The sequence below is a fragment of the Ornithinibacillus contaminans genome (assembly GCF_001038425.2).
GTDB lineage: Bacteria > Bacillota > Bacilli > Bacillales > Amphibacillaceae > Ornithinibacillus > Ornithinibacillus contaminans.
Genome location: NZ_LDPV02000053.1, coordinates 230685 through 279320 on the forward strand (window position 1 = coordinate 230685; position 48636 = coordinate 279320).

The 48636-nt window shown below is 38.7% G+C and carries 36 protein-coding genes, 1 pseudogene and 1 riboswitch (1 of these 38 cut by a window edge); of the genes and pseudogenes, 28 read left to right on the forward strand and 9 right to left on the reverse strand.

Annotated features, from left to right (window positions below; genetic code table 11):
• The 9 genes from JF53_RS16860 to cbpA all read left to right on the forward strand — a co-directional run.
• Positions 1–4475, forward strand: partial view of a diguanylate cyclase gene (locus tag JF53_RS16860; protein WP_047982718.1) — the 3' portion only. The gene continues 913 nt to the left of window position 1, outside the view; only the last 4475 of its 5388 coding nucleotides appear in the window; its start codon lies off the left edge, out of view; its stop codon occupies positions 4473–4475.
• Positions 4476–4666: 191 nt separating this feature from the next.
• Positions 4667–5611, forward strand: coding sequence for a LacI family DNA-binding transcriptional regulator (locus JF53_RS16865; RefSeq protein ID WP_047982719.1), 945 nt, complete (start codon positions 4667–4669; stop codon positions 5609–5611).
• A gap of 73 nt (positions 5612–5684) precedes the next feature.
• Positions 5685–6275 (forward strand): KpsF/GutQ family sugar-phosphate isomerase, encoded by a 591-nt coding sequence (locus JF53_RS16870; RefSeq protein ID WP_047982720.1) that lies wholly within the window; start codon positions 5685–5687, stop codon positions 6273–6275.
• Between the two features lie 20 nt (positions 6276–6295).
• Positions 6296–7219 (forward strand): ribokinase, encoded by a 924-nt coding sequence (gene rbsK / locus JF53_RS16875; RefSeq protein ID WP_083443675.1) that lies wholly within the window; start codon positions 6296–6298, stop codon positions 7217–7219.
• A 90-nt stretch (positions 7220–7309) separates the two neighbouring features.
• Positions 7310–8224, forward strand: coding sequence for an ABC transporter substrate-binding protein (locus JF53_RS16880; RefSeq protein WP_053072059.1), 915 nt, complete (start codon positions 7310–7312; stop codon positions 8222–8224).
• 103 nt (positions 8225–8327) lie between these two features.
• A complete protein-coding gene (locus tag JF53_RS16885; RefSeq protein WP_047982721.1) occupies positions 8328–9215 on the forward strand; it encodes a carbohydrate ABC transporter permease in 888 nt (295 codons plus the stop codon).
• Positions 9216–9228: 13 nt separating this feature from the next.
• A complete protein-coding gene (locus tag JF53_RS16890) occupies positions 9229–10038 on the forward strand; it encodes a carbohydrate ABC transporter permease (RefSeq protein ID WP_047982722.1) in 810 nt (269 codons plus the stop codon).
• A 29-nt stretch (positions 10039–10067) separates the two neighbouring features.
• Positions 10068–11165, forward strand: a complete 1098-nt coding sequence (locus JF53_RS16895; protein ID WP_047982723.1) for a glycoside hydrolase family 172 protein — start codon at positions 10068–10070, stop codon at positions 11163–11165.
• 509 nt (positions 11166–11674) lie between these two features.
• Positions 11675–12301 carry a cyclic di-AMP binding protein CbpA gene (cbpA, locus tag JF53_RS16900; protein WP_047982724.1) on the forward strand — a complete coding sequence of 209 codons (627 nt, stop codon included), beginning with the start codon at positions 11675–11677 and terminating at the stop codon, positions 12299–12301.
• A gap of 72 nt (positions 12302–12373) precedes the next feature.
• Here the strand turns inward: cbpA and JF53_RS16905 are convergent.
• A pseudogene (locus tag JF53_RS16905) lies at positions 12374–13992 on the reverse strand (glycoside hydrolase family 43 protein).
• 110 nt (positions 13993–14102) lie between these two features.
• Positions 14103–15278 (reverse strand): ROK family protein, encoded by a 1176-nt coding sequence (locus tag JF53_RS16910; protein ID WP_047982725.1) that lies wholly within the window; start codon positions 15276–15278, stop codon positions 14103–14105.
• A gap of 159 nt (positions 15279–15437) precedes the next feature.
• On the opposite strand from JF53_RS16910, the gene JF53_RS16915 reads away from it, so the two are divergent.
• The 3 genes from JF53_RS16915 to JF53_RS16925 all read left to right on the forward strand — a co-directional run bounded on the left by JF53_RS16915 (position 15438) and on the right by JF53_RS16925 (position 18703).
• Positions 15438–16733 (forward strand): extracellular solute-binding protein, encoded by a 1296-nt coding sequence (locus JF53_RS16915; RefSeq protein WP_047982726.1) that lies wholly within the window; start codon positions 15438–15440, stop codon positions 16731–16733.
• 245 nt (positions 16734–16978) lie between these two features.
• Positions 16979–17857: a carbohydrate ABC transporter permease gene (locus JF53_RS16920; protein WP_047982727.1), complete on the forward strand. Its 879-nt coding sequence runs from the start codon at positions 16979–16981 to the stop codon at positions 17855–17857.
• A gap of 24 nt (positions 17858–17881) precedes the next feature.
• Complete coding sequence (locus JF53_RS16925; protein WP_047982728.1) at positions 17882–18703, forward strand: carbohydrate ABC transporter permease; 822 nt, start codon at positions 17882–17884, stop codon at positions 18701–18703.
• A gap of 13 nt (positions 18704–18716) precedes the next feature.
• Here JF53_RS16925 and JF53_RS16930 read toward each other — a convergent pair whose 3' ends face one another.
• Positions 18717–19334, reverse strand: coding sequence for a YesL family protein (locus tag JF53_RS16930; RefSeq protein ID WP_047982729.1), 618 nt, complete (start codon positions 19332–19334; stop codon positions 18717–18719).
• A gap of 182 nt (positions 19335–19516) precedes the next feature.
• Between JF53_RS16930 and xylA the strand changes: the two genes are divergently transcribed.
• Entirely contained in the window at positions 19517–20842 is a 1326-nt protein-coding gene (gene xylA / locus JF53_RS16935) for a xylose isomerase (RefSeq protein WP_047982730.1), read from the forward strand.
• Positions 20843–20874: 32 nt separating this feature from the next.
• Positions 20875–22374 carry a xylulokinase gene (xylB, locus tag JF53_RS16940; protein WP_047982731.1) on the forward strand — a complete coding sequence of 500 codons (1500 nt, stop codon included), beginning with the start codon at positions 20875–20877 and terminating at the stop codon, positions 22372–22374.
• 62 nt (positions 22375–22436) lie between these two features.
• Here the strand turns inward: xylB and JF53_RS16945 are convergent, their stop codons facing one another.
• On the reverse strand, positions 22437–22835 hold the full coding sequence (locus JF53_RS16945; RefSeq protein ID WP_047982732.1) for a ribonuclease HI family protein: 399 nt from the start codon (positions 22833–22835) through the stop codon (positions 22437–22439).
• Positions 22836–22863: 28 nt separating this feature from the next.
• Positions 22864–23724 (reverse strand): ROK family protein, encoded by an 861-nt coding sequence (locus JF53_RS16950; RefSeq protein ID WP_047982733.1) that lies wholly within the window; start codon positions 23722–23724, stop codon positions 22864–22866.
• Between the two features lie 144 nt (positions 23725–23868).
• On the opposite strand from JF53_RS16950, the gene JF53_RS16955 reads away from it, so the two are divergent.
• From JF53_RS16955 to menC, 8 genes are all read left to right on the forward strand, one after another.
• The gene (locus tag JF53_RS16955; RefSeq protein ID WP_047982734.1) at positions 23869–24792 is read left to right on the forward strand and encodes a Gfo/Idh/MocA family protein; all 924 of its coding nucleotides are present in this window, start codon (positions 23869–23871) and stop codon (positions 24790–24792) included.
• Between the two features lie 262 nt (positions 24793–25054).
• A complete protein-coding gene (locus JF53_RS16960) occupies positions 25055–25363 on the forward strand; it encodes a PTS sugar transporter subunit IIB (protein ID WP_047982735.1) in 309 nt (102 codons plus the stop codon).
• A gap of 23 nt (positions 25364–25386) precedes the next feature.
• Positions 25387–26676 carry a PTS cellobiose transporter subunit IIC gene (gene celB / locus JF53_RS16965; protein WP_047982736.1) on the forward strand — a complete coding sequence of 430 codons (1290 nt, stop codon included), beginning with the start codon at positions 25387–25389 and terminating at the stop codon, positions 26674–26676.
• Positions 26677–26755: 79 nt separating this feature from the next.
• Entirely contained in the window at positions 26756–27061 is a 306-nt protein-coding gene (locus JF53_RS16970) for a PTS lactose/cellobiose transporter subunit IIA (RefSeq protein WP_047982737.1), read from the forward strand.
• Between the two features lie 15 nt (positions 27062–27076).
• A complete protein-coding gene (locus tag JF53_RS16975) occupies positions 27077–28465 on the forward strand; it encodes a glycoside hydrolase family 1 protein (RefSeq protein WP_047982738.1) in 1389 nt (462 codons plus the stop codon).
• Between the two features lie 34 nt (positions 28466–28499).
• Positions 28500–29819: a 6-phospho-beta-glucosidase gene (locus JF53_RS16980; protein ID WP_047982739.1), complete on the forward strand. Its 1320-nt coding sequence runs from the start codon at positions 28500–28502 to the stop codon at positions 29817–29819.
• Between the two features lie 144 nt (positions 29820–29963).
• Positions 29964–31886, forward strand: coding sequence for a BglG family transcription antiterminator (locus JF53_RS16985; RefSeq protein WP_047982740.1), 1923 nt, complete (start codon positions 29964–29966; stop codon positions 31884–31886).
• Positions 31887–31930: 44 nt separating this feature from the next.
• Positions 31931–33052 carry an o-succinylbenzoate synthase gene (gene menC, locus JF53_RS16990; protein ID WP_047982741.1) on the forward strand — a complete coding sequence of 374 codons (1122 nt, stop codon included), beginning with the start codon at positions 31931–31933 and terminating at the stop codon, positions 33050–33052.
• Positions 33053–33135: 83 nt separating this feature from the next.
• On the opposite strand, the gene JF53_RS16995 is transcribed toward menC, so the two are convergent.
• Positions 33136–34188, reverse strand: a complete 1053-nt coding sequence (locus tag JF53_RS16995) for an N-acetylmuramoyl-L-alanine amidase (RefSeq protein WP_083443676.1) — start codon at positions 34186–34188, stop codon at positions 33136–33138.
• 154 nt (positions 34189–34342) lie between these two features.
• On the opposite strand from JF53_RS16995, the gene JF53_RS17000 reads away from it, so the two are divergent.
• The 5 genes from JF53_RS17000 to lepB all read left to right on the forward strand — a co-directional run bounded on the left by JF53_RS17000 (position 34343) and on the right by lepB (position 37655).
• Entirely contained in the window at positions 34343–34822 is a 480-nt protein-coding gene (locus JF53_RS17000; RefSeq protein WP_053072064.1) for a nuclease-related domain-containing protein, read from the forward strand.
• 468 nt (positions 34823–35290) lie between these two features.
• Complete coding sequence (locus JF53_RS17005) at positions 35291–35725, forward strand: hypothetical protein (protein ID WP_047982742.1); 435 nt, start codon at positions 35291–35293, stop codon at positions 35723–35725.
• Positions 35726–35755: 30 nt separating this feature from the next.
• Positions 35756–36538: a hypothetical protein gene (locus JF53_RS17010; protein ID WP_047982743.1), complete on the forward strand. Its 783-nt coding sequence runs from the start codon at positions 35756–35758 to the stop codon at positions 36536–36538.
• Positions 36539–36599: 61 nt separating this feature from the next.
• Positions 36600–37091 (forward strand): hypothetical protein, encoded by a 492-nt coding sequence (locus JF53_RS17015; protein ID WP_047982744.1) that lies wholly within the window; start codon positions 36600–36602, stop codon positions 37089–37091.
• A 21-nt stretch (positions 37092–37112) separates the two neighbouring features.
• The gene (gene lepB, locus JF53_RS17020) at positions 37113–37655 is read left to right on the forward strand and encodes a signal peptidase I (RefSeq protein ID WP_047982745.1); all 543 of its coding nucleotides are present in this window, start codon (positions 37113–37115) and stop codon (positions 37653–37655) included.
• A 123-nt stretch (positions 37656–37778) separates the two neighbouring features.
• On the opposite strand, the gene JF53_RS17025 is transcribed toward lepB, so the two are convergent.
• The 3 genes from JF53_RS17025 to JF53_RS17035 form a co-directional block, all read right to left on the reverse strand.
• Positions 37779–38759 carry a proline dehydrogenase family protein gene (locus tag JF53_RS17025; protein WP_047982746.1) on the reverse strand — a complete coding sequence of 327 codons (981 nt, stop codon included), beginning with the start codon at positions 38757–38759 and terminating at the stop codon, positions 37779–37781.
• Positions 38760–38827: 68 nt separating this feature from the next.
• A complete protein-coding gene (locus tag JF53_RS17030; RefSeq protein ID WP_047982747.1) occupies positions 38828–39634 on the reverse strand; it encodes a cytochrome c oxidase assembly protein in 807 nt (268 codons plus the stop codon).
• The gene (locus JF53_RS17035) at positions 39627–40094 is read right to left on the reverse strand and encodes a DUF2243 domain-containing protein (RefSeq protein WP_047982748.1); all 468 of its coding nucleotides are present in this window, start codon (positions 40092–40094) and stop codon (positions 39627–39629) included. Before JF53_RS17035 ends, JF53_RS17030 begins: the two co-directional genes overlap by 8 nt.
• Before the next feature lie 241 nt (positions 40095–40335).
• Positions 40336–40421, forward strand: a riboswitch (cyclic di-GMP riboswitch).
• 230 nt (positions 40422–40651) lie between these two features.
• Between JF53_RS17035 and JF53_RS17040 the strand changes: the two genes are divergently transcribed.
• Positions 40652–48636, forward strand: a 7985-nt coding sequence (locus tag JF53_RS17040; protein ID WP_157052560.1) for an RHS repeat-associated core domain-containing protein, incomplete at its 3' end; no start/stop codon positions are given.

The window sequence follows — 48636 nt, forward strand, 5'->3', positions numbered from 1 at the left end:
TAGAAAATATGATGAGTTATCAGCCAAGTAAACGCATCTTTTTCGTGCAGGGTGAGAACGGCATTGGAAAAACCCGTTTTCTTGAAGAAATACAATTCTTATTGGAGCTACAAAAGGTAAATGTGTACGCTAGTTTTAGCCTGCAAAATGCTGGAAGCAGTAAGAAAATGTGGGTGGATATTCTTCGTAAGCTTATTGCAGAAACAGATAGGAAAACGGTAGAAAAATATCAAACGGAATTAATGAAGTATTTCCCGGAACTCGAGCATCAAGAAGAGTTAGCATCCATCGACTATCTGGAAGAAGGGGATACAAATTATCGATTGTTGAACCGAATTGCTGGGTTTATAAATGAAAGTGTGAAGGATAAACCAGCCGTCATGCTAATTGATGATATTCATTTAGCGGATGAATTTACTATCGATACCCTGAATTATTTGGTCTCTGAAGTGATGGAGCGTCATAATTTGATGTTCATTTTGGCAGGGGAAGAACGTGAAGATAGCTCGAACAAACCATATTTAGACTATATCCAAAATCAGAAAAAACGAGACTATGCAGATACTATTCGACTAAAACAATTAGATATCGAGCAATCAGGGGAAATGATTAAACATATCCTGTCCATTTCGTATGTGCCGATGAGATTGACCGAGCGTATTTATTCCCGTTCCTATGGCAACCCGTTATTTATTAGTGAGGTCATGAAGGATCTATACAGCCGTCATATTTTGATGGTAGATCCTGATAACGGGATGTGGAGTGTTCGTTTGTCGTCAGAGGATTACAATTTGTTAGAGATTCCTGACAGTATTGAGCAAGCTTTGCTAAACCAAATACATGATTTAGAAGCGTGTACACAAGCGGTTCTAGAGACGGTGGCAATTTTTAATAAACCAATTATCGAGGAAATGATTACTGCGTTTCTTGAGCTACCAGAAGCGGATGTAGCGGAATCTGTAAACGATTTAGTAGGGAAGGGAATTCTGCAACGATTAGTGTCTGATACCGCCTATTTATATGAGTTTGCGAATAAAGTGTTGAAGCAAATGGTCTATGATGCGATAAGTCCAGAAGAGAAAATCTCCAAACATAGACAAGCTGCGAGCATACTTGAATCAATGGAGGAATCGAGCCTTGATGAGCTCATTCTACATTATGAGCGTTCACATAACTGGGAAAAGAGTAAGCAGTCCTATCTGGAAAACGCTAAACAAATGCATGTGAAACGGAATAAGAAGGATGAGATTTATAATCTGGAAAAAGCATTAGCATTTATGGAAGCTGATATTGAAAAGGCGAATCTACTAATTTCTATCGGCGACCTGTATGCCGAAATTAATGAAACCGAGCGTGCATTAACGGTATTAGCGGAAGCAGAGAGGCTTGCTTTAGACCTGAATCATGCCGAAACGATATTGGATGTGTATCTTTATATTGCAAATGTATATATTAACCAATATCAGCTGGAGAAAACAAAGGAATACATGGAGAAAGCAGAGCATGCCTTTAGGTTTTATGAAGGGAAGGCATATCGCTTAGAATATAAACGACTGCAGGCCTTTATCTTAAATGTGGAAAATCGAATTGAGGAATCTGTTAACATCTTATTAGAAATTATCGCAGAAAACGGGGATGATTTTCCGAAGATTATTGGAAATGCGTACTTATTATTAGGCTATGCCAAGGTGCAGCATAATCAAGCAACGGAAGCATTAAGCTATTATACAAAAGCATTGCGGTTATTAGAAAGCTCAGGCTATACGAAGGGATACTTAGGTGCAATTAATAATATCGGAATTATTTATCAAGGCTACCTTGGTGAGCGAGATCTCGCGATGAAGTATTTCATTCGTGCACGTGATCTAAGTGAGGCCTATGGGATTGTTCTGACAGAAATCCATGCGATAAGTAATATAGCTGGTATTTACCAAAATTCCTTTGATCTTCAAACTGCTTTTGAACATTATAATTATGCACTCATAAAAGCAGAACGGGCTAATATGACTCGTACCGTGGTTCATTTATATAATTCCCTTGCTTTTGTTAGTTTGGAAATGAATGATTATGAACATGCTTTTCATTATTATCAGCTAATCGATGAAAAAATGAAGTGTGCCCCAGATGAGGGTCTAGACGTTTTTGATTACTATAATACTAGTATGGAGCTCTATCAGAAAATTGGGTTGGCACAAGAGGCCAATCATTTTAGTGACAACATAATAGATTTCCATAAAGGCCGAGAAAATATTTATAGTTATGGAGCATCAATCTATCAACTTATCAATAGCATAACAACTGCAGATTCGGCTGAAATTAGTAATATCGTAGACGATATGCTGGAGCTAGTTGCGAAAATACCGCGTAACGAATTTAATGTGAAGGTAATGAGCATGGCTGCAGTTGCTTTAAAGGAGCGGGACGAAGGGGAGCTTGGAAAAAAACTTGTTGAGCATATGGAAGCATTTCTTACCAATGGTATCCCGAGTCATGTTCTAGCTAGTTACTTTTATGCAGTGGGAATTTTTGAAGCGGGTCATACGATTTTAAGTAGTTTGACAAAAAGTCTAGACCTTGCTAAAAGAGCGAAAAGTCCAGAGCTAACGGCAAAAGCGATGTTACGTATCGGAGATTATTTCTTTGGACAGGGACAGTACTATAATGCGGCAAATTATTATTTAGAGGGTAATGAAATCGCTAGGTCCTTAATTAATCAAGTACCAGTGGAATTCCAACTTCAGTACGTAAATCACCACAACCTAGCAAGAGGATTTATTCGTCTAAAGGAGATAAATGATCAATTAACTGGTGAACAGATTACCTTGGAGTATGCTGACGCTACCGAAGAGGTTTTATCTCAAGACATGCTGAAGGAATTACTGTTAAGTAATGAGATTGAATTTTTAATGCAGAATCAGCAATTCATGCAGTTTATTCGCCAACAGCATATGGACAAGTTATCAGCAAGTGTGCGACAAACGAAGGATGTATTGAAGAATTTAAGTGCTGATACAGCGAAAAATTTGGAAATGATTATTCGCTATTTGGCAGGAACTACGCTTGCAACAAGAGCCGTGATAATTACTGAAAACCAACGTCAGGAATTATCAGTGTTAGCTTCTACGGATGGGAGCTTGGCGTTACCAGACAATGTATTTCCATTCAGTCGAGTTCGAGCTACCATGGAGCCTGTTATCTTGTCAGGCTGGCAGCGTAAAGTCAACTTAGATTCCACTATTTTGTCTAGTGATTTAAGTGGTGCTATGTACATGCCGATTATTCAACAGGTTAGTCCAGATGACCAACAAAATTTGATGGGATTTTTATATTTAGAAACAGATAAGCTCGTCAATAACTTTCACGATAACGGACTAGCAGCTTGCTTGGAAATGACCGGATTTTTAGCGCTATTATTGGAAAAACACCAATTAAAGTTATCGGCATCACTGGATAAATTGACTGGTGCACTGACTCGTAAATATTTAGACGATGCCTTACATGATGCAGTGGAGCTATCTCGTAAAAATGGGGAGCAGTTTAGTATTATTATGTTTGACCTTGATCGTTTTAAGCAAGTCAATGATCGCTATGGCCATCAAATCGGTGATAGTGTATTACGGAAGGTCATCGCACTTGTCATGGATAATCTAGATTCTTCTAATGCATTTGGCCGTTATGGTGGAGAGGAATTTATTATTATTCTTCCGTCTATCGATACGGATAATGCCTATGCGATTGCCGAGAACCTCCGCAAGAAAATTGAAGAACAGAAGCTATTGGGTGATAAGTTTGCTGTGACTGTTAGCCTCGGGATTGCGACTTATCCAGAAGATGGACAAACCATTAAAGAACTAGTTGAGAAAGCAGACCAGGCATTGTATGTCGCCAAAGAGAGTGGTAGAAACAATTGCCAAATATGGAACCAAAGCTTCTTAATCAAATCAAAGCCAGTTAACAAACTAACTGGAATTCTTACTGGGGATGAAATAAGGGATCAACGGAATGTGTTAGCGATGGTTGAACTGATTCAACTAACCAATAAACGAATGCCATTGCGTGAGAAGCTATATTATTTCCTAGGTAGAATGATAGAAATTACCGAAGCACAGATTGGCTATGTCATGTTACTGGAGGATGGAAACATCACCCAAACCTATGGTAGGAAATCACAAGTATCCGATTGGATAGATCATGTGGTCGTCAATCAAAGCATTATTGATTCTGTCTTGGCAGAAGAACGAGGCGAGTACATGATTAATTGGGATGATATTGAACGCACGAATAAAGTAAACGGTCTACCCGATTGGGACTCCGTATTAGCAGTACCGATAAAGGTTGAGGGTATTATACACGGCTTAATCTATTTAAAAGTTCCAGCACGAACGAAGGAATTTGGAATAGAAGATCTCAACTTAGTCAATGTATTTAGTAATTTAGCTGCCAACGTAATAGACGAGGTGCTTGTTGATTCGTAGGAAACAGTAATCGTTATAGCTGTTGTAAGCTTCTTATGCAACAGCTATAACTATAATTTTCAAATTATTTTAAAAAACCTATTGCATATTAGTTTGAAATATAATACAATTCCAAATGTAAACGATTCCATATTTTTTTATGTAAATGTGTAAACGTTTACACATTTGGCGAATGGAGGCATTGATTTTTCATGAAAGTTACGATAAAAGACATTGCAAAAGAACTAGGAATTTCCATTGCCACAGTATCAAGAGTACTAAATGATAGTGGTTATGCAAGTAAAGAAGTGAAGCAACAAGTATTGGAAACAGCCAAAAGGCTTAATTACCAACCTAATGCCGTAGCACGAAGTTTGAAAATTGATCGTACCAATACGATCGGAGTCATTGTGCCTGATATATCCAACCCTTACTTTATGACAATTTCCAAAGGGATTGAGGACTATATTGAGGAGTTTGGCTACAATCTATTATTTGTAAGCGGCAATGAGAATCCCGAAAAAGAGCGGAAGATGCTCCAAGTCTTATTGGAAAAAAGAGTCGATGCCATCGTTTTGGCAACTTCTGGAGAAAATGAAGAAACGATTCAGCAAATCAAGGATAGTGGAATTCCAATCGTGTTAATCGATAGAAGAATTAATGGCAGCTCACTTGGACTTGACATGGTTGTAGAAGATAATGTGCAAGGTGCTTATGAGTTAACAACTAGTCTGATTGAACAGGGGCACACACGAATTGGTGTCATCAATGGGTCGTTGAAAGTAAGCACTGGTGTGGAACGGTACCAAGGCTTTAAAAAAGCTATCCAAGCCCATGACATTACAGAAGACAAACAACTCGTTTTTAATGGAAGCTTCTTAAAGGAGGATGGGATTAAAGCGGTTAATTATTTTTTCCAATTAGAGAAAAAGCCCACCGCCATCTTATCTTTTAATAACACGATGGCTCTAGGAGCGATGATTCAACTGATTAAAAAAGGTTATTCCATTCCAGCGGATATTGTCTTGGCATCCTATGGTGAAGTGGAAGCAGCACAATTGCTTTCCCCGTCCAGCATTCTCATGAAAAAACAAACCCCATATGAAATGGGTGCGCAAGCGGGTGAAATCTTACGGAAACGATTGCAGGAAGACTGAGGATACCTGAAGAGCTATTTTTCAGGAATAGCTATTCTATATAGTGACAGTCAGAAAAAAAGGAGGCATAACAATGGATATTTTAGAACAAATCAAAGGGGTTATGGAGGTTGAGTATTCCTCCATCAAGGAGCTAACCAGCCATATTGGCCCGGAATTTGAAGAGGCAATTCGCCTGATTGATCAATGCACAGGAAAAGTTGTTGTAACGGGCGTTGGGAAGTCTGGACACATTGGGAAGAAAATTGCAGCAACGATGGCAAGTACCGGAACTCCGACATTCTTTATGCATAGCACCGAGGGGATTCATGGTGACTTAGGAATGGTGCAAAAGGATGATCTCGTGATCTTAATTTCCAATAGCGGGGAAACGAATGAAGTTCTAAGTCTATTACCGTCATTGACGAAAATTGGTAACAAAACAATTGCGATTACATCCAAGGAAGGATCTACATTAGCTAAATCCTGTGATGTTGCACTGACGTATCATTATGAAGCAGAGGCCGATCATTTGAAGCTAGCACCAACAACGAGCTCCACATTAACACTCGTGATTGGCGATGCACTGGCTGCGACGCTTTCGATATTAAAGGATTTTGAGAAAAAGGATTTCCATCTTTATCATCCAGGTGGAAGCTTAGGGCAGGAATTATCGAGTAAATAACAACAAAGGGTGTAGATGTTGTGGGAATTTTAGTGATTGGTAGTTTTATGATGGATTTAGTGGTGCAGACACCACGTGCCCCAGAAAATGGAGAGACCATTATCGGGACAAAGTTTGCTAGATTTCCAGGGGGAAAAGGGGCAAATCAGGCTGTGGCTGCATCGAGATTAGGTGGCGATGTTACGATGATTGGCAAGGTCGGGGCAGATGATTTTGGAAAAGAATTTATTACCACGCTCATTCAAGAGCATATTGATACAGATTATGTATTGCTGGATGATGACCATGCGACAGGAATCGGTGTTGTCACAATCGAAGCGAATGGTAATAACCGTATTATTGTCGTTCCTGGGGCAAATCTAGCTTATCGTCAGGAAGAGCTATTAGAAGTAGAGTATCTAATAAGAGAAGCTGATATTTTAGTAGTCCAATTGGAAATGAATATGTTGCTGATTGAACAAGCTGTTTCGATTGCAAATGAACATCATGTTCCTGTTATTTTGAATCCTGCTCCTGCACAAATGCTAGGGGAAGAGCTACTAAGTAATGTAACGTATTTAACACCGAATGAGACAGAAGCAGAAATTTTAACAACTATAAAAATCAACACGCGAGATGACGCTATAGCGGCAGCAAGAGTGCTTTTAGCAAAAGGGGTAAAAAATGTTATTTTGACGCTTGCTGAAGAAGGAGCATTATTAGTTAACGAATCCGGAACCTACCATGTACCAGGTTATCCAGTAACTGCAATAGATACGGTAGCAGCAGGTGATTCGTTTAATGGTGCCCTAGCAGTAGGAATTACAAGTGGGTTACCATTACAAGAAGTTATATTATTTGCGAATGCTGTAGGAGCATTAACTGTTACAAAAGAAGGCGCCATACCTTCCCTGCCTACGCGTGAGGAAGTGGAAGCATTTATGCTCCGTTTAAATAAGCATTGAAATACACATTTTGGGAGGCGATTTACCGTAAAATGTAAACGTTTACTTATTGGTGAGAGGAATTAATTAAAACTTTTAGGGGGTAAAAAAATGAGATTGACAAAGGGTTTGTATGTGATTGGTTTTGTGTTAATTATTGTACTGTTATCTGCTTGTTCGGATGACGCAGCTTCTGATAGTGATGTCGTTACATTAAAATTTATGGACTTCCATTCAGAGGGTGATCAAGAGTTTTTTGAAGGATTGGTAGAAGAATATAACGAAATGCAGGATGATGTGAAAATTGAGTACTCTACGAATGGAAATTTAACGGAGTACACGAATACACAATTACCTGTTGCCTTTGCTAATAACGAAGGTCCAGATATTTTTATGACAAGTCCTGGAGATTTTCAAAAATATGCAGATGCTGGGATTTTAGCAGATTTATCACCTTATTTTAAAGAGGGGATTAAAGAGGACTTTTTACCAGCTTCTCTAGAGGCAGTCACAGTGGATGGAAAAATTCTTGCATTACCATTTGAGTTAGAATTACTTGGGCTTTATTACAACAAAACAATGCTTGATGAAGCAAATGTTGACGTACCAAAAACTTGGGATGAATTGTTAGCAGCAGCGAAAAAGTTAACAACAGATGAGGTGGCAGGTATCGCACTTCCAACAGACAAGGGGACGTATTTGAACTTCGTTTGGTATCCATTCATGTGGCAAAATGGTGGGGAAGTATTGAGTGAGGATGGTACACAATCTACCTTCAATACACCAGAAGTAGCAGAGGCATTAGATGCGTGGGGAGCATTATTCCAAGAAGGGGCAGCACCATCTAAATTGCAAATTGATCCAACTGATATTTCAAACTTAGGCGGCGGAACAGCTGCTATGCAAATTGTTGGTACATGGGCTATTCCAATGCTGGAAAGTGTGATGTTTGGTGGTATGACGGGTGAAGAGGCAGCTCAAATTGCCCATGAGAAGATTCAAAGTGTGTTAGATAGTCAGAATTAATTTTCTTGAATAGCTAGTATGTCTCTGGGGTACAGTCTCTCTGGAGTCATACTAGCCTATCAGTTTGGTAGAGCACCTCGAAAACGCCGAGGAGGAGTTGTGTATGAAGCGAATCTGGAAAAATAGACGGAAGCGAAATGAAACTTTAACGGCATATGGATTTTTACTACCGAATTTAGTGGGACTAACGGTATTTGTGTTTTTTCCTATGATTTATGCATTCTATGTCAGTCTTCACGATTGGAATGCCTTAACACCAAAGGTTTTTATCGGATTTGATAATTATGTTGAAATGGCTTCCGATAAGCGATGGTGGGCATCTGTTGGTAGAACGTTTATATTTACGCTTATATATGTACCTGCATTATATGGCTTAGCGCTGTTTTTTGCAGTTGTGCTAAACAGTTTAAAACAGAAATACCAAAGTATCGCTCGGACTATGTTTTTACTTCCTTTTGCAATTACCTCGGTAATATCGGCGGTTATTTGGATGTTTTTATATGATCCAAGAAATGGTATTTTTAATCAGTTACTTAAAGGATTCGGGTTTGATAAACAAGAGTTTCTGGGTTCTACAGATCAAGCATTAGTCGCAATTATTGTTGTTATTCTATGGATCAATTTAGGATATAACATGATAATCTTCATGGCTTCTATTAAGGAGATTCCACGAGATTATTATGAAGCAGCAAAAATTGATGGCGCGACAGGTTTTAGAGCGTTTCGATATATAACATTTCCATTGTTACGTGGTACGAGTGCCTTTATATTGATTGTAACCATGATTGCTTCATTTACGGTGTTTGACCAAATCATGGTTATGACAAAGGGAGGACCTGCAAGTGCTACCGAAGTAAGTGTTGTTTATATTTACAAACAAGGCTTTGAATTTTTGAATATGGGTTATGCGTCTGCATTGGCAGTAGTATTATTTTTAATTATTTTTGTACTATCTCTAGCACAGCTGAGATTGTATACGAAAAAGGAATAGGGGGTCTAGTGTGATGAAATTACGGAAACCTGCTTTGACAATTTTTGTGTTCGTATGTGGGATTTTAATGATTGCTCCCATTTACTTTTTAGTCGTTGGTTCATTCAAAACACCAGATTCTGTGTTCCGTCTTGGTTTGAACTTTAGTGATTTGACCTTGGATAATCTGAAGCAAGTATTTTCCGAAACGAATATTTTTCGGGCCATCTTAAACTCACTATTTGTGTCGGTAACGGTAACCGTTGTGGCCATGCTGTTTCATGCCATGGCAGGTTATGCGTTAGCACGATTGAATTTTCCAGGGAAATCGGTTGCGTTTGGGTGGATTATTAGTACCTTAATGGTGCCGTTTTCTGTGATTATTATTCCGTTGTATATGGTAGTGCATAATCTAGGTATGTCCAATTCTTATCTAGGATTGATTATTCCAATGATATTTAATGCTTATGGAATATTTCTGTTCCGCCAGTTTTATTTAGAGTTTCCGAAAGAATTAGAGGAAGCGGCCTATGTAGAGGGGCTTTCCATTGCCGGAACTTTTTTTCGATTAGTTCTTCCACTTTCTAAACCCATCATTATTCCATTAACCATTGGTTTTTTCACTGCCAATTGGAACAATTATTTATGGCCAATGATTATTAACCAACGTGAAGAATTAAATGTGGTTCAAGTAGCTCTAGCAAATGTAGTTGGTGGAGGCTATGAAACGGATTGGAGTGTCGTGTTAGCTGCAGCTTTAGTGTCAGCAATTCCAACATTTATTCTGTTCTTTATCGTACAGAGACACTTAATTGAAGGTGTGAAAACAACAGGTATTAAGTAAGGTAAAAACAAGAAGAGGAGCGAATACACATGACGAATTTTGGAACATCTTTACGAGACTTATATCGGGTAAGAGATGCGAAACGAAAACGAGCTTCTAGTTACGATACGACTGGTGGAAATCGTGATTTCTTGCGTTTTTTACCTGGTGAAAGAAAGGACATTTGTGATTTGAAAGGTCCTGGTTGCATCACGCATATATGGATGACAATGGCACCATTAGATGATTCGATTGAGGAATATTTACATCGGAAAGTAATTCTCCGGATGTATTGGGATGGGGAGGAGCAGCCAAGTGTTGAAGCACCAATTGGTGACTTTTTCGGCATGGGGCATGGCATTACGAAGAATTATTCCTCTGCACCTTTGCAAATGAGTCCTGAGGATGGTCGGGCATTGAATTGCTTTTTCCCGATGCCATTTGGAAGTCAGGCTAGAATCGAAATTGAAAGCGAAGCAAATGATCCGATTAAGTTTTATTTTTATGTGGATTACGAGGCGTATGATAAAGAGATAGATAGCCCACTTCGTTTCCATGCGATCTGGAAGCGGGAAATTACCGATGGCATTGAAGACAATATCTCGAATGCAATGTTTGAATTTGGTGGCAAGAATACGACTGGCGATGGGAATTACGTTCTACTGGATGCAAAAGGAAAAGGACATTATGTTGGCTGTAATTTAAATATCCACAATTTGCGCTTTACCCAGGAATGGAACTGGTATGGTGAGGGTGATGACATGATCTTCATTGATGGAGAGCCTTGGCCGCCATCCTTACATGGTACTGGGATGGAGGATTATTTTAATACGGCATGGTGCCCACAACAAGAGATTTGTACCCCGTATCATGGCATTATTTTAGGAGGCGGTCCGAACTGGTCGGGAAGAATTTCAACCTATCGTTATCATATTCAGGATCCGGTTATGTTTGAGGAATCGATTAAGGTGACAATTGAGCATGGTCATAATAACCATCGAAGTGATGATTATGCAAGTACAGCTTATTGGTACCAAACCGAGCCACATCAAGCATTCCATCCGATGTTATCAGTAGAAAAACGTTTGCCGCTGCCAGATGTCCTGCCATTTAACCAAGAGGATATGAAGAAGAATTTTGATTATTGATTGGGATATTAGTGAGGATCGGGGAACATCAGTAGATATTTTAGGGTATCAGCAGGAATCACGAAACATCAGCAGATATTTTAGGATATCAGCAGAAATAGGGAAACATCAGCAGATATTCTAGGATATCAGCAGAAATAGGGAAACATCAGCAGATATTCTAGGGTATCAGCAGAAATCACGGAACATCAGCAGATATTCTAGGATATCAGCAGGAATCACGAAACATCAGCAGATATTCTAGGGTATCAGCAGAAATCACGGAACATCAGCAGATATTCCAGGATATCAGCAGAAATAGGGAAACATCAGCAGATATTCCAGGATATCAGCAGGAATCACGAAACATCAGCAGATATTCTAAATTATCAGTAGCGTTTACGATAACAATCTTTCTTTACTAGCAATGGCGGTTTATCTGCTGTTGCTATTTTTCTGAAAATATAGGAGAATGAGGGTGAGGGCAGGATCCATGCCTGCTGTGCCATTATAAGTCGTGGAGGGATTATATGCTAGTTAAAAACGATTATGTGAATAAAAAAGATGTGGTATTTGTACGCGAGACTGATAGTTTAGAAGCTGTTGTGAAGAAGTTAGATGACTCAGGTTACCGCTGTATTCCAGTACTTGATGAAACTGGGGAAAAGTATGTCGGCAATATTTATAAGGTTGATTTATTAGAGTATGAAATCAATCATTCATTGGTAGGTCCGTTATCCAAGCTAATCACAGACAGGGAAGGGTATATTAAGGAAGATGACCCATTTTTTAAGGTTTTCTCGTCGATAAAACAATTACCGTTTTTAGCAGTAGTAAACGACTCCATGGAGTTCTTAGGAATTTTAACAAATGGCAATGTGCTACAAGTGTTGGAAAATGCTTGGGGTGTCCACAATGGAAGCTACTCGTTTACAATTGGGACGATTGAGTATGCTGGGGCACTACAGAAAATGTTGAAAGTCGTGAACAAACACTGTAACGTACAAAGTGTTATTTCCTTAAATAATAATTCTAACTATGTAAGAAGAGTATGTATTGTGCTACCAAAAGAGGTCGATGAACCGTTAGCAGATCAAATAAAAATAGACTTAGAAAAGAATAACTTTACTGTAACTGATGTTGAGAAGTTAAATTAAAGATTTAAAAAAATCTGCTGGATTATTACTCCAGCAGATTTTTGTTAGCAAGCAAATCACATACCGGACTCGTTAATTTCCAGTGAGTTCTTTATACAAAAAGTAATCAAAATCGGCATGTAAGCTGGCTCCGGAGGTATCTTGGCAATGCATACCTACGAAAGCACCAGTAAAAAATCCGCCGCCATTAATATAGTCATCTGAAAGCTTGTAAGCTTCAAACTGGATGGGAAGCGTTGACCAATTCGCACCATCGAAGGAATAGGAATACTCGTAATAATTTGTTTGTACCACGGCACGTAGGTAGACGTATTTCACATGTTCTGGTACTGGAATTTCATTGCCATTAAGTGGTTGATTAAAGGCAAAGTTGTCACAACTTATCAGATCTAGTATGCGACCTTTTTCTTCATTCCAAGTGATACCAAAGGATGTCCAATTTTGGGTGTTATAGTAATTTACTAGACTAGCAGTTTGTTGGAATGACTCAGGATTGAATGCAACCTTTGTTTCTGCGGTAAAATTAAAATGCTGCCAACGTCTTGCTATGAATGCCTGTGTAAACTTTGATGTGAGTGATTCCTTGCCATAAAGTCGTAAATGCCCAGGGTTATCGGTTAAGGACAGAATGGTATCATCTAAAGGAATACGTAGGCTTTGAAAATGTAAATTTAATGTATCCGTATTAAACTCATCCTTCTCAGGATAATCTTTTTCCCATTGAACTTCCTCAATTGCTGGGCCCTCTATGCTAGTAGATGGCTGGTTTCCTCCGACAACATATGGCCAATCATGCTTCCATTCTAGTCTTTGGATTGCGGTTTCCCGACCAAGTGGACAGTATCCTCTTGGATCCAGTATTGGTTGTCCCGTACGAGGTAGGGGGCGTCCCGTTAAGTGTACTAAGAACCATTCATTGGTGTGTGTCTGAACCATGGAAGCGTGACCTGCTTTTTGTAAAGGGTTCCTAGGGTATGGAAATGACGTAATTAATGGATTGTCTGGATGTACTTCATAAGGCCCCCATAAATTCTTAGAACGAGCGATTGTTGCTTGATGGTCATACTTTGTTCCACCTTCAGCTGTTAGAAGGTAATAATAGCCATTAATCTTATAGAGGTGTGGAGCTTCCGTTAGTTTAATATCTGTTCCTTTAAAGATAATCGCTGATTTTCCAATGAGTTTTTGTTGTTCTGCACTATATTCTTGAAGGACGATGCCATAGAAATTATGATTACCAACCCGATGGTCCCAACACATGTTTACGAAATACTTTTTACCGTCATCATCATGGAATAATGAGGGGTCAAACCCAGAACTATTAATATGAATCGGTTCTGACCATTCACCATCAATTGAATCAGCAGTTACCAGGTAATTATGGCAATCCTTCCATTGTCCCTCGGTAACTTTAACATCTGTGTAAATCAGCCAAAACACTTCCCGTCGCTATAGGAAAGAGCTGGAGCCCAGATGCCGCCAGAGTCGGGATTGCCAAGCATGTTCAGTTGACTTAATCGATTTAACGGTCGTGAAACAAGCTGCCAGTTTTTAAGATCCTTAGAATGATAGATTCCTACTCCAGGAAACCACTCAAAGGTGGATACCGCAATGAAATAATCCTCATCAACACGGCAAATACAAGGATCTGGATTAAATCCAGTCAAAATGGGATTTTGAATTGTTGTCATTCTTCATTCTCCTTTTACTGTTTTTTGTATGCGCTTTCTTTGGTGGTATATATAGAACGAATTCATGTATAGTGAATTCGTTCTAAGAACATAAAAATAATAATTCCTACTTAAATCGTGAGTAAGAAATTTTCAACTGAGAATGCTGCAATTCCTAACGCGCTTGAATGGGTGGATAGTTGAGAGAAATTAATCTCTAAATCATTTTGTTGGAACCAAAGCGTCTTTCTCTGGATGCGATCCTGTAACGGTTCTGTCAGCCAGTCCTGTGCATATGCCATTCGATTCCCGATGATTACTTGCTCAGGGTTAAATGCATGAATGATATTATTAATTCCAACCCCTAAGTAATCACCAATTTGTCTAAATAGGCCAATTGCTTCTGAATCTCCTTCTTCAGCATGGGAAATTAAGCTCTCTAATGTGGGTTCTTGTGTATGAAATAATGATGGGTTAATTTCTTTTGAATTTCTTATTAGAGCTTGCTCGGATGCATAAAGTTCCCAACACCCGTCATTTCCACATCTACATTTTGTTCCGCCAACATCAATGGTCATATGGCCTAGCTCTCCAGAGAATCCATTATTTCCTTTGTACAATTCACCGTTTAAGATAAGGCCAACCCCAATACCTATGCCCACGCTTACATAAACAATTTGGTTATAATCTCTTCCTACACCAAATTTCTTTTCCCCATAGGCACCAGCGTTCGCTTCGTTTTCTATGATTACAGGTAAATCATAGCGTTCTTCTAAAATAGATTTTAAATCTACATTTTTCCAGCCTAGGTTTGGTGCAAGTAAGATTTCACCACTTTTGTTTACCGTGCCGGGAACGCCAACACCGATCCCAATGATGCCATACGGGCTAGGTGGGGCATCATCTATCAAAAAATCAATAATGGCATATAATTGTTCTTCGATCTCCTCATAGGTTAAATCTGAGAATTTAACACGTTTTTCTAAACAAATATTTCCATCTAAATCAGTGAGTACGCCTAGTAAATAATTGACACCTAAATCAATACCGATAGAATGTCCAGCTACTTGGTTAAACAGTAGCATTACCGGTCTTCTACCACCACTTGATTCTCCTGGACCAGATTCATATAAAAGTTGCTCCTCTAAAAGGTCGCTGACAAGTGAAGAAACAGTACCTTTGTTTAATCCAGTTTTACTTGCTATTGCAGCGCGAGAAATGGGGGAGCATGCTCGAATTGTTTCTAATACTAATGATTTATTTTCTTTTTTTACGACATGTTGATTCCAAGTTTTGTTTTTTATCATTTATCTTAATCACTCTCTACTGGTTTTTTATATGCAAAGTATACCATTATATAAAACAATAATAAACTTTGTTTATCCACTAGACAAACAAAATGTTGTTTGTTATTCTATACATGAGCTCACAAAAGTGTTAATTATTAAAAAATTAGGGGGTTGGCAATGAATAACAAGAAAGCGGTTACATTATTGTCTGTAATGTTGTTTTTTGTTTTGCTTTTAGCGGGATGTGGGGGTAATAGTACGTCGAATTCTGATGGTGATTCAAAGGTCATTAAGTTTATGCATTTGTGGCCTGAAGGTAGTTCCAAAACGCACAATGAAATTGTAAACGATATCATTGCGGATTATGAAGAGCAGAATTCTGGTGTGAAGGTTGAATTAGAGGTTTTAAGTAATGAACAGTACAAGGATAAAATTCAAGTATTGTCAACATCAGATGAGTTACCGGATGTAGGGATGACTTGGGCAGCTGGATATTTACAACCATATGTGGATGGTAAGAAGTTTACACCGCTAGATGATGTAATTGAAAGCGATTTGAAGGATAGCTTTGTATCCGGAACAGCAGAAGCGTATGCGATAGACGGTAAAACATACGGGTTGCCATTAGAACTTAATATCGCAACAATCTTTTATAATAAAGCTATTTTTGAAGAGTACGGTCTTGAGGTACCACAAACACTTGAGGAATTAGAGCAAGTAATTCAAACCTTAAATGATAACGGAGTAGCGCCAATTGCGCTAGGTAATAAGGATCGTTGGACAGGTTCATTATGGTATATGTATTTAGCAGATCGTATTGGTGGATCAGATGTGTTAACAAATGCTATCAACCGCACAGGAACATTTGAAGATCCTGCTTTAGTGCAAGCGGCTGAAGAGGTCCAGAATCTTGTGAATATGGATGGGTTTGTTAAAGGATTTAATGGATTAGCAGATGAAGAGGCAAAGAGCATGTTTATGAATGAACAAGCAGCAATGTACTTAATTGCAACATGGGATTTACCAAACTATACGACCAATGAAGATGTACCACAGGAATTCAGAGATTCTGTAGGTTACTTTAACTTCCCGACAGTTGATGGGAAAGGTGATATGAATAGTTTTGTTGGAGGACCTGGGGTTGGATTGTTTGTAGCTGAAGATTCAGAGGTCAAAGAAGAGGCAAAAGACTTCGCAGCATTTTTTGTTAAGGAATGGGGAGAGAAATCAGTGACACAAGCTGGTGTTATTCCAGCAACGAAGCTAGATGCTGATTCCCTAGACCTTCCACAAATGTATGTGGATGTTTTAGAAGATTTAAATTCAGCAAGTAACCTTACTTTATTTGCTGATGTTCAAATGAGTCCTGATACAGCGGAGGTTCATTTGGATATGATTCAAGCGATATTTGGTAATGAAGTAACGCCGGAAGAGTTTGCTAAAAATCATGAAGATGCATTAGCGGCGGAATAATCAGCTCAGCTATCGCAGTTACTTGCTGTACGCTAATATATCAGTTTTCAAGATTACTAGAATTCAGTTGAAATCCGGCAATAAGAAAGAGGTTGGGACAAAAGTAAAATGAGAAAATGAACAATGCACTGTTTTAGCGAGGTATTTTCCAAAGCGAACATTGTGCGCAAAGTTCGGATTTTATCTTCTCAAACATCTTATGTCCTAACCCTTTTTTCTATATTAAATGATTTGGGGTTGAATACATGAACAAGGTTATGTCCAATAAATGGATAATTGCTTTATATATTCTTCCTGCACTCCTATTAGTAGCCGTACTTATTTTTATTCCATTAATTTTGACGGGATATTATGGACTAATGGATTGGGATGGTATCGGAGAGATGAATTTTATTGGGCTAGAAAACTATATTTCGGCCCTTCAAGATGGGAAGTTTTGGGATAGTGCATGGCATTCTCTACTTCTAGCACTCTTTTCGACAATTAGTTTAATTATATATTTAGTAATTTCACTTATTCTTGCATCTAAGATAAAGGGTGCGAGTCTCTTGCGGAAAATATATCTTATACCAATGCTTTTATCCTCTGTAGCGATAGCACAGCTTTGGATAAAGGTATTTAATCCAACTAATGGAATGCTAAACCATATTTTAATGGCAGTAGGTATTGAAAATCCTCCTGCATGGCTAGCAGAGCCTAACATCGTTTTATTTGCCATATTTGTCCCGATACTATGGCAATATGCTGGATTTTATATTTTGATTTATTATGCTGCCCTAAAAAATATACCGGAATCAATTATAGAAGCAGCGAGAATTGATGGGGCGACACCTTTTCAAATTGCATACCGGATTAAATTACCTTTAATTATGGGAGTAGTAAAATTAACGATTGTCTTAGCGGTTGTTGGTTCTTTAAAATATTTTGATTTAATTTACGTAATGACCGGTGGAGGACCAAATGGCGCAAGTGAAGTAATGGCTTCCTATATGTATAAATTAGCCTTTTCAAGTAATGACTTTGGCTATGGGAGTGCGATTGGCTTCTTGTTATTGCTAATTACGTTACTAATTACGGTAATTGTTCGGAAAGTAACAGCTACAAAGGAAGAAATTCAGTATTAGCGGAATTAAAAGGAGGTGTTCCAGATGAAACGTATTGGATTCCTATTTTTATATCTTTGTTTGGGAATCGTAGCGTTGTTTCAGATTTTCCCTATTGTTTGGTTATTCTTGTTCTCGTTAAAAGATAATCGTGAAATCTTTTCAGGATCACCATTTGCATTACCTTCTGAGTTTCGGTGGGAAAACTATTTAAAAGTATGGGATAGTGGAATTGGTACGTATTTCTGGAATAGTTTATGGATTACAGCAGTTGCTATTCTACTGACGCTATTTTTAGCAAGTATGGCCACTTTTTCGATTACGAGGATGCAGTGGAAGCTAAGTAAGCTCGTGTTGGGATTGTTTATGGTAGGATTAATGATTCCGATTCATTCCGCGATAATTCCTTTATTCAGTATGTTCTTGAATGTTAATCTGATTGATAATCCATGGTCGATTGTTATCACGTATACAACGTATAATCTACCAATTACCATTATGATTTTATTAGGGTTCTATTACACCTTGCCACGTGAAATTGAGGAAGCAGCAATCATTGATGGATGCTCGGTTCATCGGATGTTCTTTCGGATCATCCTACCAATGACAGCCCCTGTACTATCGACGACAGTAATCATCAATATGATTTACAACTGGAATGAATTTGTATTTGTAAATACCTTTATCAGTTCAGATATGTATAAAACATTAACAGTTGGTATTCAAAACTTTATCGGTCAGTACATGACGGATTGGGGAGCAATTGGAGCTACCTTAATTATAAGTGTACTACCAATTTTGCTGGCATTTGTGTTCTTTAGTAATAAAGTTGTGGAAGGAATTTCAGCAAGCGCAGTGAAAGGGTAGGTGCTAGTGCCCGTTAGTTTTCCTTCTTTTCTTGAACGTTGTTAAACGCGTTTAAAGCAATCCACATCGTAATAAAAGCATAGATGCTTGCACCGAAAATAAAGAATAGAGCAGGAATAAGCACCATTAGACTATAAGCTGAAACTAAACATAGCAAGATTAAAAGGTTATTAATTGGATGGATTAACATAATTAAAAAAGCATTTTTAATTATGTGTAGTGTTGTTAGTTCATAATGCACGAAGGCAGGAAAAATGTAAAATATAAACAAAAGAGATACTAGCATAAAGGAAAAAAGTGGAATAGATACCCACTTGAAATCACTAGTTATATGGGAATGAACGAATAATATATCAAGGCCAATTAGTACCATAATTAGAGTGATGAATATGCCTAACACATTGCTTTTTACAAAATCTTGTTTAAAAAAATTCCAATAGGATTGAAAGACAGGTATATCTGTTTTTCCTCTCAGCCATTCTCTCATGATAGCAAACAGGGCAATGGTTGAAGGAAAGACGCCTAGCACAACGCCACCTAAAAGGGTGAAGGTGAGCCACAATATGTTAACATAAGCGAATTTGGTAATCCATTCTAGAATTGTGTATAGCCTAGTGCTTACATGATTCATGTATGAGACCTGTTCAATCGTAGGGAATAGTCTATAAAACTAGTTCTTTAGGCCAATTAATATTGTACATGATGTAAGCGATTTAATATAGTATAAAATACTTTCTATGTTTAATGAATGAACTAAAGGTATTGATTATAGCTTCAGCTGATTTTTATACATTACTTAGGAGGGAATTTATAATGACTTATTTTGAAGGTATTAACAAAATTAACTATGAAGGATCTTCATCAACTAATCCTTATGCATTTAAATTTTATAATCCAGGAGAAAAAATTGGCGGAAAAACAATGGAAGAAATCCTACGTTTTGGCGTCGCTTATTGGCATACGTTTACAGAAGATTTATCTGATCCATTTGGTGTCGGAACTGCGATTCGACCGTGGAACAAGTTTACTGGATTGGATTTAGCTAAGGCACGTGTAGAAGCGGCATTTGAGTTTTTTGAAAAACTAGGGGTACCGTATTTCTGTTTTCACGATGTTGACATTGCACCTGAGGGAAGTAGTTTACGAGAGTCCAATCAAAACATCGATACAATCGTCGCAATGATTAAGGATTATATGAAAAATAGTAAAACAAAACTGCTTTGGAATACCGTTAACAATTTTACACACCCTCGTTTTGTCCATGGTGCTGCATCATCTAGTAGTGCGGATGTTTTTGCATATGCAGCTGCAAAAGTAAAAAAAGGATTAGAAGTTGGTAAAGAACTAGGTGCAGAAAATTATGTGTTCTGGGGTGGTCGTGAAGGGTATGAGACACTACTCAATACGGATATGAAGCTTGAGTTAGATAACCTTGGCCGATTCTTCCATATGGCGATTGATTATGCACGTGAAATTGGTTTTGATGCACAGTTTTTAATTGAGCCAAAACCGAAGGAACCTACATCACATCAATACGACTTCGATGTGGCGAGTGGCTATGCTTTCCTGCAGCATTATGATTTACAGGATCATTTTAAGTTCAATATTGAAGCGAATCATGCAACCCTTGCTGGGCATACATTCGAACATGAATTACGATATGCTAGAGTCAATGGTATGCTAGGCTCTGTTGATGCCAACCAGGGCCATCCATTATTAGGATGGGATACAGATGAGTTTCCATCTGACTTATATGCTACTACACTAGCGATGTATGAAATTATTAAAAACGGTGGACTTGGACGTGGCGGATTGAACTTTGATGCGAAAGTGCGTCGTGGTTCGTTTACACCAGAGGATTTATTCCGAGCGCATATAGTTGGAATGGATAGCTTTGCAGTAGGATTAAAAGTTGCACAGAAATTAATGGATGATAACGCGCTAGATTCTATCATTGAGGAACGATATAGCAGTTATAAGGAAGGTATTGGACGTGAGATGGTTGAGGGTAAGACAGATTTTCATCAGCTAGAAGAGCATGCTTTAGCTTTAACTGAAATCAAACAACAATCAGGGAAGTTAGAATCAATAAAAGCGACCATTAATCAATATTTGTTAACCGCATATGCAGGTGAATGATTAATATTGCTTAAGATTAATGAGGTGCTGTTATGAAATATGTAATCGGAATAGATTTAGGGACTAGTGCTGTAAAAATACTTCTTGTCAACCAGTCTGGAGAAGTCGTACAGGAAGTTTCAAAATCTTATGCATTGATTCAGGAAAAAACAGGCTATAATGAACAAAATCCAAGTGATTGGGTAAACCAGACAATCGAAGGACTATCTGATATATTACAGGATTTTAACGGTAATCCGGAAGATATAGAAGGTATCAGTTTTTCAGGGCAAATGCATGGCTTAGTTTTACTGGATGAACATAACGAGGTATTGCGCAATGCTATCCTTTGGAATGATACACGTACGACTGCTGAATGTAAGGAAATTGAAGCGGTTGTTGGGAAGAAGCGGCTTTTGGATATTACAAAGAATCCTGCATTAGAAGGATTTACCTTGCCGAAACTTTTATGGGTCAAAAAACATGAGCCAGAAGTATTTCAAAAGGCAGCAAAGTTTGTTCTTCCGAAAGATTATGTACGCTATAAACTAACTGGAAAGTTACACATGGATTATTCGGACGCTGCTGGAACTCTCTTACTACATGTTAGTAAACGGGAATGGAGTGAGGAAATTTGTAAGCTTCTTCAGATCCCAATTGAGCTTTGCCCAGTATTAGTCGATTCCCATCAAGAAGTAGGCTATGTTACCGAAGAAATAGTGAAGCTTACAGGCTTATCTCCATCCACACGCGTATTTGCAGGTGGTGCCGATAATGCTTGTGGAGCGATTGGGGCTGGCATTTTAGAGGAAGGGAAGACATTATGTAGTATCGGGACTTCTGGCGTTGTACTTTCCTACGAATCTAGTCCGGATAAGGATTTTCATGGGAAGGTTCATTATTTTAACCATGGTGCAGAAGCTGTCTATTATACGATGGGAGTCACACTTTCAGCGGGATATAGCTTAACATGGTTCCGGGATGTATTTGCTAAAAATCAGTCTTTCGAAAACTTATTATCGGAAATTACTTCTGTACCGATTGGTGCAAATGGATTGTTATTTACACCGTATCTTGTAGGGGAAAGAACCCCTCATGCGGATGCGTCTATCCGTGCAAGTTTTATCGGGATGGATAGTTCACATGAACAAAAACATTTTGTTCGTGCCGTTCTTGAAGGAATCACTTTTTCATTACAGGAATCGATTGCGCTTTTTAGAAAGTATGGAAAAAGAATTGATACGATTATTTCCATCGGTGGTGGTGCCAAGAGTGATGAATGGCTTCAGATACAGGCGGATACGTTCAATGCAAAAGTTATTCGATTAGCTAGTGAGCAAGGGGCAGTGATGGGGGCTGCAATGCTTGCTGCCTATGGTTGTGGCTGGTTTAAGTCGTTAAAGGCGTGTGCGGATGAATTCTTATCAGTAGATCGTACATTTATGCCAATTCAAGAAAATGTACAGCAATATCAAAAGCTATTTTCTATTTATCAAGAAGTATATCAGAACACAAAAGGTTTAAACGAAAGCTTAGTAGCATTTCGAAAATAACTAGAGTTGATGAACGAGAGCTGTCTAAGTTGCACTTGAGATAGCTCTCGTTTGGCTTTTAATTAATTAGTCTCGCCATGTCGGATTGCTTTTCGAGCTAATTTATCTGCATGATTGTTTTCTTTTTCCGGTATCCATTTAATAAAGAAGTATGGGAATTTACTGGTCAATTCCCGTACAGTCTCTAGTAAGGGGAGAAAGGATTTATTTTTGGTAAAGTCATTATCGATGACTTGAACCACTGTTTGTGAGTCAGAGCGGAATGATAATATTTCCTCAGGGAATTGTTCCAGACAAATTTCAAGTGCTTTAATCAACGCATGGAATTCAGCTTCGTTGTTAGTCATGTCTTCAAGCGGGATACTATATTCATAGTACTTACCACTAGCCTTTATATAAACTCCAGCACCGCTTTTACCGGGATTTCCACTTGATGCGCCATCTGTATATACTTCAATCATTAGTTGCACTCCTAGGATTCATTAAATGTTAGATGTTGCTTCCGATTGTTAAGGCAATCGCACCTTTAATGCCTTGTTCATCATTTAGTTGTGGTGCGACAATAAAATTCTCGATGTTTTTTGTGTCCACATAGCCATTTGCCAATTGAATCACTTTTTTTCGTACTAGTGGATAGAGTTGTGTTTGCTTCATAACACCGCCACCTAAGATGATTTTTTCTGGTGATAAAATTAGCATGTAATTGATGATCGCTTGTGCTAAGTAATCTGCCTCAAGCTCCCAAACCTCAGGATTGTCAGTAAGTAGATCTGCTTTTTTGCCATAGCGTTTTTCAAGCGCTGGTCCAGAAGCGATGCCTTCTAAGCAAGCTCCATGGTAAGGGCAGTTTCCTGCAAATGAATCGTTTTCTCTTTTTTGAACAAAAATATGCCCCATTTCTGGATGGCTTTTTCCGATATAGGTTTTACCGTCCTGTACAAATCCCGCTCCAATTCCAGTTCCTACTGTTATGTAAAGTACACTTTTTACATCCTTGGCATTTCCGTATTTGTGCTCCCCAAGTGCTGCGGCATTCACATCGGTATCCAGCGTAATCGGGACAGCATGGTCATTTTGTAATTGACCTAATAAGTTGTAATGTTTCCATTGTGTTTTTGGCGTATTTAGGATGAAACCATATGTGGGGCTCTCTTTAGTTAAGTCAACTGGGCCAAAGCTACCAACTCCAAGGGCAGTTATGTCATGGTGACTAAAAAAGTGCTTTACTTTAGCCAATGTCGTTTCTGGATCGGATGTCGGAAAGGTTGTCTTGGAAATAATATTTCCTACTTCATCACCAACAGCACATACAAATTTCGTGCCACCAGCTTCTATTCCACCAATTAGCATAGCTTCATCTCCTAATTCATTAAGTACAACTCTAAAATACCATATAATTTCTTTCTAAGCATGGTAAAATACAAGAACAAGTTGTTTTACGATAAAGTTATGCAGAGCTGAAAAATATATAAATTAATTAAAGGCGGGGAAATGATGAGAAAACCAAAGATTGCGATGGTCGGACTAGGTGGAATTGCTCAAAAAGCTTATTTACCTATTTTAACGAAGGAGCTGGAATGGGAATTCACCGGGGCATATACACCTAATGCCGAAAAAAGAAAGCGAATATGTTCCCAATACCGCATAACCCCATTTTCTAGCTTAGCTACGGTAATGGACAATAGTGATGCTGTATTTGTCCATAGTTCAACAGAATCCCATTTTGAAATCGTATTAGAGCTCCTGAGAAACGGGAAAGATGTCTATGTGGACAAGCCTTTAGCAAACACGATAGAAGAAGCGGAGAAGCTTGTAGAGGTAAGCGAGAAATATGGAAGAAAACTGATGGTAGGCTTTAATCGCCGCTTTGCTCCGATGTATGTTCGCTTGAAAGAAGAAGCAGAACAAGTGTCGGCAATTTACATCGAAAAACATCGGGTAAATGGTGTAGGACCAAACGATTATCGATTTACCATGATGGATGATTATATTCATTTGGTCGATACCGCACTTTGGTTAGCCGATGGTGATTTAGAGTTAAAGTATCAGCAGGTAAAAATAAATGAGTCTAAGCAGTTACGATATACGCAGCATGTATTGGAGGCACCGGAAGGACAATTGGTCAATACCTCCATGCACCGTAACGCTGGGACGAATCTTGAGCAGGTAGAAATAGTTACATCAGGAGCGATGTTACGGGTTAAAAACATGCAGATGATGGAAGTGGAAAAACAGGATAAACTCATGATTGAAGTTGCACCACGCTGGGATTCTATTTTAAAGCAAAAGGGATTTGAAGATGCGGTGTTCCACTTTATCAACTGTGTGCAACATGATAGCCAGCCAATGGTTGACGGACTAGCTGGGTTGAAAACGCAACTAATGATTGAGAGATTGATAAGGAAGTATGATGGGTAGAGGAATAATATGCTTCTAGTGTGTCTAACTTAATTATCGAGAAATAAAGCCTATATCACGTTGTATGTGGTATAGGCTTTATTTTTTGTGTAATAATCCGGAAGATATCTTTCGAGACTGTAGCTTTTGGTAGATAATGAAAACGCTTAATCATTTCCTCCTTATAGGGGAAAAAGAATGTGTGTAGATGTAAGCGGTTTTATATTACGATTATGATAGAAACTCAAACATAGTAAATATACATCTCTAGGAGGAATAATAAATGAAAAAAATTTTATTGGCTTGTTCTGCGGGAATGTCTACTAGCTTGTTAGTAGCTAAGATGAAGGAAGCTGCTGAAAAAAGAGGAACAGAAGTAGAAATCTGGGCTGTTGCTCAGGATAAGGCACCAAGTGAAATGAAAAAGGCGGATGTGTTATTAATTGGTCCGCAAATGAGATTCATGAAGAAAAAGTTCGCTGTTGTTGCCGAAGAGGTTGGCATTCCACTAGATGTCATTGATCCGGTAGCATATGGACGAATAGATGGAGAAGCAGTACTAAATAAAGCGATAGAATTAATTGGTGAGTAAATCACTTTAGGGGGAAATTAAGAATGAATAAATTTATGGAGTTTTTGGAAAACATCCTGTTACCGATAGCGGATAAATTAAATAACAACCGTTATCTATCTGCATTACGTGACGGCTTCATGGTGGCATTGCCATTAATCATTTTCGGTTCTATTTTTGTTGTAATTGCAAACTTCCCATTTTTAGATAAGTGGATTAGTGAAGATGCGTTTGCGGCCTATCAAGAGGCGTTAGGACCAGCATCGGCAGCGACATTAAGTATCATGGGTCTATTCGTAATTGTTGGGATTGGTTATAAACTTACGGAACGTTATGAGTTAGAAGCTATTTACGGTGGTGTCGTTGCATTAGCAGCATTTCTTATCTTAACACCACAAGTACTAGAGGGTGTTTCTGGCGTAATTCCTACTGCGAGCCTAGGCGCACAAGGGATGTTCTTAGGAATCATTACGGCATTTGCATCAGCGGAGCTTTATCGTTTCTTTGTGAAGAAGGATTGGACAATTAAAATGCCTCCAGGTGTACCTGGTGCTGTTGCAAAATCGTTTAGTGCATTGATTCCTATCACATTAACATTATCTGTATTTCTAATTATTCGTATTCTATTCAGCCTTACATCGTTTGAGACGGTACAGAATTTCATCTATACGATTATTCAAGAACCGCTTACTAATTTAGGGAGTGGGTTAATCGCGACACTTATTGCTGTCCTCTTGATTCAAGTATTCTGGTTCTTTGGTTTACACGGTCAAATCATTGTAAACTCTGTATTTGATCCAATTTGGTATACATTAAACGACGAAAACCTGAAAGCCTTCCAAGCAGGTCTAGAACTACCAAACGTGGTAACAAAACAGTTCATCGATACATTCTTGGTTGGTATGGGTGGATCTGGAATGACATTAGCCGTTGTAATTCTTATCTTTTTAATTGGTAAAAGTAGACAAACAAAGGAATTAGGTAAACTTGGTGGACCAGCTGGAATATTTAACGTAAACGAACCGATTATTTTTGGTTTGCCGATTATCATGAATCCATTAATTCTTATTCCTTGGATTGTTGCACCAGTAGTGATCACGATTATTACGTATTTTTCTATGTCAATGGGATTAGTTCCAAAGCCAGCCGGAATCATTGTTCCGTGGACAACACCACCACTTTTAAGTGGATTCTTAGCAACCGGTAATGCTTGGCAGGGTGCTGCTTTACAATTATTTAACTTACTAGTGGTTATGGTTATTTGGTGGCCATTCCTAAAAATTCTTGATAAAAACTATTATGAAAACGAGAAAAAAGGCGAAGCAAGCAATTAAATTAAGTGGTGGCTCCTTTAGTTTTTTTGGGAGCCCTTCCTATTTATGAATAGTGCAACTTAGAGAGGTGGATTTTTTTATGGACAACATTACAGAAATCGCATTCCAAATTATTTTATATGCTGGAAATGGTAGATCTAGTGCAATGGAGGCTATTCAAGAGGCTAAAGAAGGCAACTTTGAAGAGGCGGATCGTAAAATTGAAGAAGCTGGTGAAGAGTTAAGTAAAGCCCATGGGTTCCAAACCAAATTACTGCAAGAAGAGGCAAGTGGTGAAGGTACTAATGTAAATGTAATTTTAATTCATTCACAGGACCATCTCATGACAGCTATGACAGTAAGAGATTTAGCCATTGAGATTATTGAAATTTACCGAAATAAATAATCGGAGGGACAACGTATGACTTTACAGTATAAATTTCCAGAAGGCTTTTGGTGGGGAAGTGCAACCTCTGCTACACAAATCGAGGGTGCAGCAAATGAAGGTGGTAAAGGCAAAAATATTTGGGATCATTGGTATGAAAAAGAGTCCAATCGTTTCTTTGAAAATGTAGGTCCAGAATCAACCTCAGATTTTTACCATCGTTATAAAGAAGATGTGCAATTAATGAAACAAATTGGTCATAATACCTTCCGTATGTCGATTTCTTGGGCAAGGTTAATTCCTGGTGGACGTGGGGCGGTAAACCAAGAAGCAGTTACATTTTATAACAATGTGATCAATGAATTATTAGCAAATGACATTGAACCGTTTGTTAACTTGTTCCACTTTGATATGCCACTTGAATTGCAGCAAGAAGGTGGATGGGAGAGTAGAGCAGTTGTTGATGCTTATGCGGAATATGCGAAAGTAGCCTTTGGTTTATTCGGTGATCGTGTCTCAAAATGGTTTACGTTCAATGAACCAATTGTTCCGGTAGAAGGTGGATATCTATATGATTTCCATTATCCTAATATTGTTGATGCCAGACGTGCTGCACAAGTTGCTTATCATACGATGATAGCACACGCAAAAGCTGTAGAGGCTTTCCGTACGTTCAACATCCAAGATGGTAAAATTGGAATTATCTTAAACCTAACACCGTCCTATCCTAGAAGCCAGAATCCTGCTGATTTAAAAGCTTCACGTATTGCGGATTTATTCTTTAACCGTAGCTTCCTAGACCCAGCAGTTCTTGGTGCGTATCCACAGGAATTAATTAATATTTTACGTGAGCATGGCCAGTTGCCTACTACCGAAAAAGGAGACAGTGACCTGCTTAAGGAAAACACTGCCGATATTTTAGGGGTTAACTATTATCAGCCACGTCGTGTGAAAGCAAAAGATCATTTACCGAATCCATATGGTCCATTTATGCCGGATTGGTTCTTTGATAATTATGAAATGCCAGGACGTAAAATGAACCCGTATCGTGGTTGGGAGATCTATGAAAAAGGTATCTATGATATCATGATTAACCTGAAAGAAAACTATGGCAATATTGAATCCTTTATTTCAGAAAATGGGATGGGAGTTCAAGATGAGGAGCGCTTCCTAGAAGATGGTGAAATTCAGGATGATTACCGTATTGATTTCATACGCGAACATTTAAAATGGTTGCATCAAGCGATCGAAGAAGGATGTAATGCGAAAGGGTATCATTTATGGACCTTTATGGATAACTGGTCTTGGATGAATGCCTATAAAAATCGTTATGGCTTCTTCTCCGTCGATATTAAAACGAAGGAACGAACACCGAAGAAAAGTGCACATTGGATTAAACGTGTATCAGAAGATAATGGGTTTTAATGCAAGTAATATAATCTGAGATGAGGTGAATGGAATGGATGGGATCAAAATAGTCACCATAGGTGGCGGATCGAGCTATACACCAGAGCTTATCGAAGGTTTTATCAAGCGCTATAACGAATTACCTGTTCGTGAACTATGGCTAGTAGACATTCCTGAGGGAAAAGAAAAACTAGAAATCGTTGGTGGTTTAGCAAGACGTATGGTGGAAAAAGCAGGTGTGCCGATAGCTATACACGTATCATTAGACCGTAAAGAAGCCTTACGTGATGCAGATTTTGTCACGACACAAATACGTGTGGGACTATTGAATGCAAGGGCGAAGGATGAATCTATCCCATTAAAGTATGGGGTGATTGGACAGGAAACGAATGGTCCCGGGGGTCTAATGAAGGGCTTGCGTACGATCCCAGTAATTTTAGAAATTTGTAAAGATATGGAAGAACTTTGCCCAGATGCATGGTTGATTAATTTTTCTAACCCTGCTGGAATGGTCACGGAAGCGGTACTGCGCTATAGTAATATTACCAAAACGGTTGGTCTGTGTAATGTTCCAGTTGGAATGCGGATGGGTGTAGCAGAAATGCTAGGTGTTGCTCCAGAGCGTGTGCATATTGATTTTGCGGGGTTAAATCATATGGTATTTGGTCTAGCCGTTTATCTTGACGGTAAAGTGGTGACCGATAAGGTACTTGAAATGCTATCCAGTGGTACCAGTATGACAATGAAAAATATTGTTGATCTTGGCTGGGAAACAGCGTTTATCCAAGCGCTTGGGATTTTACCATGTCCGTATCATCGGTATTATTACCAAACAAGTAAGATGCTTGAGGAAGAGCAACAGGATATGCACGAACATGGAACACGTGCACAGGTTGTGCAAAAGCTTGAGAAAGAATTGTTTGAATTATATCGTGACCCAGATTTGGCAGTTAAACCATCGCAGTTAGAGGATCGTGGTGGAGCTTACTATAGTGATGCTGCATGCGAATTAATTAACTCCATCTATAATGATAAACGTGATATTCAACCGGTAAACGTTCGAAATAACGGTGCAATCGCAAGCATTCCTAATGATTCAGCGGTTGAGGTAAATTGCGTAATTACGAAGGATGGTCCAAAGCCAATAACTGTTGGTGATTTACCAGTAGCAGTTCGGGGATTAGTCCAACAAATTAAATCATTTGAACGGGTTGCAGCTGAAGCGGCTGTTACAGGAAATTATGATAAAGCATTACTAGCAATGACAATAAATCCATTAGTACCCTCTGATACAATTGCTAAAAAAATATTAGATGAAATGTTAGAAGCACATAAGGGTTATTTACCACAATTTTTCCAATCTGTTGTATAATTGTCGTAACAAAAGTTAAGGTTCTGGTTCTCAAGTGGAATCAGAACCTTTTTCTTAAGTACTACTCAGGAGGAAAAATAACTAGGTCTATCGATCCTTACGTACACACAGAACATAGACAACGTATAGAAGGAGAATTAGCACATGTTAAACTCCAGAATGGAAACGATTTTACGTGAAATCATGGCAGCGGAAACACCAGTTACAGGGACTTATTTGGCTAATCTAAATCAGGTTACTACTCGAACCAATCGAGAGGATATTAAGGAACTTACAGCTATTCTAGCTAAGCATGGGGCGCATATCGAATCCTTAATGGGTAAAGGATATCAGTTTGAAATTAATGATGAAAAGCTTTTTCGTAATTTCTTAAAAGAACTTACTGGTAGAGATGACAAGAAAAAAGTATCCGTTCCTAAAACTCCAGAAGAGCGTGCGAATTTTATTATTAGACGTTTGTTACTAAGTGAAGATTATATTAAGCTGGAAAATTTGGCAGATGTAATGTACATTAGCAAATCAACAATTCAGAATGATTTAAGACAAGTGAAAGAAATATTAAGTAAGTATGATATTCATCTAGAGGCACGTCCGAGCTATGGAATAAAGGTAATTGGAAGTGAAGTGAAGCTTCGTTTTGCTATGTCAGAGTATGTATTTAAACGTAATGATGAAGTAGGAATCGATTCTATGATTGATTCGTTAAAGCAAGTGGATCTTGATACGATTTCAGCTATTATTATAAATCAAATTAATACGCACGATATCACGCTTTCGGATATTGCTTTGCATAATCTATTGATTCATATCGCAATAGCATACAAACGAATTAACAGTGGTTATCATGTGACGCTTTTTCATAAGGACTTGGAGCATATTTTAAAACAAAAGGAATATAAAGTTGCCAAGGAGATTGTTAAAGCGGTTGAGGATAATTTTGAAGTGTCTTTTCCACGCGAAGAAGTGGCTTATATTGCCATCCATTTGTTAGGCACTAAAATGCTTTCACAAACAAATGAGGCAGTTGAATCCGTAATGGATGAAGAAATTTTAGAAATCGTAACCTTGGCATTGGAGCGAATAGAAAATGAATTTAACCTTGGTATACACGATGATCAAGAATTAATACTTGGATTAAGCTTACATTTGAAACCCGCAGTTAATCGGTATAAATATGGGATGAATATCCGAAACCCAATGCTAACGGATATTAAGAAAAATTATCCGTTAGCATTTGAAGCAGCGGTAGTAGCAGGTCTTGCAATTGGCGCAGCTACTCGGACAGAAATAGATGAGAATGAAGTGGGTTATTTGGCCCTTCATATTGGCGCTGCCATTGAAAGAAGGAAATTAAAATCAGGACCGAAGCGTTGTCTAATAGTATGTGCATCCGGACTCGGAACGGCCCAACTGATTTACTATAAGTTAAAGAATCAATTTGGAAAGAACTTAGATGTCGTAGGTACAACGGAATATTATAAGCTACACGAATATAATCTATATGATATTGATTTCATTGTTAGCTCTATTCCAATTGCTGAGAAGCTATCTGTTCCAGTTATTCAAGTAAATGCGATCGTAGGAGAGCAGGATCTTCACCTTATAGAGCGCTATGTCATGGAGAACAATCAGTCGGTATATAACTATTTTGATCAAGAGCTTATGTTTTTGAGACAAAATTTATTTTCTGTAGAAGGAGTCTTAGAATTTTTGGCTAATACGCTAATAGATAAAAGGTTAGTAGACGAAGATTTTCTGGAGGCTGTTTTGGAAAGAGAAAGAGTTGCGCCGACCTCCTTTGGGAATCTAGTTGCAGTCCCACATCCAATTACTCCGAAAACAGAAAAAACTTTCTTAACTGTTTGTACGTTGGAAAAACCGGTCATGTGGAAGGATAAACCTGTACAATTTGTTTGTTTATTATGTGTAGAAAAAAATAGTCAGGTAGATTTACAAGCGATGTATGAGATAATTGGGATGATTATTGAGAGTAGTTCAATTGTACAAAAGCTGATTAAGGCACAGAGCTATAATGAGTTTATGAAGGTATTAGAAGGTATAATGTAATAAAACAGCTTTGACTAGGAGCAAGGTTTGAGAGAAGGGTACTGATGGGAATTCTATTTCAAGAAATTGTATTACACAAGTTGAAAATGCGGATGCTCGACTCATTTTCTACGAGTTTTGGGACCATGCAGGATAAAGAGTTTTTTATTGTCGAGGCAATTGATACGCTTGGGAATCGTGGCTACGGCGAGTCAGTGGCGTTTACGGTCCCGTGGTATACAGAGGAAACTGTAAAAACAAATGAACATATAATGGTAGATTTTCTAATTCCGATGTTAAAGCAAGCAGAGATTGAACATCCAGATGAAGTGTTCCAACTTTTCTCCACGATACGAGGGAATAATATGGCAAAAGCGGCTATCGAGGGTGCCGTGTGGGACTTGTATGCCAAGCGGAATGGGATTTCTTTAGCTAAGGCGCTTGGTGGTGAAAGAAGTGAGATTGAGGTTGGAATTAGTATTGGCATTCAGCCGTCCATGGAACAATTGTTAGAGAAGATCGCAGGTTTCTTGGAGCAGGGCTATAAGCGGATTAAGCTGAAAATTAAGCCGGGACATGATGTTGAGGTGCTTCGTGAGGTACGAAGGAATTTTCCTGCTATACCACTTATGGCGGATGCTAATTCTGCTTACACATTGGATGATATTCCGTTGTTGCAGCAGCTGGACGAGCTTGATTTAATGATGATTGAGCAACCGTTACAGCATAATGATTTTATTGATCATGCAAAGCTTCAGGCAAAGTTGAACACGCCAATTTGTTTAGATGAAAGTATTACGTCACTATATGATGCGCAGAAGGCGATTGAGCTAGGAGGCTGTAAGATTATTAATATTAAGATTGGTCGAGTAGGTGGTTTATCAGAGGCGAAGCGTATCCATGATTACTGTCAGGACATGGGTGTTGCCGTTTGGTGTGGTGGAATGTTAGAAGCAGGAGTAGGAAGAGCACATAATATTGCGCTTTCCACGTTATCTAACTTCACTTTACCTGGGGATTCTGCGGGATCCTCTCGCTATTGGAAAAAGGATATTATCAAACCAGAAGTAACCGTTGAAAATGGCATTATCACCGTGCCAACAGCCCCGGGAATCGGCTACGAACTAGACGAAGCAGCACTAGCAAAATTCAGGGTGCCTGTCACCACCCGAAATTTGTCGAATTAATATGGTCAAAAAAAAGCCCCAGAATCAGCTGATTCTGGGGTAATGTATTTTTAAGGGAGGGGTTACACAATTCATAACAACAGCTATTTTGCATCAAAATAATCTACTAATCCATCCGTGATTGCTTTTGCCACAGATTTTCGATATTCTTCAGTTTGAATTTTTTTGAGATTTTCTGGATTAGTCATGAAGCCTAACTCTAGTAATATAGCAGGTTTAGTATTGTTTTTTAAGACATAAAATGTAGCGTGTCGGACACCGCGATCATTCATCGCAACATTTTCCATCAGTGCAGCGTGAATTTCCTTGGCAAGCTGTGCACTAGTTTTTTCATTATAATAGTAGGTATTAATACCATTGACTGCTGGATCGTTAAAATAGTCATAATGGAAGCTGATGAATGCATCGATATTCTCGGTGTTACTTTGGTTTACCCGTTTTTCAAGCGATATAAACGTGTCATTATTTCTGGTGAATTGAACCGTAGCTCCTTCTGATTCTAATTGCTCGGCAACCTCTTCTGCAGTTAGAAGTGTGAGATTTTTTTCATACACGCCATCATTTGTTGCGCCAGAATCCTTTCCGCCATGACCAGCATCGACTAAAATACGATGACCTTCTAATTGGTCTTTGGTGACAACAATAGCATTTTCAGAAATTTGCATGTCATTTGCTTTCAAGAAGCCCTGTGGTAAATTGATTATTCCTTCTGTTGCGTGTTCCAGTGAGTAAGTAGGCGGTTCTTCTTCGGTTACTGATTGTGCTGATTCTTTAGGTTCTTTTGTTTCTTGTGCTTTTGTTTTCGTTTCATCTGCTGCATCACTGGTAGCTTCAACAGATGTTTCCTCCAATAACAGTAGGTACTGGGAAGCAACCCACACTGGCTGGCTATCAAAAAATGTTTTGTACCACCCATTCTTCTCCTCAAAAACCCTTAGCTTATTTCCGGCTACTAATTGGCCAATAATAGCTGCTTCGATATCTGGATTGGTTCGCATATTTAAATGGTCGGAAGTTACTTGGTATAAATTTGCTGGTTCATCCTTTGCCTCTGCATGGACTAATTGATCAGGTGCAATTGCTAGTAGGAAGAGCAATACACTTAACGATAAAATCATTGTACAATACTTTCTCATAATCTATCATTTCCCTTCTCGTAGATTCCTAATTTACTAGACAGGATGACCTGGAAATACTAGATTTATACATGGTAGAATAGAAAAAAAGTTCGACAAAATTCGGGTGGTGACAGGCACTTGTTCCGTGTTTGGCTTTATAAGGAAAAAGAAGATGGAAAAGGCGGTAGTGCCAATGGAGCAAGGTAATGCTACCGATGGGAGTAAGCAAAAGAATCAGGAACATGTGGCGAAAAGGAAGGGTGAGATAGGTGAGTATAAAATCAATATTCAATTAGATCAGCTTCCTAAGGAATATAGACATTTGGTAGATATTATGGTCGAAAATCCAAAGTCTACTTCTGGTTACTCGCAAATTGACCATGTACTCTTAACACCTTATGGAATATTTGTGATTGAAACGAAGAACTACCAAGGGACTATTTACGGGGGGAAGAATCGGAAACAATGGTCTGTAAATGGCAAATTTAAGATGATGAACCCATTCAAAAAAAGCCATAGGGGCATATCTTCAGAGAAATGTGTGGTATGTCATAAACAGGTTACAGATAAAGTAGCAGATTTTTGTAAGAATAATAAACGATTTGCCGGAAAAATATATTGTTATGACCATCAAAAGAATATTGGAAAATAAGAATAGCGAAAAACCAACTGAGACTGTAAACAGTTGGTTTTTTCATATTCTGTCAAAAAAAATAGAATAGAGCTTATTAATCTATTGATACCACTAATTTATTACGAAGTTTCACTTACCATCAGATATTAATCGACAAAATTCGGGTGGTGACAGGCACCTCTACTAGTTCTATATTCATGGGGATTTAGTAGTGTTTGTTAGGGATTGATATGTGGTGTTGTGTTAGAAATGATGCTATGGGTAGGGGGTTTCTACAGGATTAGGATTTTTTCTTCTATGTTCTTATTTACGCTTGCAATTCTCAACATTATTTTCGGTCTATTAATCTATTTTTTGAAACTATCATACTATTTAATAAATAGTATAATTTTCCGATTTTTTATTTTGATTTTTCTGTTAATATGGGGTCATTGAGGCGTGAGTGAGCCAAATGACTCACATATTTGATAGAGAGGATCGGTGATAGTGAGAAAAATAGTAATCGGAATTCTAGTAATCATTCTTCTTATGCTAGTAAAAGAGACTTATGTATATGCTAAGGATGACAATAGTAGTCTATTACATAGGTTTGGCTTACAGGAAATAAGTAGGAATGCAGAAGAGTGGCTTACCGAGAAGCGGAATCTGTTGTCAGCATTTTGGACCAACCAGCAACGTGAGCGATCATCGAAAGTAAATACAGATATAGACGGAATATCACATGATTATTCCAATCGTACTGTCATGGAAATTGATACTTATACTAATCGCTATTTGACTAATATCTCAACCATGGAAGGAAGTTTAACGCGTGAACGTATTTTCCTTGATTATGAAGCGGTAAAAAAAGAAAACATACATGGTGAAATTACAGAAGAGATTGGGGAATATCTTCAGGATTTATTAGAATCAACCAAATAAAAAACAAGAACGGAAAGGGAGTAGGAGTTAATGAAATTAGGAATTGGTTCTCTGAAAAAGAAAGTGATTGTTGGCGTAGTAGCAGTAGGGGTGTTCACAAGCTCAACAGTAGCATTTGCGAATACCGATGCAGGAGCAAAATTACGGGAATGGTATCAAGGAATGTTTAATCAATCTGTTGAGGATATTGGTGAAGAGGTTACCGCTTATGGACAAAGTAAGCTACCAGGTTTAGCTGCGGAATACAATGCAATTAAGGATGAAGCACAGGTTGATATTGATTTATCAAGAGAGTTAGAATCTGGACAATCTATTGAAGAAATTATTAATGCTAAATTAAGTCATATCGAATCATTAGATGCAGAACAACAAGCTATTTTATCAGAGATTGGATTAGAGTATTATGATGTGTTTCTTGATGGATACTTCCAAATTCAAAACCTATCCGCTCAAGGCTTAAACTATGCTACTAATGATTTGACTTCTTTCACAGGTGCTGCTGGACAAGCTGCCGTTGAGCAATTGACAACTGATATTAACACTGCTCGTGATGAAGCTGTAGCTGAGTTAGAGGAAGCAATCCAACAAGCACAAGAGGCATTGGCAGCTGAAATAAATAATCAAGAAGAAATCACAGTTCGTAACTTGAAGAATCAAGTTGATTGGACAATTGAAGATTTACGTGGCCAAGTGACCGCATTACTTGATTCATTAGTGGAAGAACAACAAGCTATCATTACCGCTAAAGCGCAAGAATTAGAAGATGCAGCTAAAGCCGCATTAGACAGTGTTGTAGAAGGAATTAATGAGTAAATGATATCCAGGTAGGATCTCTAGCAATAGAGGTCCTACTACCAATTGGGAGGTACATGTTATGAAAGGAATCAAGCTCCCTAAAAAGCTGATAAGTGTGATTGTGATAGTTGTCGTACTAGGAAGTGGTGTCAAGATTGCTTTTGCCGATCAGGACATCTCTTTTATGCTGTCCAAATGGTTTGATAACAAAACACAGGAATCCATTTCGGAGATTGATCAGGCAATTGAAAAAGAACAGATGGAACAAACAGAGCGACTAAAAAAAGAGCTCCAGGATGCGATTCAAAACGCAGAGGAGCAGCTCGATACGTTTGTGGATACGGAAAAAACGACTAGAGTACAGGAATTAGAGGATTACGCAACTGATTTAATCCAAGGTATTGATATGGAAACAGATGCGAGTCAGGAAATTAAGCAGCAACTAGAACAAATTTTACAGCAGGCGAAAGACGAAATGAATGCAGTCGTTACCTCCAAACAAGCGTCGCAATCAGCGGACGGACAAAGCGACGATCAGGAAGAGGATGAAGTCACTTCAAACCAAGAATAACGAAAGGCAAAGGTGATGCTAATGGAAACGAATATCGCACTAGAGAATAAAATTGGAACAGCAACTACTACAGCTGAGAAGAAATCAAGTTTTTTGAGCTGGGTGATCTTTCTAGTTGTTACCGGTTGTTTATTTCTTTTAATTAAATATGCCATTAGTTTTACGGTTATTTCTGGTAATTCGATGAATCCTACGTTAGAAGATGGGGACGTATTGCTAACAAATCAAATAGCCTATACGGTAGAAACAGAGGATATCGTTGTTTACCGAGATGAGGGTGGATTCCATGTTATTAAGCGTGTGATTGGATTACCGGGTGATCGGGTTGCGATTGAAGATGGTGTTGTCTTTGTCAATGGTGAAGCATTGGAAGAAGCCTATACGACCGGACTCTCAATTGATATGCCTGAAATGGTAGTACCTGATCATGCGTATTTTCTAGTCGGAGATAATCGTGTACCTGGTGCGAGCTTGGATAGTAGAAGTGAGCAAGTTGGAGCAATTAATGAAGAGCAAATTATAGGAGAAGCGGTTGTGTCATTGCTTCCTTTTGGAGGTCTTTAGACTGTAAACGCGGCTAGCAAAAAGCAGACTTCGTAACGTTTTAAAATTGGAATATACCTAAAGTGCCCCCGAATAGTCAAGATATTGTTGACTATTCGGGGGCGCTTTAGCTTGTTCTGTTTTTTATTTTTGCTTTTTCTTCTTCGTTAATCTACCAAGTAAAAAGGCACCAGCTGCGACACCTAAAACGGTATTTGTTTTCTTATTGAAAACTTGCTTAACAACTAAATTCACATTTTGCGGACGTTCAGCTAGACGGCGCATGTAGTAGCCATACCAATCATCCCCGAATGGTACATACGTACAGAAATTATAGCCTTCTTTCGCAAGCTCTAATTGTAGCTCTTTACGGAAGCCATAAAGCATTTGGAATTCGAACTTGTCCAAAGGAATGTTGTTCTCTTTGACAAATTCCTTCACATGATTGATGATGCGGTGATCATGAGTCGCCACTGATGTGAATTTTCCACTTAATAGGTGGTACTCGATCAGTTTTAAGAAGTTTTGATCGATATCTTTTTTGTCTTGAAACGCAACTGTTTCTGGTTCTTTGTAGGCACCTTTTACAATGCGCAGACGATAATCCTTGTATTTTTCAATGTTTCTAACAGATTCATAGAAATAAGCTTGGATAACCGTTCCGATATTATCATAATCCGCTGAAAGCTCATCAATAAGATCGAATGAAGGTTTTAAGTGACCATAATCCTCCATATCAAAATTGATAAAGATTCCATATTCATTCGCTTTGGAAACGATTTCTTTCAAGTTTTGTTTACAAAAATCATAGTCAATATCAAGCCCAAGTTGAGTTGGTTTTAGGGAAATATGAGCATCAACTTCATTCGTGTGAATTGCTTCAATTACCTCGAGAATTTGATTTTTTGCTTTAATCGCTTCTTCTTCCTCAACTACAAATTCCCCTAGATTATCAATTGTGGCAGAGATTCCATGTATATTTAACTCTTTCACACTTTGAATCATTTCTTCTATATTCGTACCAGCAACAACTGACTGAGCACCTAATTTTAAACCATATTTTTTTGCAGCATTATTTAAAAACTGATTTTGTGACATCTCCATGAAGAAATCCTTCAATACCATACATCATACCCTCTTTAACATTTTTCTTTTATTATATCGGAAAGTAGGGGTGCCTGTCACTTCCCGAATTATGTCGATTTATATTTCGGTTGACTTAAAGGGATTCTCGGGGCTGCAGCGTTATACCATTGGTAGCAAAGAATATAGATGATGAGAGCATCAATCAGATCACCCCCATAATACATCAGCATTCCCCCGCTTTCCGCTTGGATTCTGGTGATTCCAGTGGGCGGATAAGCATAGATCATTTTAGCCAATATCGAATGAGCGGCGAATGCTAACACTAAGACAACAGAGCGATATTGGTAGCTTTTCCGATGGGATACGGGATCAATATAAATCATAGACGCAGTAAACAAATAGCCTGCTAAAAAGATATGGATATGAATAATCGTGTGAAGTAATAGATTTTCATGCATAAGGGAATACAGGTTAGTTTTATAGAGTAGCCAAAGCCCTCCTATATTTAGAATAGAGGCGACGATAGGATGATGAAGAAAACGGATTGGACTCGAACGAAGAAGTCCAGTGATTCTCCTCGCCAACCTGGTGGAAGTAGCGCGCAGCAGGAGTGTCATTGGCGCACTTAAAACAAGTAACAAGGGAGCAAGCATCCCAAGTAGCAAATGGGCTACCATATGAGCATTGAAATCTGTATGGGCAAGCTGTGCCAGTGGCCCGGACACAGCGATAAGGGCACAAAAAATCCCGACAATAAAAAATGTAAGACGATACCTAGGCCATTTCTTAAAGCGCAGGTTGGAAATTTTTATTCCAATTAGATAGAGAACGAGTGCAATAAGAAAGGTAACTGAAAAAAATACCTCAGCGACTGCAAAGGAACTTATAGCATGAGCATGTACACCATTATGCATGCTTTTCCACCTGATCATTACGACCTAGAAGAATAAGGATAATCCCTGCAATTGTTAGAACAGAGGCTGTTACAATCATTGTAATGTCATAATAAATAAGATTATCAACATAGCGAATTTGATGGATGCGCATTACTTTATGCTGGATCGTGCCATCATACAAATTGAAGAGCCCTGCACCAAATAGTAGCCCCCCTAGCCAGCTTTTAAATTGGAACGTACCTCTCCGCTTGATATCGGCAAACAAAAACAATCCAGCTACCGTTGCAAACCAGCTCACAGCATGGAATATCCCATCAGAAAATACTCCAACAGATGTGGTGGCGCGATCATAGAAGTGGTGCCATCCTAACATTTGATGAAAGATCGCTTCGTCAATAAAAGCGATTAAGCCCAATCCGAAGAGAAAGCCGGAGATAATATTACGATTAGAAAAGACCGATGAATTAATCTTACTCACTCCCTTATTACTACTTCTTTGGAAAGTTTTTACACTATTAGTATAGTAGCCATTTAGTATCAATATATTCAAATTAAATATTATTCGACAAAAATCGGGTGGTGCCAGGCACTAAGTCCTAGTTAATATAACTCAAATTTCCTGGGGTGTATTGTTTTCATTGGTAAAATAAGGTATTCTATCCTATGGAATAATTAGATAATTTATCCTGTTTTGATTTGTTTTTACAGTTTAATAATTTCAAATGAAGTAGCAAACTCGTTGAAAGGCGAGGGCGCAAAGCCACAGGTCTAAAGCAGTAGCTGCTATGACGGCTGGGTTGCCAAGTTGAGGTTAAGTAGGCATTCTGGCTTAGGAATGTCTATTTTTTTGTTTCTACAAATCTATCCGTAAAAAAAGGGGGTAAGTCATGTAACGATAATATGAAATTCAACTTTGTTTTATAGTCACCTTAGAGCTCTCCTAATCTCTTAAACAAAACACTGAATGTAAGCTACTAATTTTACCACCAACCTATTCAAAAGAAACGTCATACCAACTATACGAGGGGGGATTTTATGTCTTGGAAAAAATATAAAAAGACAAGAAAAGTACTTATTCTATTCCTAGCATTTTTATTAATTTTTACTAGTATGCCACTTGCAACGATTGCACAAGGAACAATTACAAATCAAAACAATACACCATATGAACCAGACTTCATGAATCCGGAATCGATAATGGACTTCATGCCAAGGACAGGTCAAGATCCTGTTCCGATTCCTAATCCAGTACAAGGGGCTCAGCCAACTTTACCTAATGCGGTTACTGGAGATACTACGCCAACTACTGCACCACAGGAAAGAAGTTATGACACCACAGCTGAGAATACTCTATCTGATCATCCAGTAGATGTTGCCACAGGTAAACTGAATCTATCAGAAATAGATTTACAGTTACCTGGTATCGGAATGGACTACTTAGTAGAACGAACCTATCAACCAGGGGCTGAAAATAATCAAGTCTGGCAATCGAATCTATTTAATGAATTGCGATTATATGCTGAGTATCACATCGCAGAAACTAGATTTGATGGAAGCATTAATACATATGATTTTGTGAAAGGCTCTGATGATGCTTATATCACAAGCTATGATGATGATCCTTTAATCAACTATGAATTAGACAAAGGGAGCTATGAAGCGTCAGAGGATAAATCGACTTTAATTCGTAACGATCAATTCGAATATGTTGTATCAAAGCCTGATGGGGCAAAAATCACCTATTATGGTTATTATGCTCCGTGGCGTTATGATACCAAGGATTCAGAGTTACCTGATTATCCTATACAAGACTCCAAATTAGGAAAAATGATCCGCTATGAAGATCGAAAAGGAAATGTCCTAACATTTGATTACGACCAGAATGGGAATATCGAAACTGTAACAGATACAACAGGACGGACCACTAGTCTGGTCTGGAATAGTAATCACCAACTCCGTTCTATCGAAGATCCGTTTGGCCGCAAAGTGAGCTATTCCTATGATAGCTCAAATCGCTTAGAAACAGTCAAACAGGCAGACGGAAGAACGCTTAAGTATTCTTATGATGGTGAAAACCAGATTACTGCCATTACAGACGATCAAAAAACAATGGAGTTCGCCTATAACAGCAATGATCAAGTGACAAGTGTAAAAATGTATGGCAAGGAATACTATACGCTGTCCTATTCAGGTAAGGTCACGACTGTCACAGATGCCGGCGAACATGTCTGGAAATATGAACACAATGGAGAACAGGTTACTCGTGTGACTAATCCATTAAATGAAAAAACGACCTATACTTATGAGGATGATTTAATCAAAACAATCTCATCTCCTCAAGGTACGATTAGCTACGATTACGATGCCAAAGGAAATAAAGTATCGGAGACGAATCTAGCGGGTGGAAAAACAACCTATGTCTATGACTATGAAGATGTGAATACATGGGAACAGCCTGTTAAAATTATCGATCCATTTAAAGGGGAAACAACCTTTGAATACGATGCACAAGGGAATGTAACGAAGCGTACAGATGCAACTGGTGTGGTAATTAACTTTACCTATGATGATAATGGGCAACTCACCCATATGACCGATGCAGCTGGTAATGTAACAGAAATGGTATACAATGACCAAGGATTTGTTGAAAAAATCATCGATCCTTTAAAATATGAAACAATTTATTCGTATGATAATTTTGGTCGTGTATTATCAGAAAAGTTACCGAATGATGTTACCACCACCTTCACCTATGATAAACGTGGCAATGTGTTAACACGCACTGAAGGTGGTAAAACGACCAGCTATACCTATGATAATAAAGGTAGACTGGAGACAATTAAGGATCCAATTAATCGTGTGACTTCCTACACGTACAATGGTCAAGGACTAGTGAAGACGATTACCGATGCGACAGGAACAACCGAATATACGTACAATGCATTAGGTTATGTGAAAACAGTCAAAACACCACAAAGCGAAATCACGACCTATACAAGAGATGCACTTGGACGCCCTGACACCATTAAACGACCAACCGAGACCGTAAATTATGATTACGGGCCGTTTGGCGTGACAGATGTCATCATTAAAACTGGAAAAAAGGAAAAGAGCTTTACGTATTCGTATGACAGCCGTGGGAATGTCACGGGAATTCGTGATAATTTTGGTCGTACGATCTCCTATACCTACAATGTGGAAGGTAAACGAACAAAATCTATTGACCCAATTGGCCGTGTAAATGAATGGACCTATGATGCAGCAGGTCGTGAAAAGACATGGAAAGATCCAAATGGGAATATTACGGAATATGATTATGATAAAAATGGTCTTTTAACAACTGCCTTTCATGCGAACGAAACAACGACTAAGTATGAATATGATGATAACCAACGCCTCACCAAGAAGACATTGCCAGATAAAACGGTTGAATCCTATGGCTATGATGAAGCGGGATTCGTAACGAGTGTTACGAATGGTGCTGGTGAGAAGAGTAGGTACGTTTACAATTCGCAAGGTCGATTAAAGCAATTCATCGATCCACTAAATGGCGTAACCGAATACAGTTATGATAATGCAGGACGTGTTACGGCAGTTAAAGATCCGACTGGAAAAAGTACATCTTACGCATATGACAAACGAAATCGCGTGATTACAAACACGGATACTGCCGGTAGAACGATGCGTTTTGAATACGATGCCTTTAATCGTTTAACAGAAATGACAGACCAAGCAGGACTTGTACATCAATGGAAATTCAATGAAGACGAAAATCAAGTCAGCTATACACATCCAGATGGTGAAAAAACAATTTATGATTATGATTCTACTAATCAATTAACAACGATCACCGATCCATTAGGTAATCTCACTGAACTTAAGTATGATAGTCGAGGTCGTCTAATCGAACAAATTAATCCTTTAGGTGAAACAAACGAGTGGAAATACAATGATTTAGATCAATTGATCGAAGAAGTGGACACTGGCGGCTATTCAACGTCCTTTACGTATGATGAAAAAGGTAGAGTTGAAACAGTTACCGACCCGCTAGGCTTGACGACAACCGTTGTTTATAACAATTACTATGATCAACCAAAAGAAATTAAAGACCCTCGTGGCGGAATCATCAAGTACCAATATGATGTCATGGGACGAGAAACCTCCTATACGGATAAGTTAGGAAATGTATCACGAATTACCTATGATGAGATTGGTCGTGTAGAAACAACAACAAATGCATTAGAAGATACGTACTCGATGGACTATCACCCGCTCGGTGGAATTAGTAAGCTAATTGATCCTGAGGGTGGTGTATGGGAATGGACTTATGATAAATTAGGTCGAGCAACTTCCCAGAAGGATCCAGAAGGGAATGTTACAGCATCTAGCTATGATGCAGCAAACCGACTAATTTCCCAAACCGATGCAATGGGTCATAAATACGAATGGACCTATAATGCATTTGACCAGGTAAAAACTCAAATTGATCCATCAGGAAATAAAACAGTCTACACGTATTCGGAATTTGGGGAACTGGAGACGATCACAGATCCACTTGGAAATAAGATACATTATCAATATGATGCCCTAGGACGTCCAACAAAAGTGACCGATCAACGAAAAGCCACTACAGAATATGCGTATAATGCTGTAGGTCAAGTTACGAAAATTACAGACGCGCTTGGGTATACGAATCAATTTGATTATGATGGATTAGGAAATGTCATCAAGCAAATTGATGCGCTTGGAAATACGGCTACATTCACATATGATGCTTATCGTCGTATCACGAGTGAAACAGATTTTCGCGGTAATACAACAAGCTATGACTACGACAATAAGAATGGTATTACAACGATTACTAATCCTTTAGGGGAAGTGACGAAACTTACCTACGATAAATTGGATCAATTGGTATCTGTTACCGATGCTGCTGGTGGGAAAACCTCCTATGCTTATGATGTAGCAGGTCGTATTCTATCTGAAACGGATCCATTAGGCTATTCTGTCCAACTAGAATATGACGGATTGGATAATGTTATTGGTCTAATAAATGAAAACAACGAAAAAATCACGTATGAATATGATAAGGTCGGTAATCTTCTGAAAGAAATAGATCCATTAGGAGATACGACAACTTATAACTATGATAAAAACTACCAGCTAAAACAAATGAAGGATGCTCGTGGCGGTGTTACTGCATTTGCCTACGATGAGCTTGGGAACATGACAAAGCAAATTGATCCAGAAGGCGGCGAATGGGAATTTGCCTATGATGCTTTGAATCGTGTAACTAAAACAACTGATCCATTAGGTGACCACTACAGCTTCCAGTATGATGAACTAGGAAATGTAGTAGAGGAAACGGATCAAGCTGGCTATACAACGTCCTATGACTATGACAAACTGGGTCGTATGATTGAGCAAGTCGCCTCAGACGATAGTAAGTGGACATACGACTATAATCCAAACGGATGGGTAACGAGCATTGTTGATCCGTTAGAAGGTGAAACAAGCTACAACTACGATAAAAACGGGAATCTCACCAAGGAAACGGACGCATTAGGTCATGAACAAAAATATGTGTATGATGCTTTAAATCGCATGACAAAGTATGTGGATGCTTCGGATTACGAGACTTCATGGGCATATGATGAACTAGGAAATGTCGTGAAAGAAACCAATGCACTTGGGGAATCAATCACGTATGACTATGACCCATTAGCTAGATTAATAGAAGAAACATCACCAAGTGGTTTCAAATGGACATATGAGTATGATGCTGCTGGTAATTTAATAAAAGAAATTAATCCACTAGGTAATGAAACAAGCTACGACTATGATGCAGCACATCAATTAACTAAAGTAACCGATGCACTGGATGGGGAGACGAGCTATCAGTATGATCCTACCGGTAATTTAACAAAAATTATTGATGCAAATGGGAACTCCCGACAGTGGAACTATGATCTAAATGCAAATGTTACAAAAGAGATAGATGGCTTAGGAAATACACATTCCTACGCGTATGACTTAGCTGGACAATTGGTATCCGAAACCAATCGAAACGGTCAAACAATTGATTATGACTACACACCTCGAGGGGAAGTAGCACAAATCGATTTAGCTGGTTTGAAGCAAGAGTACGAGTATGACGCGCTTGGACGTCTTACGACTATGAAGTCACCAGATTCAGAAGACTCCTTCTCGTATGATGCACTAGGACGAATTACGGCGCAACAAAACAAGACTGTTGGTAAAGGAATTTCCTTCGGGTATGATGCAGTTGGTAATATGACCAGCATGACCAATAGTGAAGACCGTACGATTTCTTACAGCTATGATGAACGAAATCTGATGACATCCATGACGGATCCTCAGAAGAATAAGAGCACCTTCAGCTATGATGCACTCGGACGCCTTAGCGAACAGAAATCAGCTAATGGAACGAAAATTAATCAAACATATACGAAAGATGGTCAACTAGAACGTGTTGTTAATTCTAATCGTATTGGTGTTATCTCTGGATTTAGCTATACGTATAATGAAGCAGGACAGCGTACAAAGCAGAAGGAAGCAAATGGTGCGGTAACGTCTTATAGTTATGATGCGCTAGATCGTTTAACAGCATTAGATTATTCATTGGAAAAACCAGAAGATATGACACCGGAATTACCAACTCAACAAGATAATCATGAAGATGAACAAGTAGGCGATGCAGAAGAGGCTACTTCACCAGAAAATAATAATCCAGGAACAGTCCCATCAGATGAAACACACGAATCTGATGAATCTGATTCAACGTCACCGTCTAAAGGTGATACGGAAGAAGTTGATGACGAGAAACCAATGGATGAGGATACTGAGGAAGAAGCTACAGAATCAGACGATACAGAACAAAAAGACGGCAATAACCAAGGTGATCAAGCATCAGGCAATGTTTCTGATGACACCGGAAATGGAAATCAAGAGAAAGAATCCGGATTTTTCAAGAAAACATGGGAAAATGTAAAACAATTCTTTACTAAAGTGTGGAACGGTATTAAGTCAGCCTGGAATTGGGTTGTCGGTTTATTCACATTTACCGCATTAGCTGCACCATTAGATGCTACAGAAGAAGGAACAAGTGAAGCGGACAATAAATCAGATAAACTAGTTAACGAAGAGCAGACAACTACAAATGCCCAAGAGGCATTGGTTGATAGTTCCGATCCAACTGGCTATACAAAACTAGGCGCAGATGAAGGAACGAATACTAGTAGTCTAACAGAATGGCCGAAGTATTTCCTTGGACCAATTGCACGTGTGGAGTACACCTATGACGCAGTTGGAAATCGGTTAACACAAGACATGAACGGATTTGAAACGAACTACTACTATAATGAAAATAACCAGCTAACCAAAGCTGGTGCCGAGACATTCACGTATGATGCGAATGGAAATGTCATTGAAGAAAAAAGCTTATTTGAAAAGCGAACGTACAATTATGATGCAGCTAACCGTCTACGTACAGTAGTCTTTAACGATTTTAGCTATGTATCTTATGGGTATGATTCATTAGACCGTAAAGTAAACCGAGAGACAGGAAACTGGTATTATGTACCGACTTATCCGGAGGAAGAAACCCCGGAAGAAGGGGAGGACAATTCGGATCCAGAGAATGAGGATGATAATCCTGATCAAGGAAATGGAAATGATAATCCGTGGCAATGGTATTGCCCGAACTTCCCAGGTCAAAACATATGGATGGACTTCCCGTGGCAATGGGACTGCCCGGATAATGCAGACCAAGGTAATGGAAATGACAATCCATGGCAATGGTATTGTCCAGATAACCCCGGTCAAGGCAATGGCTATGGTAATCCATGGCAGTGGTACTGTCCTGACAGCCCAGGTCAAGGAACTGGAAATGATAATCCGTGGCAATGGTATTGCCCTAGCTTCCCCGGTCAAGGTATGTGGATGGGCACCCCATGGCAATGGTACTGTGATCATCCAGGTCAAGGAAACGGAAATGGTAATGGAAATGGCAATGGAGAAAACCCAGATCAAGAAGTTGAAGAAGACTTCAATGAACTTGGGGAAAACAAAGAAAAAATTCCATTAACGGAAACACAATCGGTTTACGAAGGACAAAGCAATACTGTCCATAAGGAATACAGTGCAAAAGGCTCACCATATGCCGAGTACTATATTGGAGCAAATAATCGAGTGGTATCGCAGAAAACATTTGGTAACCAAGGTATCGGGTATCCAGGTTACTTCCCAAGCTTCAAACCAGCCGGTGGCATGTTGTATCATCAATACGATGGAATGTCCTCTGTGAGTGAGTTGACCGATAGACATGGCTTCGTGATGCAAAATTACCGCTATGATGCTTTCGGTGGGCTGGTCAATGATGCCTTTACTGTACCGTATACGAATAAGAATTATACTGGTCACCAATATGACCGTGAAACAGGTCTTATTGACATGCAGGCACGCATGTATGACCCAAGTACCGCACGATTCTTGCAGGAAGATACGTATGCGGGAACGATGACGAATCCGTTATCGCAAAATCGTTATGCGTATGTGATGAATAACCCGATGAATTATTGGGATCCGACGGGAAGAACCGCGCAGACGATTACAGAGATACCAGATTGGGTGCGTAATCGTGAAAATTATTCCAGTATTGACCGATCAAGCTCTACATCGATGACAAGAGAGCGTTGGACATATGAAGGGTATCAAACTGGATATACATCGGACATTAGAAGAACAGTTGTGGATAATTTACGGTTTTTAACGGTTTATTATGAAGTAGATACAAGAAATACGTGGAATTACAATTATACAAAAACGTTGACGGACCTGTATCCAGACGGTACGATTATTCCGTCAACGGAACGGACTGTGGCAGATGAACAGGTTCAATATATAGAAGATGGGATTTCCCAATGGACAGAATATAAATCTGCTTCGCAGCTAGCAGAAGAAAATATGCTTTATCTATCGCAGCACTACAAAATTCCTGA

Excerpts from the sequence above, each read along its gene's own strand:
- JF53_RS16865 (WP_047982719.1), top strand. The coding sequence starts at position 4,667 with ATGAAAGTTACGATAAAAGACATTGCAAAAGAACTAGGAATTTCCATT.
- JF53_RS16870 (WP_047982720.1), top strand. The coding sequence starts at position 5,685 with ATGGATATTTTAGAACAAATCAAAGGGGTTATGGAGGTTGAGTATTCC.
- JF53_RS16880 (WP_053072059.1), top strand. The coding sequence starts at position 7,310 with ATGAGATTGACAAAGGGTTTGTATGTGATTGGTTTTGTGTTAATTATT.
- JF53_RS16885 (WP_047982721.1), top strand. The coding sequence starts at position 8,328 with ATGAAGCGAATCTGGAAAAATAGACGGAAGCGAAATGAAACTTTAACG.
- JF53_RS16890 (WP_047982722.1), top strand. The coding sequence starts at position 9,229 with ATGAAATTACGGAAACCTGCTTTGACAATTTTTGTGTTCGTATGTGGG.
- JF53_RS16895 (WP_047982723.1), top strand. The coding sequence starts at position 10,068 with ATGACGAATTTTGGAACATCTTTACGAGACTTATATCGGGTAAGAGAT.
- cbpA (WP_047982724.1), top strand. The coding sequence starts at position 11,675 with ATGCTAGTTAAAAACGATTATGTGAATAAAAAAGATGTGGTATTTGTA.
- JF53_RS16910 (WP_047982725.1), bottom strand. The coding sequence starts at position 15,278 with ATGATAAAAAACAAAACTTGGAATCAACATGTCGTAAAAAAAGAAAAT.
- JF53_RS16915 (WP_047982726.1), top strand. The coding sequence starts at position 15,438 with ATGAATAACAAGAAAGCGGTTACATTATTGTCTGTAATGTTGTTTTTT.
- JF53_RS16920 (WP_047982727.1), top strand. The coding sequence starts at position 16,979 with ATGAACAAGGTTATGTCCAATAAATGGATAATTGCTTTATATATTCTT.
- JF53_RS16925 (WP_047982728.1), top strand. The coding sequence starts at position 17,882 with ATGAAACGTATTGGATTCCTATTTTTATATCTTTGTTTGGGAATCGTA.
- JF53_RS16930 (WP_047982729.1), bottom strand. The coding sequence starts at position 19,334 with ATGAATCATGTAAGCACTAGGCTATACACAATTCTAGAATGGATTACC.
- xylA (WP_047982730.1), top strand. The coding sequence starts at position 19,517 with ATGACTTATTTTGAAGGTATTAACAAAATTAACTATGAAGGATCTTCA.
- xylB (WP_047982731.1), top strand. The coding sequence starts at position 20,875 with ATGAAATATGTAATCGGAATAGATTTAGGGACTAGTGCTGTAAAAATA.
- JF53_RS16945 (WP_047982732.1), bottom strand. The coding sequence starts at position 22,835 with ATGATTGAAGTATATACAGATGGCGCATCAAGTGGAAATCCCGGTAAA.
- JF53_RS16950 (WP_047982733.1), bottom strand. The coding sequence starts at position 23,724 with ATGCTAATTGGTGGAATAGAAGCTGGTGGCACGAAATTTGTATGTGCT.
- JF53_RS16955 (WP_047982734.1), top strand. The coding sequence starts at position 23,869 with ATGAGAAAACCAAAGATTGCGATGGTCGGACTAGGTGGAATTGCTCAA.
- JF53_RS16960 (WP_047982735.1), top strand. The coding sequence starts at position 25,055 with ATGAAAAAAATTTTATTGGCTTGTTCTGCGGGAATGTCTACTAGCTTG.
- celB (WP_047982736.1), top strand. The coding sequence starts at position 25,387 with ATGAATAAATTTATGGAGTTTTTGGAAAACATCCTGTTACCGATAGCG.
- JF53_RS16970 (WP_047982737.1), top strand. The coding sequence starts at position 26,756 with ATGGACAACATTACAGAAATCGCATTCCAAATTATTTTATATGCTGGA.
- JF53_RS16975 (WP_047982738.1), top strand. The coding sequence starts at position 27,077 with ATGACTTTACAGTATAAATTTCCAGAAGGCTTTTGGTGGGGAAGTGCA.
- JF53_RS16980 (WP_047982739.1), top strand. The coding sequence starts at position 28,500 with ATGGATGGGATCAAAATAGTCACCATAGGTGGCGGATCGAGCTATACA.
- JF53_RS16985 (WP_047982740.1), top strand. The coding sequence starts at position 29,964 with ATGTTAAACTCCAGAATGGAAACGATTTTACGTGAAATCATGGCAGCG.
- menC (WP_047982741.1), top strand. The coding sequence starts at position 31,931 with ATGGGAATTCTATTTCAAGAAATTGTATTACACAAGTTGAAAATGCGG.
- JF53_RS16995 (WP_083443676.1), bottom strand. The coding sequence starts at position 34,188 with ATGAGAAAGTATTGTACAATGATTTTATCGTTAAGTGTATTGCTCTTC.
- JF53_RS17000 (WP_053072064.1), top strand. The coding sequence starts at position 34,343 with ATGGAAAAGGCGGTAGTGCCAATGGAGCAAGGTAATGCTACCGATGGG.
- JF53_RS17010 (WP_047982743.1), top strand. The coding sequence starts at position 35,756 with ATGAAATTAGGAATTGGTTCTCTGAAAAAGAAAGTGATTGTTGGCGTA.
- JF53_RS17015 (WP_047982744.1), top strand. The coding sequence starts at position 36,600 with ATGAAAGGAATCAAGCTCCCTAAAAAGCTGATAAGTGTGATTGTGATA.
- lepB (WP_047982745.1), top strand. The coding sequence starts at position 37,113 with ATGGAAACGAATATCGCACTAGAGAATAAAATTGGAACAGCAACTACT.
- JF53_RS17025 (WP_047982746.1), bottom strand. The coding sequence starts at position 38,759 with ATGGTATTGAAGGATTTCTTCATGGAGATGTCACAAAATCAGTTTTTA.
- JF53_RS17030 (WP_047982747.1), bottom strand. The coding sequence starts at position 39,634 with ATGCATAATGGTGTACATGCTCATGCTATAAGTTCCTTTGCAGTCGCT.